This is a genomic window from Pseudoalteromonas aquimarina, from assembly GCF_049257255.1.
GTDB lineage: Bacteria > Pseudomonadota > Gammaproteobacteria > Enterobacterales > Alteromonadaceae > Pseudoalteromonas.
This window is the reverse complement of record NZ_JBMMUG010000005.1, coordinates 115344-173014: the sequence shown is the minus strand read 5'-3', so window position 1 is coordinate 173014 and position 57671 is coordinate 115344. Positions and strand designations below refer to the sequence as shown.

General features: G+C 40.3%; 45 protein-coding genes and 1 pseudogene (1 of these 46 only partly in view). 29 read left to right on the top strand and 17 right to left on the bottom strand.

Annotated elements, in window-relative coordinates:
* Positions 1–192, bottom strand: partial view of a hypothetical protein gene (locus tag AAEU29_RS13975; RefSeq protein ID WP_421973913.1) — the beginning only. It extends 804 nt beyond the left edge of the window; only the first 192 of its 996 coding nucleotides appear in the window; it begins with the start codon at positions 190–192; its stop codon lies off the left edge, out of view.
* A 31-nt stretch (positions 193–223) separates the two neighbouring features.
* The gene (gene uvrA, locus AAEU29_RS13970) at positions 224–3043 is read right to left on the bottom strand and encodes an excinuclease ABC subunit UvrA (RefSeq protein ID WP_421973912.1); all 2820 of its coding nucleotides are present in this window, start codon (positions 3041–3043) and stop codon (positions 224–226) included.
* 142 nt (positions 3044–3185) lie between these two features.
* On the opposite strand from uvrA, the gene AAEU29_RS13965 reads away from it, so the two are divergent.
* The 7 genes and pseudogenes from AAEU29_RS13965 to AAEU29_RS13935 all read left to right on the top strand — a co-directional run bounded on the left by AAEU29_RS13965 (position 3186) and on the right by AAEU29_RS13935 (position 11871).
* Positions 3186–3932: a substrate-binding periplasmic protein gene (locus AAEU29_RS13965; protein ID WP_421973911.1), complete on the top strand. Its 747-nt coding sequence runs from the start codon at positions 3186–3188 to the stop codon at positions 3930–3932.
* Between the two features lie 62 nt (positions 3933–3994).
* Positions 3995–5383 (top strand): MFS transporter, encoded by a 1389-nt coding sequence (locus AAEU29_RS13960; protein WP_421973910.1) that lies wholly within the window; start codon positions 3995–3997, stop codon positions 5381–5383.
* 16 nt (positions 5384–5399) lie between these two features.
* Positions 5400–6062 carry a single-stranded DNA-binding protein gene (gene ssb, locus AAEU29_RS13955; RefSeq protein ID WP_421973909.1) on the top strand — a complete coding sequence of 221 codons (663 nt, stop codon included), beginning with the start codon at positions 5400–5402 and terminating at the stop codon, positions 6060–6062.
* A 148-nt stretch (positions 6063–6210) separates the two neighbouring features.
* On the top strand, positions 6211–7554 hold the full coding sequence (locus AAEU29_RS13950) for a tyrosine-type recombinase/integrase (protein WP_421973908.1): 1344 nt from the start codon (positions 6211–6213) through the stop codon (positions 7552–7554).
* Positions 7555–7626: 72 nt separating this feature from the next.
* Positions 7627–9132, top strand: a pseudogene (locus tag AAEU29_RS13945) (site-specific integrase); the annotation flags it as partial.
* A complete protein-coding gene (locus AAEU29_RS13940; RefSeq protein ID WP_421973907.1) occupies positions 9125–11371 on the top strand; it encodes a hypothetical protein in 2247 nt (748 codons plus the stop codon). The pseudogene AAEU29_RS13945 and the gene AAEU29_RS13940, both read left to right, overlap by 8 nt.
* A gap of 2 nt (positions 11372–11373) precedes the next feature.
* Positions 11374–11871, top strand: coding sequence for a hypothetical protein (locus tag AAEU29_RS13935; protein WP_421973906.1), 498 nt, complete (start codon positions 11374–11376; stop codon positions 11869–11871).
* Positions 11872–12053: 182 nt separating this feature from the next.
* On the opposite strand, the gene AAEU29_RS13930 is transcribed toward AAEU29_RS13935, so the two are convergent.
* From AAEU29_RS13930 to AAEU29_RS13905, 6 genes are read right to left on the bottom strand one after another with little or no spacing between them, the layout of a single operon-like run.
* Positions 12054–12938, bottom strand: coding sequence for an HNH endonuclease (locus AAEU29_RS13930; RefSeq protein ID WP_335989186.1), 885 nt, complete (start codon positions 12936–12938; stop codon positions 12054–12056).
* Complete coding sequence (locus tag AAEU29_RS13925) at positions 12935–14512, bottom strand: AAA family ATPase (protein WP_421973905.1); 1578 nt, start codon at positions 14510–14512, stop codon at positions 12935–12937. The genes AAEU29_RS13930 and AAEU29_RS13925 overlap by 4 nt, the downstream gene beginning before the upstream one ends.
* Positions 14513–14514: 2 nt before the next feature.
* A complete protein-coding gene (locus tag AAEU29_RS13920) occupies positions 14515–17415 on the bottom strand; it encodes a type I restriction endonuclease subunit R (protein ID WP_421973904.1) in 2901 nt (966 codons plus the stop codon).
* Between the two features lie 24 nt (positions 17416–17439).
* Positions 17440–18690, bottom strand: a complete 1251-nt coding sequence (locus tag AAEU29_RS13915) for a restriction endonuclease subunit S (RefSeq protein WP_421973903.1) — start codon at positions 18688–18690, stop codon at positions 17440–17442.
* Complete coding sequence (locus tag AAEU29_RS13910; RefSeq protein ID WP_421973902.1) at positions 18653–20230, bottom strand: type I restriction-modification system subunit M; 1578 nt, start codon at positions 20228–20230, stop codon at positions 18653–18655. The genes AAEU29_RS13915 and AAEU29_RS13910 overlap by 38 nt, the downstream gene beginning before the upstream one ends.
* 14 nt (positions 20231–20244) lie before the next feature.
* A complete protein-coding gene (locus AAEU29_RS13905) occupies positions 20245–21117 on the bottom strand; it encodes a WYL domain-containing protein (RefSeq protein ID WP_498049601.1) in 873 nt (290 codons plus the stop codon).
* 89 nt (positions 21118–21206) lie between these two features.
* Between AAEU29_RS13905 and AAEU29_RS13900 the strand changes: the two genes are divergently transcribed.
* From AAEU29_RS13900 to AAEU29_RS13875, 6 genes are all read left to right on the top strand, one after another.
* Positions 21207–22499, top strand: a complete 1293-nt coding sequence (locus AAEU29_RS13900; RefSeq protein WP_421973900.1) for an exonuclease domain-containing protein — start codon at positions 21207–21209, stop codon at positions 22497–22499.
* Positions 22500–22989: 490 nt separating this feature from the next.
* The gene (locus AAEU29_RS13895) at positions 22990–24057 is read left to right on the top strand and encodes a nucleoid-associated protein (RefSeq protein WP_421973899.1); all 1068 of its coding nucleotides are present in this window, start codon (positions 22990–22992) and stop codon (positions 24055–24057) included.
* Positions 24058–25068 carry a GTP pyrophosphokinase gene (locus tag AAEU29_RS13890; protein ID WP_421973898.1) on the top strand — a complete coding sequence of 337 codons (1011 nt, stop codon included), beginning with the start codon at positions 24058–24060 and terminating at the stop codon, positions 25066–25068.
* A gap of 533 nt (positions 25069–25601) precedes the next feature.
* Positions 25602–26165, top strand: a complete 564-nt coding sequence (locus tag AAEU29_RS13885) for a recombinase family protein (RefSeq protein WP_421973897.1) — start codon at positions 25602–25604, stop codon at positions 26163–26165.
* Between the two features lie 3 nt (positions 26166–26168).
* A complete protein-coding gene (locus AAEU29_RS13880; RefSeq protein ID WP_421973896.1) occupies positions 26169–26609 on the top strand; it encodes a VPA1267 family protein in 441 nt (146 codons plus the stop codon).
* Positions 26606–28780, top strand: coding sequence for an AAA family ATPase (locus tag AAEU29_RS13875; protein ID WP_421973895.1), 2175 nt, complete (start codon positions 26606–26608; stop codon positions 28778–28780). The genes AAEU29_RS13880 and AAEU29_RS13875 overlap by 4 nt, the downstream gene beginning before the upstream one ends.
* A gap of 214 nt (positions 28781–28994) precedes the next feature.
* Here the strand turns inward: AAEU29_RS13875 and AAEU29_RS13870 are convergent, their stop codons facing one another.
* Entirely contained in the window at positions 28995–29339 is a 345-nt protein-coding gene (locus AAEU29_RS13870) for a HopJ type III effector protein (RefSeq protein ID WP_421973894.1), read from the bottom strand.
* A 141-nt stretch (positions 29340–29480) separates the two neighbouring features.
* Here AAEU29_RS13870 and AAEU29_RS13865 point away from each other — a divergent pair, with 141 nt between their 5' ends.
* The gene (locus tag AAEU29_RS13865; RefSeq protein ID WP_421973893.1) at positions 29481–29969 is read left to right on the top strand and encodes a DUF4442 domain-containing protein; all 489 of its coding nucleotides are present in this window, start codon (positions 29481–29483) and stop codon (positions 29967–29969) included.
* Here the strand turns inward: AAEU29_RS13865 and AAEU29_RS13860 are convergent.
* Entirely contained in the window at positions 29966–32185 is a 2220-nt protein-coding gene (locus AAEU29_RS13860) for a putative bifunctional diguanylate cyclase/phosphodiesterase (RefSeq protein WP_421973892.1), read from the bottom strand. The two genes, AAEU29_RS13865 and AAEU29_RS13860, sit on opposite strands and share 4 nt — an antisense overlap.
* A 254-nt stretch (positions 32186–32439) precedes the next feature.
* Positions 32440–33327 (bottom strand): DMT family transporter, encoded by an 888-nt coding sequence (locus AAEU29_RS13855; protein ID WP_421973891.1) that lies wholly within the window; start codon positions 33325–33327, stop codon positions 32440–32442.
* Positions 33328–33655: 328 nt separating this feature from the next.
* On the opposite strand from AAEU29_RS13855, the gene AAEU29_RS13850 reads away from it, so the two are divergent.
* The 3 genes from AAEU29_RS13850 (at position 33656) to AAEU29_RS13840 (ending at position 38331) form a co-directional block, all read left to right on the top strand.
* Positions 33656–33922 (top strand): hypothetical protein, encoded by a 267-nt coding sequence (locus AAEU29_RS13850; protein ID WP_138629564.1) that lies wholly within the window; start codon positions 33656–33658, stop codon positions 33920–33922.
* 68 nt (positions 33923–33990) lie between these two features.
* Positions 33991–35220, top strand: coding sequence for an efflux RND transporter periplasmic adaptor subunit (locus tag AAEU29_RS13845; RefSeq protein ID WP_421973890.1), 1230 nt, complete (start codon positions 33991–33993; stop codon positions 35218–35220).
* A 9-nt stretch (positions 35221–35229) separates the two neighbouring features.
* A complete protein-coding gene (locus AAEU29_RS13840; protein WP_421973889.1) occupies positions 35230–38331 on the top strand; it encodes an efflux RND transporter permease subunit in 3102 nt (1033 codons plus the stop codon).
* Between the two features lie 66 nt (positions 38332–38397).
* Here the strand turns inward: AAEU29_RS13840 and AAEU29_RS13835 are convergent, their stop codons facing one another.
* Positions 38398–41112, bottom strand: a complete 2715-nt coding sequence (locus AAEU29_RS13835) for a choice-of-anchor B family protein (protein WP_421973888.1) — start codon at positions 41110–41112, stop codon at positions 38398–38400.
* Between the two features lie 97 nt (positions 41113–41209).
* On the opposite strand from AAEU29_RS13835, the gene AAEU29_RS13830 reads away from it, so the two are divergent.
* From AAEU29_RS13830 to AAEU29_RS13790, 9 genes are all read left to right on the top strand, one after another.
* Positions 41210–41851: an MbnP family protein gene (locus AAEU29_RS13830; RefSeq protein ID WP_421973887.1), complete on the top strand. Its 642-nt coding sequence runs from the start codon at positions 41210–41212 to the stop codon at positions 41849–41851.
* A 1-nt stretch (position 41852) separates the two neighbouring features.
* Positions 41853–42962 carry an MbnH family di-heme enzyme gene (locus AAEU29_RS13825; protein ID WP_421973886.1) on the top strand — a complete coding sequence of 370 codons (1110 nt, stop codon included), beginning with the start codon at positions 41853–41855 and terminating at the stop codon, positions 42960–42962.
* A gap of 89 nt (positions 42963–43051) precedes the next feature.
* Complete coding sequence (locus tag AAEU29_RS13820; protein ID WP_421973885.1) at positions 43052–44098, top strand: proline racemase family protein; 1047 nt, start codon at positions 43052–43054, stop codon at positions 44096–44098.
* The gene (locus tag AAEU29_RS13815) at positions 44095–45186 is read left to right on the top strand and encodes a M24 family metallopeptidase (protein WP_421973884.1); all 1092 of its coding nucleotides are present in this window, start codon (positions 44095–44097) and stop codon (positions 45184–45186) included. Before AAEU29_RS13820 ends, AAEU29_RS13815 begins: the two co-directional genes overlap by 4 nt.
* A gap of 11 nt (positions 45187–45197) precedes the next feature.
* Positions 45198–46139, top strand: coding sequence for a bifunctional Delta(1)-pyrroline-2-carboxylate/Delta(1)-piperideine-2-carboxylate reductase (lhpI, locus tag AAEU29_RS13810; RefSeq protein WP_421973883.1), 942 nt, complete (start codon positions 45198–45200; stop codon positions 46137–46139).
* A gap of 13 nt (positions 46140–46152) precedes the next feature.
* Positions 46153–46545 carry a DUF3592 domain-containing protein gene (locus AAEU29_RS13805; protein WP_105173185.1) on the top strand — a complete coding sequence of 131 codons (393 nt, stop codon included), beginning with the start codon at positions 46153–46155 and terminating at the stop codon, positions 46543–46545.
* Between the two features lie 35 nt (positions 46546–46580).
* Complete coding sequence (locus AAEU29_RS13800) at positions 46581–47372, top strand: substrate-binding periplasmic protein (RefSeq protein WP_421973882.1); 792 nt, start codon at positions 46581–46583, stop codon at positions 47370–47372.
* Between the two features lie 192 nt (positions 47373–47564).
* On the top strand, positions 47565–50162 hold the full coding sequence (gene acnB / locus AAEU29_RS13795) for a bifunctional aconitate hydratase 2/2-methylisocitrate dehydratase (RefSeq protein WP_421973881.1): 2598 nt from the start codon (positions 47565–47567) through the stop codon (positions 50160–50162).
* 172 nt (positions 50163–50334) lie between these two features.
* A complete protein-coding gene (locus AAEU29_RS13790; RefSeq protein WP_421973880.1) occupies positions 50335–50949 on the top strand; it encodes a paraquat-inducible protein A in 615 nt (204 codons plus the stop codon).
* On the opposite strand, the gene AAEU29_RS13785 is transcribed toward AAEU29_RS13790, so the two are convergent.
* Both AAEU29_RS13785 and AAEU29_RS13780 read right to left on the bottom strand, forming a co-directional pair.
* The gene (locus AAEU29_RS13785; RefSeq protein WP_421973879.1) at positions 50946–51542 is read right to left on the bottom strand and encodes an FMN-binding negative transcriptional regulator; all 597 of its coding nucleotides are present in this window, start codon (positions 51540–51542) and stop codon (positions 50946–50948) included. The two genes, AAEU29_RS13790 and AAEU29_RS13785, sit on opposite strands and share 4 nt — an antisense overlap.
* A gap of 1 nt (position 51543) precedes the next feature.
* Positions 51544–52125: a GNAT family N-acetyltransferase gene (locus AAEU29_RS13780; RefSeq protein WP_421973878.1), complete on the bottom strand. Its 582-nt coding sequence runs from the start codon at positions 52123–52125 to the stop codon at positions 51544–51546.
* Positions 52126–52230: 105 nt separating this feature from the next.
* Here AAEU29_RS13780 and pdxR point away from each other — a divergent pair, with 105 nt between their 5' ends.
* Positions 52231–53694, top strand: coding sequence for a MocR-like pyridoxine biosynthesis transcription factor PdxR (pdxR, locus tag AAEU29_RS13775; RefSeq protein WP_421973877.1), 1464 nt, complete (start codon positions 52231–52233; stop codon positions 53692–53694).
* On the opposite strand, the gene AAEU29_RS13770 is transcribed toward pdxR, so the two are convergent.
* The gene (locus AAEU29_RS13770; RefSeq protein WP_274760951.1) at positions 53668–54066 is read right to left on the bottom strand and encodes a hypothetical protein; all 399 of its coding nucleotides are present in this window, start codon (positions 54064–54066) and stop codon (positions 53668–53670) included. The genes pdxR and AAEU29_RS13770 overlap by 27 nt on opposite strands.
* A 71-nt stretch (positions 54067–54137) precedes the next feature.
* On the opposite strand from AAEU29_RS13770, the gene AAEU29_RS13765 reads away from it, so the two are divergent.
* Positions 54138–55175 (top strand): FAD-dependent oxidoreductase, encoded by a 1038-nt coding sequence (locus tag AAEU29_RS13765; RefSeq protein WP_421973876.1) that lies wholly within the window; start codon positions 54138–54140, stop codon positions 55173–55175.
* Here the strand turns inward: AAEU29_RS13765 and AAEU29_RS13760 are convergent.
* Both AAEU29_RS13760 and AAEU29_RS13755 read right to left on the bottom strand, forming a co-directional pair.
* Positions 55155–55901, bottom strand: a complete 747-nt coding sequence (locus AAEU29_RS13760) for a helix-turn-helix domain-containing protein (RefSeq protein ID WP_421973875.1) — start codon at positions 55899–55901, stop codon at positions 55155–55157. The genes AAEU29_RS13765 and AAEU29_RS13760 overlap by 21 nt on opposite strands.
* On the bottom strand, positions 55898–57253 hold the full coding sequence (locus AAEU29_RS13755) for an MBL fold metallo-hydrolase RNA specificity domain-containing protein (RefSeq protein ID WP_421973874.1): 1356 nt from the start codon (positions 57251–57253) through the stop codon (positions 55898–55900). The genes AAEU29_RS13760 and AAEU29_RS13755 overlap by 4 nt, the downstream gene beginning before the upstream one ends.
* A 165-nt stretch (positions 57254–57418) precedes the next feature.
* On the opposite strand from AAEU29_RS13755, the gene AAEU29_RS13750 reads away from it, so the two are divergent.
* Positions 57419–57658, top strand: a complete 240-nt coding sequence (locus AAEU29_RS13750; RefSeq protein WP_274760955.1) for a hypothetical protein — start codon at positions 57419–57421, stop codon at positions 57656–57658.
* Positions 57659–57671 lie beyond the last annotated feature (13 nt).

The following is a 57671-nucleotide window of genomic DNA, read 5'->3' as shown; positions in this document are numbered from 1 at the left end:
CTTAGGCCAAAACTCCATCAGCAGACCAATCACAGTAAGCATTGCAGCTAAACCATAATCACCTTGAAAAATAATCAGCAAGGCGAATGATAGGGTATAGAGTTTTTCAGGTAGTGATAAAGACTGCCAAAAGTTTACTAGCTTAAGTTGGACTAGCTTTAACTTTGGCAGCTTTTGACTAATTAATTCCATTTAGGTGCTTTTTTATTATTAATTGAAATACTTATAGCATTTCTTTTAAATAGCGACCAGTATGAGATTGTGGATGTTGAGCAACTTCTTCAGGCGTACCTGCAACCAATATTTCACCACCACCAGAACCACCTTCAGGGCCTAAATCAACAATCCAATCGGCAGTTTTGATTACATCAAGGTTGTGCTCAATAACCACAATGGTATTACCGTGATCACGCAGGCGATGCAACACCACAAGCAGTTGTTGAATATCGGCAAAGTGCAAACCTGTGGTTGGCTCATCGAGAATATATAAGGTTTTACCGGTATCACGTTTTGATAGTTCGCGTGCTAATTTAACGCGTTGAGCTTCACCACCAGACAAGGTAGTTGCTGATTGTCCTAAGCGAATATAACTTAAACCAACATCCATCAGTGTTTGTAACTTGCGTGCAATGGCTGGAATTTTGTCAAAAAATTCGCGTGCATCTTCCACCGTCATATCAAGCACTTGGTGAATGTTTTTGCCTTTGTATAAGACTTCCAATGTTTCACGGTTGTAGCGTTTACCAGTACACACATCACACGGCACGTAAACATCGGGTAAAAAGTGCATTTCAACTTTAATAACACCATCGCCCTGACACGCTTCGCAGCGCCCACCTTTTACATTAAAGCTAAAACGCCCCGGTTTATAACCACGAGAGCGAGCTTCTTGCGTGCCTGAAAACAGCTCACGAATAGCAGTAAAAATACCTGTGTAAGTCGCAGGGTTTGAGCGTGGCGTACGTCCAATAGGGCTTTGATCAATATCGATAACTTTATCAAACAAATCCATGCCAGTGATTGATTTGTAAGGCGCTGCTTCGGCCGTCGTTGCACCATTAAGTTCGGTGTGCGCTACCTTAAATAGTGTATCGTTAATTAAGGTTGATTTGCCTGAACCTGAAACACCTGTAACACACGTCATTAAGCCAAATGGAATTGAAAGGTCGACACTTTTTAAGTTATTACCGGTAGCACCTTTAAGCTCTAGCCATTTATCTTGAGGTTGATGACGTGCTGCGGGTACTTCTATTGATTTTGTGCCCGAAAGATATTGGCCAGTTACCGACTCTGCACAGTTAATAATATCGTCACGTGTACCTTCAGCAATAACTTGGCCGCCGTGAACGCCTGCACCAGGGCCAATATCAATAATATGATCTGCGGCACGAATTGCATCTTCGTCATGCTCAACCACAATTACCGTGTTACCTAAATCACGTAAGTGCGTTAATGTGGCGAGTAATCTGTCGTTATCGCGCTGGTGTAAACCGATAGAAGGCTCATCCAACACATACATTACGCCAACAAGGCCTGCACCAATTTGACTTGCTAAACGAATACGCTGCGCTTCACCACCTGAAAGGGTTTCGGCACTGCGCTCTAAAGATAAATAATTAAGTCCTACATTAACCAAGAAGGATAAACGATCGCTGATTTCTTTTAAGATTTTTTCGGCGATTTTGGCTTTTTGACCGCTAAAACTTAGGTCACCAAAAAATTGCTGAGCTTCACCAATGCTCATTTTAGTAACATGTGGCAAATTAGTAGTGCCAATAAACACATGACGTGCTTCTTCGCGTAAGCGTGAGCCACTACAACTCGGGCAGTCTTGATTGGTTTGATATTTTGCTAGCTCTTCACGTACTGAGTTTGATTCGGTTTCTTTGTAACGGCGTGCCATATTATTCAGCACACCCTCAAAAACATGATTGCGCACCACAACATCGCCGCGATCATTACGGTATTGGAATTCAATTTGGGTGCGGCCAGAACCATTCAGTACCACTTTTTGCGCATCGGTAGGTAACTTTTCAAAAGGCGTTTCAATATCAAAGCCATAATGATTTGCCACTGCTTGCAGCATTTGAAAATAGTAAAAACTACGCTTATCCCAGCCGCGAATTGCACCGCCTGCAAGGCTGAGCTCTGGGTTTTGTACAACGCGGTTTGGATCAAAATATTGGCGAACACCTAAGCCATCACAGCTTTGACAGGCACCTGCCGGATTGTTAAATGAAAATAAGCGCGGTTCTAACTCTGTCATTGCGTAGCCACAACTCGGGCAAGCAAAGTTAGCTGAGAACACCATTTCGTCTTTTTCCGGCTCATCCATATAGGCTATTTGCGCTACACCGTTTGAAAGTTCAAGTGCTTGCTCAAATGATTCGGCTAAACGAAGTTGTAAGCCATCTTTTACTTTGATGCGATCAACCACTACTTCAATCGTATGCTTTTTATGTAATTCTAGTGTAGGTGGATCGGAAAGGTCGCAAACTTCGCCATCAATACGTGCACGAATAAACCCTTGTGCTGCAAGGCTTTCAAGCAGCTTGATATGCTCACCTTTGCGCTCTTTTACTACAGGTGCGAGCAGCATTACTTTAGTGCCTTCTGGCAGCGCTAAAACTTGGTCAACCATTTGGCTAATTGTTTGAGCTGCAAGTGGTAAGTCGTGGGTTGGACAGCGAGGCTCGCCAACGCGTGCAAACAATAGCCTTAAGTAATCGTAAATTTCAGTAATGGTGCCTACGGTAGAGCGCGGATTATGCGAGGTTGATTTTTGCTCGATTGAAATTGCAGGTGATAAACCTTCAATATGGTCAACATCAGGTTTTTCCATTAAGGATAAAAATTGGCGAGCATACGCAGAAAGTGATTCAACATAACGTCGCTGACCTTCAGCATACAAAGTATCAAATGCTAAAGATGATTTACCTGAACCAGATAAACCTGTGATTACAATCAGTTTATCGCGAGGAATAGTCAAGTTGATGTTTTTTAAGTTGTGCGTGCGGGCACCGCGAACCTCGATATGTTCCATTGTTATCCTATAGTAATAGCGAGCAGCAATATAGCGCTTAGTATTGCATTATATTGTATAAATATACAGCCTTTTGTGGCCTGTATTTCTAGTGAGAAGTTACTAAACTTATTTAAGTTTAGGTTCTCACTTTGGATCACCTTTGTTGTTTAGAAATATTGCTCTGATCTTTTTCGGTTGTTTGACTTTTTCAACGGTTAGCTGTGAATTAACGATTCGCTATGAACGTTTTGGTGAGGTTAAAAGTCGTGCTGAACATGCTGATTTACATGGGCTTGATGTTGACTTTGCTAAAACATTGTTGGCTCAAACTGACTGTAGTTACCGTTTTGTAGAGCTCCCGTGGGCAAGATCATTAGGCGGCTTAAAAGCGGGGTTAATTGACTTGATGTTAAGCGTCTCAAAAACTACCGAGCGCGAAAAATACTATTATTTTTTAGGCCCTCAGCGAAAAGAAACGATCGTTTTGGCGATGAATCAAGATAATGTTTATTCAATAAGTTCACTTGAAGATTTACTTAATTTACCTGCCCCAGTTGCGGTTCATCGCGGTGCTTTTTATGGTGATGAATTTGAGAAAATATTAAAGCAATACCCTGAAAGGTTTATTACCGTAGTAGACAATAATACCAAGTTGGATTTATTAGCCCGTAAAAAAATCAGTGGTTTTTTAGAGGAAAAGGGAAATTTAGCTTATCAAAAACAATATAACCCCAGCTTTTCGCATATCTATATTGATGACTTTGTTGTGAATAGCACCGAAGTGTTTTATGCATTTAGTAAACGCACAATTAGCGAAACACAATTTCAACAATTCGAAGGCATTTTTAAAAGCAGTAAATACCAAAATGAACAGCGTAAAATTTTAGCAAAATACGGGTTAGAATAACCATCTTAGTTTGTGGTAAACTTGCCGCCTTAATTTTCAAATAACTATTTGCTAAACCGCTAATGTCTGCTTCATCTTTAAATGCCCTCGAAAAACGTACCGCAGTGTCGCTTGCCAGTGTATTTGCTTTTCGCATGCTTGGTTTGTTTATGCTTATGCCTGTATTGGCAATTTATGGTACTGAATTAGAAGGCTTTTCGCCTTTATGGATTGGTATTGCAATTGGTGCGTATGGTTTAACGCAAGCACTATTACAAATTCCTATGGGATGGTTATCTGATAAATTTGGTCGCAAACGCGTGATTGTTGGTGGTCTTATTATGTTTGCCATTGGCTCGGTCATTGCGGCAATGGCCGAATCGATTTATACCGTAACATTAGGCCGTGCATTGCAAGGTATGGGAGCCATTGCGGCTGCAGTCTTGGCACTTGCTGCGGATCTTAGCCGTGATGAACAACGCCCTAAAGTAATGGCCGTCATTGGTATGTGTATTGGTCTTAGCTTTGCAGCAGCTATGCTGTTAGGCCCAATGATAGCGGCCTCTTTTGGTGTAAGTGGTATTTTTTGGCTAACTGCAATGCTTGCTGTTATTGGTATTTTTATTGTGTTAACAGTGGTACCAACAGCTGTAAACCGAGCGCCGAAAGGAGATACCTCAGCCTCGCTTAGCGACATTAAAAACCTTATAAAACACCCTCAGTTATTTCGCTTAAATTGTGGTGTAATGTTATTGCATCTAACTTTAACAGCTGTGTTTGTAGCTTTGCCGGGCGAATTAATTAAAGATGGCTTAGCAGCTGAAACGCACTGGAAGTTATATATTCCTGTTCTACTATTGGCATTTATTTTTATGGTGCCAATGATGATTATTGCCATCAAAAAAGAAAAAGAAAAAGTAGCGTTTTTAGCCTCAATTGCACTGATTGTTGCAAGTTTAATGAGCTTAAGTTTGTTTGGTGCAAGTGCGGCCATAATTGGTGTTTGCATGCTATTGTACTTTATTGCATTTAACTTTTTAGAAGCGACCATGCCTGCGTTGGTAGCACGTATTTCACCCCCAGGGCAGAAAGGTTCTGCAATGGGGGCGTTTAGCTCAACGCAGTTTTTAGGCGCCTTTTTTGGTGGTGTTGTTGGTGGATATTTAGCACAAGTAAGCGATGCCCAGACAGTATTTGCCGCAGCAACCTTGGTTGGGGTAATATGGTTTGCCATTGCGTGGGGAATGGAAGTACCACCAAAAAGTAAGTTAATTAGCTTACTCACTGAATTACAAGGGGAGGAAGATGATTTCGACCCTGAAAAAGCAGCCGAAAAGCTTGCAAATGACCTTGCAGATTTACCGGGTGTGTTAGAAACAACAGTAGTACTTGAAGAAAATCGTACTTACTTAAAAGTAAAAGAATCAGAATTCGATTTGCAACAAGCAAAAGTTGTTGCAGGTATAGTTTAATTAAAGGAGACAGACCATGGCTCGTGGTATTAACAAAGTGATCCTAGTTGGTAATTTAGGCCAGGATCCAGAAGTGAGATATATGCCAAACGGCAACGCAGTAGCAAATATCACACTTGCAACGTCTGACAGTTATAAAGATAAAAACACGGGTCAGTTAGTAGACAAAACCGAATGGCACCGCGTTGTGTTTTTTGGCAAGTTAGCTGAAGTGGTTGGTGAATATTGTCGTAAAGGTTCGCAAATTTACGTTGAAGGTAAATTACAAACACGTAAGTGGCAGGATCAGCAAGGTCAAGAAAAATACACAACTGAGATTGTAGTTGATGGCTTTACAGGTCAGATGCAAATGCTAGGTGGTCGTGGTGATAATGCTGGCAACAATGCGGGTGGTGGTTTCCAACAGCAAAATCAGCAGCAATCAGGCTTTGCTCCTCAGCAATCACAAGGTTTTAACCAAGGTGGTCAACAGCAGCAACAAGGTGGCTTTAATCAGCAACCGGCTCAACAGTCTGCTCCAATGCAGCAATCTGGTGGTTTTGGTGGTCAACAACAGTCTGGTGGTTTTGCGCCTCAGCAGCAATCAGGCGGCTTTGCTCCTAAGCAGAATGCACCACAAGGCGGCGCATCAAACCCAATGGAACCACCAATTGATTTTGATGACGACATTCCGTTCTGACCTAAGACAAAAAGAAAAATGTTGAAAAATCTTTTAGAAAGCCGCTATTAAGCGGCTTTTTTAATTTCATTAGAAAATTAATGTTGAAAATCTTAAAATATTCTCTATATTACTTTATAACAAAAATAAATGTTTAATAGTGATGTTTGTGAAAGTTGCTGTGAAGAAATTTAAAAGTGGGGAGCGCTATGTCTTTCTATTAGGAAAGGATGGCGTCCCGGATTTTTGGGTAACTCACTTTGTTACGCAAAAACTGCGAATGACTAAGGCTGCAACATCAATTGAGCAATACCTAAAAGATATTAAGCATTTGAAACGCTGGGAGGAAATGAACAATAGAGACCTTCTTGACGAAATATACAACGGCAAAGTGCCCGATGAAAAAGATGTTAAGGCTCTCAAGGAACACTGTTTATATCACGCCAAGGCATTAAAGGTGAAAACTGTAAGTAATGTGGTCAAAATGGAGAAGTTTCACTTATCAAAAACACAAGATAAGCCCACCATTAGCAAATCTCAATATATTTCCCGAATTGCTCACATAGCAGAATTCCTTCATTTTATTGGAAAAGAGCGAGTCAAATATAAACCAACAGCAGCCGAGCTTTTTGATGAGTTAGATAAAATGAAAACTCTACTTAAGAGCGGTAATCCAAAGGGAAAATCGAAAAAAGTATCTTTGGATAAATCTGGGATTGCAGATGATGTATTTGAAGATTTTGTTGAGGTAGCTAAGCCAGATTCACAATACAATCCGTTTAAAAACCCTGTTGTAAAGTTTAGAAACTATCTAATCGTACAAGTGTTATATGAGACTGGATTTCGATGTGCCGAGTTATTAGCGCTTCGGATCAGCGATATTGGAACGGATACTGATAATCCAACATTGTCAGTTGTTAGACGACATGACAGTAAAGATGATCCTCGTTTAAAAGAGCCGACGGCTAAGACGCTTGGCAGAGCTGTTTCTATCACAAAAGAGCTAAGAGACTTGTTGAATACGTATATCAAGGTTCATCGTGCTGATACAAAAGTAGCGAAAACACATCCATTCATATTCGTTTCACACAAAGATAAAGAGGGACATTATCAATCTGGGCAACCGATCATTCAGCAAACAATTAACGATATATTTAATAGCATAAAAGCGGTGAACCTAGAGCGTTTCTGGGCTATTACGCCTCACTCTTATCGACATTATTATAATGATCAATTGTCAAACACGATTGATCAGGAAAGAGAAGCAGTTAAACAAGAGATTAAACGATTAGAGCAAGCTGGTTTGCATCAAGAGGCAAAACAATATGCTAGTGAAAATATCATTACAGAGCAACGAGAGTTGGAAATTCGGGCTGAGCTTAACGGTCATTCCTCTCTTGAATCAGGTAGAACATACTTGAAACGAACAACAAGAAAACGAGCAAGCGCAATACGCAAAAAAATGCATCAAAGGCTAAAACACAAGGCAGGAAGTATTGATGACTACATCTAGTAAAAAAAAAATTCGAGCGCGTCGAAGCTAAAGTCTGATGTTCGCAAAAGTAAGCATAATTACGAATATGATGTATATCAAGACGTTTGGAAGTTAAATGCAGATTACTCTATAAATTTTAGCTTATTAGCACCTTTGAAATTGACTTCTCAGTTTGAGGCTAATTTTCGTCTTGCATTAGCTGATTACGCATCAGAGTTCTCACCAGGCTATGTTACTTCGATCTATATTAACATCAGGCAATTATTTGCTTTTGGTGTTACAGATAAGATAAAGGAAGAGCATGTAATAAACTTTAAAGCTACCCTTGAAAAAAATAAAGAGTGGAAGCTTGGGCAGGTGCGCTCCTTCATTTTGGACTGGTATGAGAAGGAGATTAAAGGTGTTGATAAAAAGGTTGTTGACCTACTCAGTTCGGTAAAGTTAGCAGGTACCGAAAAAGGGAAAGCTGTTGCGCTAGGGTGCCCATACAGCGGCGCATATTCGTTTGACGAGCAAGTAGCCTTTATTCGCTGGTACGTAGATGCATACTCTTTAAACCAAATAACATTAACTGAATATGCTTTCGTTATTGCACTTCAACAAACTGGAGCCAGACCAATCCAGTTACGCTATCTGTACTATTGTGACTTGGTCGCTCACACAGAAGGTTCAATTACATCTTTTTCTCTAAGAATACCTCATGCCAAAAAATTAAGGGCAGATTTCAGAGAGTCATTCCAATTTAAAGATGATATTAACGAAGATCTCTTTTTGGTCTTAGCAAAGCAAGCCGAACAATCAGTTAATTACATTGAGGATTGTTACAACACAAAACTATCTGAGTCACAAAAGACTACTATTCCGGTATTTCTAAATAAGAAAGAAATAGCCAAGATATCAACTCTCAGAGAGTTCTATGAGGTGCAAGCGAATACACCAGACTTACTTTGTTTAAGTAAATCTGGTGCAGGTAATATGATACGAAACATTGCGAGACTTTGCCCGTTAAAAACAACACGAATAAAAACTGAAGGCATTTATGGTGACCTGCATGTAAACGCAAGGAGATTCCGTTATACACATGCAACAAATATGGCTGTTCTTGGTGCGAGTGCTCATACAATTGCAGAAGAATTGGGACATGAAGATACTCAACATGTGACTGTGTACACAGAATTTAATGAAGAAATGGCTGATAGACTTGATGAAGCACTTGCATCTGATTTAACACCATTAGCGCAAGCATTTTCGGGTACTTTGATTGACGGTGAAAAAGATGCAATTCGAGCCAATGATCCTCGCAGCCGAATCAATAATAACGATGGCAACCCTGTCGGAAGTTGCGGTAAATTTGGCTTTTGTGCAAATGGCACAATTCATTGTTACACCTGCAATAAATTTCAACCTTGGTTAAATGCGCCTCATACGGAAGTTCTGAAAAGTATTATTTCTGAACGTGATCGCAAGCGTAAGATGGGGGCAAGTGAGTTTGTATTACAAGGCCATAATCGAAGTATCGATGCGATCAAAGTTGTTATTCAAAAGTGTAATGCTAGAAAACAAGAGCTGGAAAAAGAAGGAGCGTTAAATGTCTGATGTATTGGTATTTACACCCAAGAATAAACTAGATTTCCAGAAAAATTATGCCGAGTTCATAGCATTTGCAAAAAACGATTTAACGCTTTTTGGTGACCATGTGTTTGAAAGTCCTTTTGGCACTCAAAAAGGATGGGAGTGCGATAAATGGTCTTGGAAACCAGCGAAAGGAAAGAAATTAACCATCGTATTTGGAAACAGTGTAAACCATTCCGAATATATACCATTCAAACAGCCATTTGCTGACTTTGCCAAAGCCTATGTGCGTTACCAACAGTCGCTCGATTTTAAAAATTCGACAACTTGGTCTTCATCTTTAGTGTGGATCTACAATGCCCTAGAAGAAAACGCGATTCAAAATGGTAGAGAGGATGTTGATATCATGCACCTCACTAACACGGAAATTAATCGTATCGAGGAGCAGATTAAGAATAGTGGATTAAGTGCTGGAGGAAAGCGCAATATTGCCCTGTCATTTGAAAAAGTAGTTAATTTCATCAAAGAAAAACGATTCAAATTAGACCTGCAAGAGTGGTCAAACCCTTTCCCTCGTAAACCTGACTCTGGAATTAAGCTTGATGAAGACAGCCTTAAAGAAGAAGAGGATAAATGTCCTTCTGATTATCAAATGCTTCAAGTGGCGGATGCATTTCACAAAGCTAAAACACCTCGTCAAAAGTACTTCTCCAGTCTATGTGTAATGTTGATGTGCCAGCCGAGTAGAAATACAGAGCTTAATGGTTTAACAACAAACTCATTACAAACAAGTGTAAAAGGACGTTTATATCTAATGTGGCATCCTGCAAAAGGAGGAGATCCCGTAAAAAAGTGGGTCCCTAAGCTACTAGAAGATGTTGTAAAGCAAGCATTTGACAGGCTCATTGATATTTCTGCTCCTGCAAGAGCTGCCGCGAAATTTGCTTTTGAAAATCCCAACATTTTTATGATACATGAACAGTGCATTACATCTGCTGATTTTCCGCAAGACAAGCCGTTAACATATAATCAATTTGCAAAAGCAATGGGGTTCAAAACTGGTAAATCAGCAAGAGGTGCGGATATTAGTTGGGTTACATATGGAAACAACATTAAATGGCTCAAAAGCCTTATTAGTGAATTAAATGGCGTATCTGATTGGAAGAAAGAGTTGTGTGAGGGGGCAGCAATTTTACCCAATAATGATGTTGTGGATAGGTACACTAAGGAACCAATAGGTTGCTCTATTAAGTTCCCAAGTTACAGTGATCTACGAATTGTCGTTGAGCAGCAATATACAACTAAAGGTTTTCCCAACGTCGGTGAAGTGAAAATTTGGGATTGCATTACCTTAGTTCGCGAGAATGAGTTTCACAAAGAGTTTGATGTTAAGCCGTTTTCTTGGATTATGGTCGGTCATGGAGCTGTGAGTGATGCTATAGGTTCAGAGCGCCCTTCAGGAGAAGAAACAATCGAGTCAATCTTTGATGAATTGGCAATCACAGACGAAGATGGCACTCGGTTACAATTGAATACACACCAACCCCGGCATTGGTTGAATACTAAGTTGAAACTGGCTGGTGAAGAAGATTGGTTGATTGCCAAGTGGTCAGGTCGAGCTGATATTAAACAAAACAAAGCTTACGATGGAAGAACGCAAGAGCAGAAGTCGCGGTTAACCAAACGCATAGGCCATGTTGCAAATGTTGAAGGTGTCCTGACAGTTGCTCAAGCGAATAAGTTTTTATCGCCATACACATCAGAGTCTCCTCCCCCTGCAATCTTGTTACATGATTTGGGTTTACCAGTTTCGCTAAAGTCACTTGGAATTAATAGAACAGGTGTCGCTCAGTTCACAGGGTTAGGCTACTGCGTGCACAACTATGCGGAAAGTCCATGTGTTAAGAATGGCGATTGTGCGGTCTGTAGTGAGCATGAATGTTTAAAGGGGTTACCTCATACCTTAGAAGAGCTTAAAAACCTTGAGAAGCTCTATGAGGAGCAGCTAGAGGATGCTGTCGCTAAAGCAGAAGATAAATTTTTCGGTGCAGATCGTTGGGTGACAGCCTTAGGTTTCAGATTATCAAAGATCAAAACCATTATCACCATGATGGAAGATCCAAACAAACCAGATGGCACACCTATCAGAATTCCCGATGAGTTAGACCCTTCACCGGTTAAGCGCTCACTCAATATTGACGAGCAGAGTGTAATCCCAACTTTTGACCTTACCGCTTTAGCATTAACTGATATGGAGGAGTAATCATGGCTTTTGTAACAGACAATAAAGAAACGATTCTAGCGATTATCGATGGTTGGAGTGGTAAACTTACTTATGAGCTTCTTTCTAGCAAACTTCAATCAGAATTGGGCTTAAAACGTCCTCCATCACGGCACACGTACACAAAGCATGATGAGATAAAACATGCTTTTGACTTAAAGAAAGAAGAGCTTAGAAACAAGAAATCAATTGCTATTGAAGAGGCTAAATCGATATTCGATAGCTCCGACAAGTTGAGTCATCTTATAGAAAAATTGGACAACGATGATGCAACTATAGCTGAGCTTATCAAGCGAGTTGAGAAGTTGGAAAACGAGAATGAGAGGCTTAATTCAGAGAATAAAAGGGTAATTGGTGAAAACAATATTTTGCTCGAAAGGTTTGCCAGGTGGCAGAACAATCTTCAAAAGATGGATGGTGTTGATATGAATAAGCTCGCAGCGACAATTGATACTGGGTTACCTGCCAAAAATCGAGATTAAGTGTATCAGAATACTTACCCAGATAACGTTATCTGGGTAAGGTCAATCCTAGTCAGAAAACACTTCACTGTTAAGCACGGCACGACTAAGCGAGGTAACTACCAGTGTAATGGCTTAGTTGAATTAATGTGGTCTCATAAAATGCAATTTGTATAAGGCACGCCAGTCAATAGCGTGCTTTTTTATTCGAAAAACGATGCTGAATTTGCTAGGCATTGGTACATTACTTTTTTCCAATGGTTAGGAAATTGATTTGAGTTCACTATAGGCATTAGATTTGAGTTTATGAACTCATCTTTTATCGCTTGAGCTGACACATTTGGAGCCAATCTAATAACACTTGCTTCAAAAGCTCTTTTTTGGTCAATAATTTCACTTAAATGCTTTCCTGCTTCCAGGCGATATCGATTACTCAAATCAAGTTCGTTAAAATGATTTTCAGCCCTATTTTTATCTTCTTGACTCCAAACATCAGGACATTGAACGTAGTAACGTAAAGCGCCGTCATTTTCATTAATGTATTCTGCATATACCCACTGTTCCTGAAAAAAGATATCTTTATCAACATATGGGTGAATGGCTTGCTCTTCTTCAACGGTCGCGTATGCTTGGCCTTTTTCACCCATATTACAATCACGACATGATGGCACTAAGTTAAGAGGCATTACTGAAAACTCAGGGAAGTGGGCTTTAGGTAAGAAATGATCTAAATTCTTGGTGTGACCAATATCACCGCAAAATGGACAACGCTCACCAGAAGAAACTAGTAATGCATCGTAATAATCCCTTGCAGGTTTATCTTTATTCCGTAAGTTATTTTCATATAAATTAATTAGCTTTGTTTTGGTGAGATGACCTATAACAGGCGTAGTATTAGCTAATGGAGTTACTCTTGGGTAGGTATACAAGTTACCCGTCAAACTTAACGCTTGATATTGTCGCTCTTTCGTATGAAAGGTTGGAAAAACTGAAATGAAGTTATTGCGAACATGTATTTGCTCCATTCCTTCTGCACATTTATTCAACATTTCAGTAAACGAGATACTTGGTAGGTTTAACTTCTTCATCCTATCGTTCTTGCATCCCTACTTAACACCATTGCCTTTAACACTGTTCGTCCCTCTAGACCTATTTGCCCCTTATACTCATCTAATATTTCCTCATATGAGGCTCCAGACTCAACAGATTTAGTTAGTAATGAATGATATCCAGAGTTCGATACTTCGAGCACGAAAACTTCGCGAGTCAACACGCCCAAATTTTCTCCAAACGTTTCAATATCAGGCCTTTCTGTACCTATGACTTCCCTTGAGCGAATAACTTTCCATACGCAGGATCTAGGTATTTCTTGTAAAACAACTGGGGAATGTGTTGCGATGATGGCTACGCCATTCTTGACATAAAGAAGGTCACTTAATGTACGCAGAAATGCAGAGAGCAAGGGGGGGTGTAAATGACCTTCTGGCTCATCTAATAAGACTAGCGATTTTTCACCAACTGTGTCGACTAATCTTGTTATAGTAAATAATACAATTGCATGGCCCGAACTCATGCGCTTTAGATAGCTTTGTATATCTTGAAAAAAAAGTTCTTTAAAGTCATCACTATCGACTTGGGTGTTAGGGTGATTTTCTCGTAAATTAGCATACCGAGTATTTAGGATGCTCAGCCCCATGTTTTCGAAATTTTGATCGCTACTTAGTTTTTCAATCGCATCAAGCCAAAGTCTTTTCTTGTCGTCTTTACGTAAACAACCGATTAGTGCCGAAATGAAATCTTTGCGCAGATCTTCTAATGAATTTAATTCATTACCATTTACTCTGCTTTTAAGCCCAATATAAAAATACTTCGTACCTTTGGCTGGATCGGGTTGTTCTTGTGGTGGAGTAAATGGATCAAAAGCGCTAAAAGACACAGAAACTAGAGACCGGAAATATCCATTTGGAATTCTAGACTCAGTAAAATGATTATTTTCAGTAAAATAGTAGTTATCATTCCCAGGTTCGGTTATCGCGTTAATCATTCCGTTTAAAATAGTTGTTTTGCCACAACCGTTACGTCCGATAAAAGCATGGATATTCGTACTGGGAATTGATCCGACTTTCACTCCGAATGGTATTTTCAAATCGCAAAATCCATCTAAGCCTTGTCGCACAAAATTAAAGTCAAAATCGGATAATTCAGCTAAGCCTTGGAGGACCCTTGAGAACTGGCCATGCACGTCCGATAAGGTAACACCACGGAAAAGAGATGTATTTAGTACCTCTTCATCTTCAATTTCTTTTAACTTTTCTGGCTTATATACAATGTCTTGCAACGCAGATAGAAGGCTAATTTTAAGCTCGGCACTGAGCTTATTTAGATTTTTGTAATATTCAGCATCTGTACCTAACGAAAAATATTGATCAGTTAGTAAAGAAAAGGCCTGACCTAAAGTTGAGTATGTGCTTGTCTCTGTTGTCTGCCCTTTGTAAGCAATCTTCACATTACCAATGTCGTGCTTTATTCCTGCACCATCAAAAACAGTTAAATAAAACATTGTTACAAAAGAGTAGTCGTTCCAGTTATCTACACTCAAATAAGCCGTATCTACAGCTGTAGTAGGAGCACGCCCATAATTATTTACAACAACAAAATTCATCCCTACATCCCACCATAAAACGTGTTTACAAAACCCTTAAACTTCTCGGCAAGCCTTGGTATTACTTTCTTGCGTTGCAATACGCTAGGTGGCTTTTCCATCGTTGCTACTATGTCTTCACGCAGTGGTTCTTGATTGTTGAATATCATGCGTTCGACTAGTTCTTTTACGTTTTCTGGAATAAGGTTTTCTTCCTCAGCCATTTGTTGAGTGGCTTTTTCTTTTTCTACTTCCCAGTAAACTGCAAACGCGTCATCTACTTCTTCGGCTGACTTCACTTCTGGTAAGTTTTCTCGGATGAATTTATCAATTAACTCTTGTTTGCTGCGAAGGTTAGGATCACCACCAATAACCTGCATAAGCGCTTTATATTGATACTGATATTCTTCTTCAGTGTCAGTCTCTTTGAGTTTGCTAAGCAGATTTAAGATGTAGGCAACGTTTACCTCATCCATCGCCAGTAGCTCTAGTTCAAAGTCGACTTCTTCGAGAATAGATTCTTTTTCAGGTGCAGTATTAGTCTTAACTTTGTCATAAAGATCAAGGTACTTGCTCTTATAGTCTTCGAACCCTTGTTCACTGATGTCTACGTCATCAAACTCAAAGTCGGCAAAGGTTGAAAGCACGTTACGCAATCGCATTAATTCCCTAAAGGCTTTAACGTATTCCAGCTCCATATGCTCATCTTGCAACGAATCAACACTATCTACCTCTGGCGCAATCTTTTTAAGCTGCTCTAAAGCCTGATTAAACAGCTTAAGGAATTCTTCATACGGCGGCATTATCACCGTATCTCTGGCGTCTTTATTTGAGAACAGTGCTAAGGCTTCGTCTGTGCGCTTTTTCAGGTTACGGAAACAAACAATATTACCCTGAGACTTTTGCTCATTCAGAATACGGTTAGTGCGTGAATACGCCTGAATCAACCCGTGATATTTGAGGTTTTTATCAACGTATAACGTGTTAAGCGTTTTACTATCAAAGCCGGTAAGGAACATGTTCACGACTAGCAGAATGTCGATTTTTCTTTCCCGAACCTTTTTTGAGATATCGTTGTAGTAGTTATAAAACGATTCGCTGTCTTTCGTGGTATAGCTACAGCTGAACATCTCGTTGTAATCGCCAATGAACTGTTCTAGCTTATCTCGGCTATGGCTATATGCGGCCTGAGGTTCGGCAACTTTATCCAACACGGCCTCATCTAAGCCATCAGCGTCTGGGTCTTCTTCATTGGCAGCATAGGAGAATATCGTCGCAATTCTCAGGTTGTGTTTACCTTCAGCCTTTTTCTTGGCAAACAGCTCATAATACTTAATTAAGGCAGGTACGCTCGACACACAAAACATGCCAGTAAATTCTTGGCTATGCGTTTTGCGTTTATGCTGAGCAATGATGTAATCAGTGATCTTTTCCAACCTAACATCAGATTCCATCAGCTCTTTGGTATCAATGCCTTCAACCTCAATATCCACCTCATTAGCGCTGTCTTTCTTCTTATAGCGGCCAACGTACTCAATATTGAATTTGAGCACGTTCTCATCCTTAATCGCATCAACAATGGTGTACTTGTGAAGTGGCTTATGGAATAAGTCTGTCGTGGTGTATTTACGAGATGATTTTGACACCGCATTCTTTTCCAGAATAGGTGTACCGGTAAAACCAAACATTTGATGATTAGAGAAGAACTGAGTGATCTTCTTATGGGTATCACCAAACTGACTGCGATGGCATTCATCAAAGATAAACACCATATTCTTGTCTTGCACCGGTTCCATTCGTTTAGAATAGCGTTTATGGCTAATGGCGTTATTGAGCTTTTGTATGGTAGTAACAATCAGTTTGGTATTACGTTTTTCATTAACTTTGTCCGCTGGAATTGGCGCGTCAGTAAACTGATCCACTAACAACTTAGTGTTATCAGTGCTATCAACACAACCTTTAGCAAAGCCATTAAATTCTTTACTGGTTTGATAGTCGAGGTCTTTACGATCAACCACAAATACCACTTTATGGATGTTGCTATCGCCGGTAAGAAGTTGTGCTGTTTTAAACGAGGTTAGTGTCTTACCTGAGCCTGTGGTATGCCAGATATAACCGTTGAGCTCATCAGTTGCTTGATTCTGAGCTTTTAACTGTTCACGCTCTGCAACTCGTTCAATAATCGCTTCTGTGGCATAGATTTGATACGGACGCATCACCATCAAAATGCGGTCAGTTTCATTCAACACCACATACTTAGTGATCATATCTGTTAGGTGTTGAGGCGTTAAAAACTCGTTGGCAAACTCAGTTAATTCTGTAAAACGCTCATTTTTAACATCGGCCCAATAGAAGGTTTGTTTAAAGCTTTGTTTGCGATTATTGGCGTAATATTTAGTGTTTACGCCATTAGAAATAACAAATACTTGAACATACTGAAATAAGCCATCTTCAGCCCAATAAGAGTGACGCTGGTAACGGTTAATTTGGTTAAACGCCTCTTTAAGCTCTAGTCCTCTGCGCTTAAGTTCAATTTGAACCAGCGGCAAGCCATTAACCAGTATGGTAACGTCATAACGGTTTTTATAATGGCCTTCTACCGTTACTTGCTGAGTTACTTGGAAGTGATTCTTACTAAAGTCATCATCAAGAAACCGAACATAACCAACGGTGCCATCATCCTTGTTGATTTGTAGCCTATCACGTAGCGTTTTCGCTTTATCAAACACATTACCTTTCGATAGGGCATTACGAATTTGCTTAAGTTCGTTATCGCTAATATCAAAGCCATTAAGCTTTGAAAGCTGCTTTTTAAGATTAGCTCTGAGCGATTTAACATCGGTAATGACGGCTTTTTCAAAGCCGCCTTTAACGAGCTGTGCTACTAAGTTATTTTCTAATTCTTGTTCTGATTGATAGGCCACATTAATTCCTTGTACTTCTAATCCTTATACAAACATCTGCTGCAACAAGCCTTTTTTAAAAGTTTGAGTCAGTTCAATTTGCTGGTTTACGGCATCGAGCTTTTTATCAAGAGCTTGCAGAAAATCCGCTATTTTCTGCTGTTCTTCAGCACATGGAGCGATAACTTTTACATCATGAAAAAACTCTGTAACACTGACGTTCAACAAACCGTGATTTCTCGCACCTTCTTGAGCAATTTTGTTTATTTCTCTATTTAAGTTACCAGCTTCAAAGTATTGCTCCCAGAACTCATCCTGCTGTTCTCCGTGAGACTTAAAGCAGATATAAAGTGTCGATACGACGCCTTTATCATAATTATTTAGGCGTTTAATTGCGCCCATTGGGTAGCCCTTTGAATAGCTTTTGTTATAAGCAAAGTCACCTTTTTCTAACAAGTAGTAACCAGTAACATCATTGGCAGATACAGACTTATTAAAATACTTTTCTTGGTTAATTAACCCTTGTTGAGCGGAGATGGTTAATACATTCTGATTGTCTTCTTTGTTTTTACGAGTAACCCGCTCAAAAACTTGCTCAAATCTCTGCTCTTGCCAATCAGGAAAGTCACTACCATTATCATCTTTGAACCGGATTTCTTGCTTGAACAGCTTTTGCATCACGCCTTTTTTATATTGAGTCAGTAAGGCATACTTTTCCTTAAGTAGGCTAATTCTTTTGTCGATAAGATTGATTGAGTGTGCAACTCTTGATTGTTCTGACAAACTAGGCAAATTAACTCGAAGCCTATTAAATTCTTTTTGCCCAAGAGTTTTGTTGCGGCCTGCGCCACCAGGGGAAGCCATTTCTAAAAGGTACTTCCCCTTGTTCGTTAAAAATAGCCAAACTAAATAATCCAGCGTAACCTGTTCTTTTTTTGGCTTATACATAGGAAACCTATGGGAAGCAATTTTACCTAATTCCTGCTCGGTAGTTTTAGCTAAAGCTTGTTCCCATGCAAAAACAATATTTACAATAAATAAATCAGGTTCTAGCCAAAAAACACGTTTATTTCCGATTTGTTCTTTACTTGTCTTTTCTTTATGAAAAATTCCTTTCCCCCAAGATCGAATTCCTATTTCCGTGTACTCAATGTCATCTTTTAATTCCACTGGTTTCGTTATTCTAGTGGTAATATCTTCAATTTTTTTCGACTCATAGTTGCCAAAAAACTCAGGAAATCTCAATTTAGGAAGATTGTTAGCTTGCACCATTACCTCCAAAAGGAGCTTCGACATTTAGCTCTTTACAAAACGCAGCTATTTCCGAATCTACTTCTTTCATCGCTTCTTCAATATTAATTAAAGCTGTTGATGTTCCATCTAAACATATAGGCTCCTCTTCTTGGAATGTATCAACATACCTAGGGATGTTTAAATTAAAGTCATTTTCATCTTCAATTTCTTCAATAGATGCAACATATGAAAATTTATCTATATTTTTCCTCTTAACGAGACAACTAGTAATTCTTTCAACATCTTCTTCTGAGATTAGGTTTTGATTAGTTGCTTTTTGGAAATAAGCACTTGCATCAACAAATAAAATATTATCTTTATTCTTTCTGTTTTTACTTAGCACTAAAATACATGTTGGTATTTCGGTGCCATAAAAAATATTGGCTGGTAAACCTATTACCGCATCTAAGTAATTCTTATCTTTGATTAAATGCTTACGAATATGACCTTCAGCAGCACCTCGGAATAGCACGCCATGAGGCAATACAACCGCCATTGTGCCGTCGTCATCTAGTTGATGAACCATATGTTGCACAAAAGCAAAGTCTGCTTTTCCTTTTGGAGCCAATTTACCGTAATCCTGAAAGCGTTCATCTGTCAGAAAACCTGAAGATGCACTCCAATCAGCAGAAAATGGAGGATTAGCTACCACTGCTTCAAATCGTTTTTCAATATGATGCGGCTGCTCCAACGTGTCATCTTGTTGAATATCAAATTGACGGTAATGCACACCATGCAAGATCATATTCATGCGAGCAAGGTTGTAGGTACTAGGGTTAGACTCTTGACCGTAATAGTTACCAACTTCTTTTACTTCTTTCGCTACCCGCAGTAATAATGAGCCTGAGCCACAGGTTGGGTCGTAAACGCTTCGCAGTTTGTCTTTACCCATGGTAACAAGCTTGGCTAGAAGCTTGGATACCATTGGCGGGGTATAGAATTCACCGGCTTTTTTACCCGCACCAGAAGCGAACTGACCAATTAGATACTCGTATGCATCACCTAGTACATCGATTTCTGTTTCGTGGTGTAGAAAATCGATATCATCTAAGTGAACAAGGATTTTTGAAATCAGCTCGTTTTTGGCTTTTTCTGTTTTGCCCAGCTTATTTGACGTTAAATCTAAGTCATCGAAAAGACCATTGAAGTCATCTTCTGATGCCGTTCCCATAGTGCTTTGTTCAATATGGTTAAGCACTTCAGACAACGCTTCTAGGATAAACTCACCGTTTTCACCTTTTTGAGCAAGCACATGGAAAAGCTCACTTGGCTTTAAGAAGTAACCTAAGTGGTCAATGGCTTCTTCTTGAATAGCTTCTAGATATTCCTTGCCTTCATCGGTGTTTTCATCAATAGCATCAAACTTAATACCATCCTCTTTTAATAGCTCGTCTGCATATATATCCATACGCTCAGACAAATACTTGTAGAAGATAAACCCTAAAATGTAATCACGAAATTCATCAGCACTCATGTTGCCACGTAAGGCGTTGGCAATATTCCATAACTGTTTTTCGAGTGCTTTTTTGTGTTGTTCAACCATCTTGGTTACTGTTCCTAGTTAAGTTGTTGGCCTGGTGCTATTGAGAAGTCGATTAGGTCGACCAGGCTGTTTTTATTCTTCAAATACAATTGGTACTCATCGCCAGTTAACGTTGCATTGTCTGTACAATCAACATTCCATTGGCGGAGTAAGTAATTTGCTAAAGCGGCTCGAACCTCAAGTTCAAGTATGCCCTTTGTCATGCCGTAATCCATTTCAATGGCCTTGCTATGGCCAAGCCTTGGATGAGGTACTAGCTGTAATTCACAAAGCGTATTCCAAGCTGTATCCATGTCGGCCAGTTCATTACTTTTAGGCTCAGTTTCTTGCAGTTCGATACGCTTAAATCGCGTGCAAACAAAATCCCGAAACTCTTTGCTCTTGCGGTCATAAGCTCGCACATGCCAACGATGACCGTTATTAACAATGGCATGTGGTACTAACTCCCGTTTGGTTGCACCGCTGCTAAGAGACTCATATTCGCACCGAATCGCTGAATTCGAGTAAATCGCTCGCATAATGGCCGAAATGATTTCAGCGTTTGGGTGAACTAATCTAATCGCATCAAAACATCTTGGAGATTCCTCTTGTGGCAACGAGAAACCATCTCCAAAGCCTTTTGCCAATGTTCTAAGCACAGACTCGGGATCGTGCTCGAAAATGGCTCTGAAAGCGTCTGAGCGCACATATCTTTTATTTTCATGCATGAGCACAGCATTGTCTGGTGCTAATTCTCTATATAGAGAAAGATCGCGAGTACACGAAGCTAAGCCAGTGCCAAATTTTTGTATCAAGTCAGCCCTTGCTATTTGACCAAAGAATTCAAGGCTATAGTCAATAAAAGCTAAGCGTTCGCGTTGTGCATGGTTCAGATTTTCGAGCTGCATACTTTAATAAAACCAAGTTTTAATCAAAGTACATTAGCTTAATCAGAGTTAGGGAGCAATCATTTTGATGTAATCATTTTGATTATTTTGTGGTTGATGGTGTAGGCTATTTAATAATTGATACAACAGAGCTCAGAACATTGATGGAACCAGAATATAATTCAGGCAACCTCAACTCACTAATCAATGATTATAGGCATATAGTAGTCGTAGACATTGAACATACATGCGCTATGGACGGTTCGATCCCACCTGAGGAGCGGGAGACAATAGAAATCGGTGCTGTACTTCTTGATACTTGTTCATTACAGATAATTGATGAGTTTAGTTGTTTGATTCGCCCAGTTATCCATCCGAAGTTAAGCAAATTCTGCACAGAGTTAACAGGGATCACACAGTCTGAGCTAGATGTTGCAGAGCCATTTCCAAAGCTGTTCGCGAATTTCATCGACTGGTTACCTAGCGATGCTGAATATATTTTTGCTACTTGGGGGGCTTACGACTTAGTGCAACTTAATATCGATTGTGCATCGCATGGGATGCCAGAATTTTCCCCGTCAACAACCTTAAATTTAAAAATTGCATTTAAAGAAGCTCGCAATTTAAAGAAAAAAGTGGGACTGAAACGAGCGCTGGAAATTGCAAATCTTTCATACGAGGGAAATCATCACCGAGCTTTGGATGATGCTAAAAATACGGCGAAGCTTTTGCCGTTGATTTTTAATGATAAAGAGCGGCCAGGAATTTATGAAGCCACCATTAAATTTGAAATAAATGAAGATTCATTAACGATGGATGAAATTGACGACAGTCTTTTTGATGTTGGGTTTGATGACGCAATTGTCAGCCATTCAGGCGACGGAAAAGTTGCAATCGAATTGAGTCGAGCGGCCACTAGCTACGCGGATTTGGTTGAATCAGTTATGGCCAAGGTAAAGAACGCTATCCCCAGTGCAAAAGTCATTCGGGCTTCGCGTGACAGTTGGCAAACAAGCCAAAAGCAACATACAAATCCTTTCAAGAACAATGGCCTAGCTAACTCCGGTGTAGACGTAACGACTTCTCGAATTCGCAGCAGAAAAAAGCTTGAATCAATTGCTGAAATTGACGACGGCTATATTGTCGATATTCCAGATGACAAGGAGATGCTGCATCCTGCTCGATATTTCGAGGCTCTGTACTTACAGAAACTTCGAGCCCAAGGACTTAGTAATAATGACCTCAGCAAGATGTTAGGCCTGTCGGTCGAGCAATTCGATGACTTTCTTATAGAGAAAATAAGCGTAACACTTACTTTGGCTAAACGGCTTGAGGCAGTGACTGGTATGCCAAGTGAGTTCTGGTTACGCACTCAGACCAAATTTGATAAATCACGCAAATAGGATGATTGGAGATCAGAATTAAGGCTTGATTGTAATATCCGAGATCAGAATCAAGGCTTGATAATAGTATCCGAGATCAGAATCAAGGCTTGATTGTAATATCCGTGATTAGAATCAAGGCTTGATAATAGTATCCGAGATCAGAATCAAGGCTTGATTGTAATATCCGTGATTAGAATCAAGGCTTGATAATAGTATCCGAGATCAGAATCAAGGCTTGATAGTAGTATCCGAGATCAGAATCAAGCTTTATTTTAATATCGGTGATCAGTATGACTCCTTTTGTTAATGAAAAGTGAACATTGGAAATTACTTATTAGATCAATTTACATCTGCCTTTTTGACATTTGAAACAGGTAGGAGTAGCGTAACTAACTATTATAAAAATTGTAGACAATAGACTTCTACAAGTATAAAAATATACCATTTATAATCAATAGCTTGACTTTATTTAGTTGAATAATTAGTAACGCAAGGAGTGGCGTCGTAAATGTCTTTTACTTTCGACAACCTTAATTTCCGTAGAATCATTCTCCACAATGTATACAAACCCAATGACGAGGGGCGAGTAGACCCTTTTCCAAGCAAGGCATTAACCATTCTTGATGCAAATGGATTAGACAAGTTACAGCAACGTATTAGCAGCGTCCTTGGTAACGGTTCACACAGTCTGCAAATGGATATTGCGCAAGATGGGTCAACCAGTTGCTTTCATTGCGCCACGAGATTACTAACCGATGACGACTCGGGCTTCATCGACAATTCAGTTGAAATTGCTGAGTTACACACCACCGCTCATACTAGTAAAAATTGGCCGGGTGGGACTCTGGTTATAATTGACGGAACTGCCGGAGCAGCTAATAAGCGGTGCTTATTCATTATCAAAGCAGAGCAGCAAGCAGGATTCTTTGAAAAAGAAGATGGTAACCAGGTTATCATGGAGTTTCTTGACAGTCTGATACTTACGCCACAATCAAAACTGTACAAAGTTGGTGTGTTTGTTGAAATTGATGGCGCAAGTGTCGGGGAGGATATTAGGAATTCTGACGACTTTGAAGCTTATGTTTTTGACAGTAACATCAAAGCAAAAGATGACCGCAAGGCAGCAAGATATTTCTACTCAGGCTTTTTAGGGTTGAGAATACCAGAAAACGCAGAGCAGAGAACTCGTGACTTTTTTGAATACACCAAAGGCTTTATTAATACAGCCGATATAACAACTGAAACCAAGGTAGACTTGCAACAGGCTCTACATACTTACCTGAAAACAGACCAAAGCAATATCATTCAGAGTAGCGCCTTTGCAGAGCAGTTCATGGATGAAGAGCTTCGGGATGACTATGCTTCTTATATGGAAAACAAGAATTTTCCAATAACAGCCATTGTTAAAGATAATGCGCTAATAAGGCGAAAACTACAGCACCGGAAAATGAACTTTTCTTCCAGTGTGAAACTTACAGCACCAGCCGATGCATTTGATGAGATGGTTCAGGTTATTGAAGTTACTGATGAATATACCACCCTGCAAATAAAAGGCAGACTGACAGAGCAAGAATAAATGAACCGCGAAGATTTCATCAAACTATACGAAGCTGAGCGTCCTATGTATGAGGCGTGGGCAGACTTTGTGCTAAATGAAATCAATAGTGCCATATTATACCATGCGGGGTCACAAGCTGCATATTTGGAGTGGGTTAAGATCCCCCCTTCGCAAAGGGTTAAGCAGGTTGATTCATTAGTAACCAAGGCTTTTATTAGAAAGCGCAACAAATACAAGGACCCATACAAAGAAATAACCGACAAGGCAGGTATCCGCTTTGTCGTTTTGCTTACCTCGCAATTGACGCTACTTTCAGACATCGTCCAAAGCTCAACAAACTGGACCTACTCAAAGGATAGGGAGTTTGACGAGTGGAAGGGTGATGACCCTAGAATCTTTGATTATCAGTCGGTTCATTATATTGTCTATGCTGCTGAAAACATAACCCACAAAGGGGTTGAGATAAAAGCAGGAACCCCGTGCGAGGTTCAATTGCGGACACTACTACAACACGCCTACGCCGAACTCGCGCATGATACTATTTATAAAGGCAACATAGTCACCACGCCAGAGGTGCATAGAACCTTTGCTAAAAGCATGGCTTTGATGGAAACCACCGATGACCTGCTATGCAGCGCCAAAGAGGCCCTGGAAAGCGCAACGGCGGATATTAATTTATGGAAAAGCATCATTAATCGAGAAGCGCAACAGCGACTCAGCGACATTCAGCTAATAGATGACAGCAAAAGTGCCGACCACGTTCTCAGCAGTCTTGATTGGCTACTCCAGAAAACCTCAACTGAAGAATTTCAAGCTTTTCTTGAAAGCCCTGAATATGGCTATGTTTGCGACAGAATAAGAAACCGGCAAGATGGGGCCGTTGAGTACAGGCATCCATTTGTTTTGCTAATGTACTTCTTATCAAAGCGATTCCGCTCAATCCTGCATCGAAAATGGCCTCTGGACTTAGAGTTACTGGAAGGTGTGTACAGTGACTTAGGTTTAGTTAAACCATGGGCAGGAACTTGAACAAATCAAAAAAGACTTGTTCAACGGTTAATTAAAATAAGTGAATTGAAGTTTATTAAAAGCGGTTGTGGTCTCATTTTATTCGAATGAATTTTTGGCCTTACAGATCATAAAAAAGCCTTAATTCAATATTAGAGTACATCACCAAGGCTTCATCCTAATTCCGCGATCAGAATGAAGGCTTATTCTAATAATCTTGAGCAGATTCCAGGGTAACTAAATAACATACGCAAAGATTGCTGTAAGCAAGCCTTCGTCAATCAGAAATAAGCCTTTATTCTAGTATTATATTCTGAACACGGAATATATAAACCCAAGCATTCTCTATTTGCTCATTATGCAGCTAAGAATCCAAATTGTTTAATCACTGGAAGAGCTTGCTTGCATAGTTACACATATGTGTTGATCTTATGGTGAACTAAAGTTAATTGATGGTGTAAGTTCATGAACTAAATTCATATTTACTATTTAAGTTTATAACCTGATTTAGTTGTACTAAACTTATAACTTAGGTTCATACTAGGGAGCTATAGATGGCACTAATAGGATATGCGAGGGTTAGCACGCAAGAGCAAGACCTTGAAGCACAAATTGATGCATTAGAGCATCATGGTTGTAAGAAGATATTTTCGGGTAAGCAAGGCGGTAACTCTTTGGATAACGTAAAAAAACTTGAAGAACTGCTCGATTACATCCGTGAAGGTGATGTTGTTTGCGTTACAAAGCTTGATCGTTTAGGGCGAAGCCTAAAAGGGATTATGACTTCAATCGATGATATTCATTCAAAAGGTGCTGCTCTCACAACCCTCGACGGGGTAATAAATAGTGCAGATGATTCGCCATTCGGTAAAGCAGTTCTTCATGTTATTGCCGTTTTTGCTGAATTAAACAAAGGCTTGATCATTAAAAATACGACTGAAGGGCGTGAACGGGCTATTGCTCAGGGCAAGCATATGGGCAGACCAAAGACTATTCCTGATTCTGATAGGGAAAAGATCCGCAAGCTAGTGCAATCAAAGAAGAAATCTCAGAACCAACTCTCAAAGGAGTATGGCGTTAGCAGGACAACGATAAGGCGCATCGTAGAGGGAGGTTAATATATGAGTAAAGAAAGAGGTCAACGTAACAGAAATTTATTCCTCGCTTGGGTAGCAGAAATGAAATCGAAGGAGTCGCCTAATTGGTTGGATTATTGGCATGGCAATACGTTAAGCCCCAAAAAAATTGCAGATGAACTTGGCTTTGATTCTTCTGCATTTAAGGAAAAAAGAAATAAAGGGCTCTTTGATTTGTTGCAAGACCTTAAGCAAGAACTTGCTACATCAGGTGTCTACCAACAACGAAAGACCAATCTGCCTCTCGACAAAGAGGTAATAGCAGTAAACAAAGATGCTGAAGAAGACATAAAAGACAGCGCCAAAGTCCGTGACCTTAAAAGGATAAACCGCAGGCTACAAAATGAAAATGCAAAACTAGCTGCTGAAGTTGCCAAGCTATCAGAGTTTAAAGATGTATTGATTGAAATGGGTTTGTGGAAATGAAGAGTAGCGCTTATCTGGTGAGGATAACCAGAATATATCAATACCGCCCAGATAATGTACGATTGGGGGCTGTTTTTGTTAATCAAAAAGCAGGCGCGCACCGTATCGAGATTCTGACCACGCAAAATAAGCTGAATATTAATCCAAAAGTCGGTCAACAATGGAAAATCCTCAAAGAACAAAACTTCAGTATTAGACAGCAGCAAGTAAGCACGGACGGTTATGTCGATGTTTGGCGATTTATGGAGCCTACACTGAAATGTGTGATGCCAGATAACGGTGCTGGCTTCGTAGCCTTTTTAAGCTCTGAAAAAGCATTTGAAGGTATCGGTAAGGTTAGCGCTCAACTACTTTGGTTAGAGTTTCGAAGCGATATATTCGACATTCTAGAGTGCGATAAATATGCGCCATACGAAAAAGACCAATCAAAAACCAACTTTCAAGTAGTCAGGGAAGTTCTGCTGAGCGACAAAGCCGTGCATGGGCTATGGGAGGGCTATAAAGAGTATTCAAATTTAAAGCACTCAGCGCAGTTCGTTAAGTGGGAAATAGAAGCACCTATACAGCGCCAACTTTTTAGATTCGCCGATCAGGATGCAATCAATTTTATTACACAGAATCCATACCGATTGTTTTCACTGGGAATGCGATTTCACAAGGTAGACGCTATTGCCCAAAAGCATTTCGCAATTAAACGGGATGATGAAATCAGACTGGTAGCCATCGTTGAACAAGCATTGAGATTATGGAGTGATCAGGGTAATACCGTCGCAGATTGGCAAGATATTAAATCATGTGTCTCTAGGTTGTTGAATAATGACAAGCTGCTAGTTGCAAAGGCATGTGAACTAGATGGCGATATCGTAGGCTTTGTTAAACAAAACAACCAATATTTCGTTTCTGGCAATTATATATTTGAGAAAACCATTTCTAAACGGCTCGGTAAACTCTCTAAGATACAGCAGACGTGGCAAAGTAGTTTAGAAGAGGCTTATGCGTCTTCAATACCTGATGGATGGACGTTAGAAAAAGCTCAAGAACGTGCAGTAAGGACTGCTTTACTCAGCAATGTATTTGCACTCACTGGTGGTGCTGGAACAGGTAAGACATTTACCACAAAGCTTATTGTCGATGCTTATAAAAAGCTAGGCTATACGATATACCCTGTAGCGTTATCAGGAAAGGCAGCTCGTAGGCTACAACAATCAATCGGTTTTGAAACGAAGACTATTGCAAAACTTTTGCGCGAATCAGACCTTGATGAAAATAAGGCAGTACTGCTAGTAGATGAAGCTTCCATGTTGGATGCATATACCATGTGGCGTTTGGTTACTTTGTTTTCTGATAAGACTCGGATTTTGTTAGTTGGTGACCCTTATCAACTTCCTCCAATTAATGCGGGATTTATTTTAAATGATGTCATTAAAAGTGGTGTAATAAAACATGTGGAACTTGATGTTGTAAAACGACAGGGAATAGACAGTAGTGTGCCTAGATACTCCAATGCTATACGGCAAGGCATAATTCCAGAGTCATTAACTACCGCAGATATTACGTTCCAAGAATCAACAGGCGACATTTTGCAAGATGCCGTAACCGCCTACTCTGAGTATGACAACGCCATGATAGTCGCTCCTACAAATGATACGGTAAGAAAAGCAAACATCATGCTGCAAGGTGTTGCGAACCCAAATGGCAAGATTCTTGATCTTACGGATATGCCAATTCTCAAAGGAAGCTATGACTTCAGGGAAGGTGACCCGATTGTCATTACCCTAACCAGTTATAAACACGATGTTCAGAATGGTACGCTGGGGGTCTTAAAGTGTGCTGAACCTACAGATGAATATGCTTGTGTCGTTGAACTTGAAGACCTTGATGAAAAAGGTAATAAACGCTTGTTAGAAGTGGATTGGCAATTATTTGAATATATCGATCTTGCTTACTGCTTAACCTTGCATAAATTGCAGGGGTCACAAGCTCCGAATGTGATTGTATTGCTTGAGCTAGGAATATTACTCGATCGAAGTTGGCTATATACGGCTGTAACAAGAGCAGAAGATAAAGTACATATTATTGGTAAGGAAACGGATTTTCGTTATTGTGTTAACAAACAGGGGGCAGTTGATACTCGTAAAACCGCCTTGGCAGAAATGTTGAAAAATGTTTAAATTTAAGCGTAATTCGCAAAAATACCTCGATTAATCTACATTGTTATTTTTTAATGTTTAAAAATTAATTAGGGTCACTTGGGTGATGTCTTTGTTAAAGCTGTATTTTTTGCACTGTACTGCCCCTGTATTTGTATGATTTGTCTTAGATAACCATTCTGATCAAATAAGATTAGTTAATAAAAAACCAGCATTTGCTGGTTTTTTTGTGCCTTTATTTAGCTTCAAGCGCACTTTTAGCGAAGTTCACACCCGCCCAACCCGTTTTTATAAAGTTGCGAATATTTTGGTGATCGTCACCAGTAGGGTGTTGTAATACATCTACTCGATAGTAATCACCAAAGCAGTGAAGGGTTTGCTCTTCAGTTAGATTATTTAGCTTTGCAAAGCTGAAGATTTTGCAGCTGCCTGCATTTTCACCCGCATTATTGGTGATCTCTCCATTAGTAAATGTTTCAGGCGTATAGTTGTATTGGCTTTCAATAACTGCCATTACTTGTTGAAATGTAACGCTTTCAGGTGATGTGTTTAATTGCTCAAGTAAAGTTTCTAAAGTCATAATGCTTAACTTAAAAAATAAAAACGTCACTATGCAGCTTATTGTGAATTAGGTGAAATAGTTTTTAGCTATTTGATATTTTGCTGTTTTGCATGGCTTGGGTTACTCTTGGTGGTCTAACCAGTTTTATTGGAGAGCGAAATGGCTAATAAATTAAGCAAACTTGTTAGTAAAGTTTACAAATTACCAAAATCAACCCATGAGTTTTTACTCACAAAGCTATTTACCAGTCAGGTAAAGTTTGCTGCAACTGCAAAGTTAAAAGTGAATAAGATTGGCAACCAACAAGTGGTTGTAACACTCGCAAATAAAAAGCGTGTGCAAAATCATATTGGTGGTATTCATGCTGTCGGTGCCGCGTTAGCTGCAGAGTCTGCCTCTGGTATCGTGTTTGGTATGAATGTGCCTGATAGCCATTTACCGCTACTTAAATCAATGACACTTGAGTACAACAAGCGCATGCAAGGTGACATCACTGCAACTGCATCATTGAGAGAACAAGACATTGCGTTAATTACCACCCAGGAAAAAGGCGATTTAGTTGTACCTGTTATGCTTTCAGATGAAAGTGGCGATAGCCCAATTAGCTGCGAAATGCGTTGGGCTTGGGTCGCCAAAAAGCGCCGTTAGCAAGCCTTTTGAGTAACTTCTTGAGTTGCCAAAAAAACTTTTAACGCATTTATCTCCATTGGTTTGGCATGCAGAAACCCTTGTTCAATATCAATACCGAGCGCTCGCACTATGTGGTGTTGAGCGTCTATTTCAACACCCTCTGCCACGGTTAGAATGTTGTGGCATTTCGCAATAGATACAATTTGATGAAGTAGCGCTGCATCTTGATCTTTTTCATGGATGTGAGTAATAAAACTGCGGTCAATTTTCAGTTCATGGATCGGGTAATCGCGTATCTGTGATAGCGATGAATAACCTGTACCAAAGTCATCGAGCGAAATTAGAAAACCATAGGCCATCAGTTTGTCGAATAATCCTTGCACAGCTGCTTTGTCTTCAATAAAAATCGACTCTGTTACTTCTAAAATGATGCATTTAGGTGAAATTTGATAGTGTTCAACATGACGTTTTAGTATTTCGAACAACGGCGTATACATTAACTGATAAGCCGAAACATTGATTGATAAGCTAATTTCAGTATATTTTAGGTGCTTGGCATAATCATGTAGTGCCTGCTGAATAACAAACTCGCCAATTTCTGCAATCAGCCCAGTTTCTTCTGCAATTGGAATAAATTTATCGGGTGGCACAAACCCTAACTTTTTATTTTGCCAACGCAGTAGCACCTCTAACCCTTTAACGGCGCTTTGCTCGGTGTAAATTTGCGGTTGGTAAGTTAAATAGAGCTCTTTATTTTGAATTGCACTTTTTAGTTCGGTTTCAATATCAACACGATAATGCAGCTGTTCAGCCAGCCCTTTATCAAAAAAGCAGTAACGGTTTTTCAATTTCTTTGCTTCGAACATAGCAATTTCGGCATAAATTTCAGCTGTCTGTGGTTCAATAATTTCGTCAGCATGGTAAATACCAATACTTGCACTAATCGATAACTTTAAGTTATCGAGAATCATGGTCACACTAATTGCTGAAAGAATATTGCTTGCGAGAGAGGCGCTTTTTGTACGATCTGTTGATTGTAAAATAATGAAAAACTCGTCACCGCCAGTACGAACAGCTAATGCACCAGAGCCACAACAGTGTGATATGCGATCTGCGACCAATTGCAGCGTTTTATCACCAGTATGGCGGCCAAAGCGATCATTAATATGTTTAAAGTTATCTAAATCAACGCACATTAAAGTGTATTGGCCTTGATTAAAGGCTTGGTCATTAACGAGAGTGTTATCAAAGAAATAACGATTGGCTAGTTTAGTTAATTTATCGAAGTTCGCTTGCTGATACAGCTTATTTTTATAGATTTTATCTAAGCGATATAAATGGCGGGTGATGAAAAAGCTTATCGCAATCGCTAACGTGCAAAAAGTACTTACCCAAGCCGCAAAATTACTTACTTCACTGTAAATTGCTTTTAGCGGTAACCTAACCGCCACAAAGGTGTTAAATGCATTGTTGTAAGAAATGCCAACGCGCACGTGGGGGATCCCTGAAGTGCGATTTGTATAAATTGAAATACCATCGCTTTGTTTGTAGCGATCAACAGTGCGGCCAGTTATTTTTTTTACGCTTTGATTTACATAGTCAACAAATTTAGCTGGCATTTGTTGGCCATAAGGATGGGTTTTATTGCCATGCAATGATTTAGGCGATGTATGGAATAAGCTCCAGTATTGATTTGGCATCGCGGATTTTTGCGTAACAAGTATTTCCATATCGCGATCTAAAATATCGTAACGCCATGGATTGTGCTGCGAATTTAAATCAACCTCAATGGAAATTAAAATAGGCTGTTGGCTGTTTTTAAGTTGTGTTAAGTAACTGATCGGCAGCCTTAGCGTATTATCTTCTGCAACGGCATAAGGCACGCTAATTAATAATTGGTTTGTTCTTAGGGTTTGTTTTAATCCCAACTCTGAAATGTTTTTCGGTGTTTTTACAACAGCTTTTTGATTACTTAATAAAGTTGTTAACTGTTGTTTATCATCGAGCAAGAAAAATTGCGTAGTTAGATAATATGGAAAGTGGCTGAAAGTAACCTTGTTAACGTTTTTTACATGCTCAACAGTGATGTTTTCAGGTATTTCAGAAAGTAAGCGCTCTGCCATAGTAAATACAACTAGGTGCTGTTCTAGTTGGGCAACAGAAGAAGACATGATGAACTCGGAATGCGCTTTTATTTTTTCATCAACTTTTGCCATATGATTTTGGTAATGCATAGCAATTAGCGTTGAAGCAAGCACAAATAAGAGAGCAACAATAATGATAAATAAACGCCCGAGAAAAGAGCGGTAAAAGTGCTTTATTTCAGACAAGTCATACATAAATTATTAAAAACATTCCGTTGCCTCTCTCCTGAGTCGCATAAGTTAAAGATGGGCAGTTTATCAATATCTGGCTTATAAACTCTGTTTCAAATCAAAAGATCAGAATTGATAACCGTGAATGGTGCTAAAACCAATCAATTTCACAACTAATTTTTCGCTTTTATTAACTTTTGAATCGCTAAACCACAAATAATAAAGCCAAGACCAACAACCGTGGCGGGGTGAATTGCTTCACCTAAAAAAGTATAGATAAAAATGAGTGATAAAAACGGCGAAATAAAGATTAAATTACTAACACTTGCGGTATTTTCAGCTTTTTTCATTGCCATTAGCCACAGTACAAATGTAATCCCCATTTCAAATAACCCAACATAAGCCGCTGCGAGCCATGCTTTACCAGAAGGAATTTGCCAAGCATTTTGCCAAGTCAGCACAAAGGCAATAAAGGGTAAGCCAATAGAGAAACAAATGAATAAGCTAATTACAGGTTTATCAGTATTCTTGGTGCTAAAAATCCAATACAACGCCCAAAGTAGTGTTGATAATAAAGCAAGTCCAACACCCAGCGGGCTTTCAAAATTTAGCTCGGTAAATTGCCCTTTTGTACTGATTATAAGTACACCAATATAGGCGAAAAGTAATGCGGCAATATCGGTTTTTCGAAGGCGTTGCCCAAGCATAGGTACAGCTAGCAGGCTTAACGCAATTGCCCAAGTGTAATTAAGAGCCTGCGCTTGTTGCGCAGGTAGCAAGTCATACGCTTTAAATAAAATGAGGTAATACAAAAAAGGGTTGAGAACACCGAGTTTTAAATACAGTAATGGTTTGCCCAAAAACGCTGTTTTTACATGTTTATAATCACCATTTACAAGTAAAAAAACAGCCAAAAACAACCAGCTAAATGCAGAGGCATAAAATACCAACTGAAGAGGTGTAAGTTGCATTAATGCGAGTTTAAATGCAGTAGCAACAGTCGACCATAAAAAGACGGCCGATAAGGCATAGAAAATTGCGTGTTTTTGGTTTTTTACCATGTGCGTAGTAAGTTAGGGGTTAAGATGAAAATGTTATCTGTATATTTTATAACAAGTTGAATGCAAAGTTGGTTAAATATGCTGATCTATATGGTTATCAATATGTAAAAAAATAGCATTTTAGTATTTAAATGAATTTATTAATATAAAGAGCTTGCAGAGAGCTTTTTCATCTACGAACCAGAACTAACCTTATACCCAAAGCTTAGGGCTAGCTAAGTTTTATACAATCACGTATACTTTTTGCGTTATGCGAATTTTATATTTAATGCTTATTTTCAGTATTTTTCTAAATCCACTTGCGGCGAACAGTATGCAAGGGGAGGAAATGTCGTGCGCTGAAATGCATCAAGTAGAAAAAAGCATGGAAAGTTCAAATCACAGTTGTTGTGATGACAGCCAAATGCAGCAAGAAATGGCTAAGCATGATTGCGAAACCTGTAATGATTGCAGTGCAAAATGCCATACCTCATGCTGTGTATTTTCGGCATTCGCCTTCTCAGAGCCAATAGCAAAAGAGCTCGCGTATCTTACCATTGGGCTTTCAAACTACCCAACACCACTGCAAGTTAGCATTATACCGCCAATAGCTTAATTCAACTTTTTAAGCCGTATTTGCCAACGTCAAATACACCTTATTTATTTGAATTGAGAACTAAAGCTATGAAAAATTTATTAATTATTTGCTTAGCGCTTTTTGCAAGCCTGAGTTTTGCAAACGTGTCATCGCCTGATCTGGTAAATGAATTGACACAATCACCCGCTAAAAGCACCAAGTTTGTCTGTCCAATGCACAGCCATATCGTTAAAGACCACCCAGGCAAATGCCCAATTTGTGGCATGGACTTAGTGGAACTTTCAGCACCTGAAAGTAGTGAAGAAGTGGCTATTTCAGTGTCAGGGCATACTCAGCAGAGCATGGCGTTAACTAAAGCACCGGTTGAGCGTTCTACTTTATGGCGTTTTATTGAGACCTTTGGCAAGGTTGAATATGACGAAAATGGCCTAACCCATATTCACCCAAGAGCAACGGGCTGGGTTGAAAACCTACAAGTAAAAACTTTAGGAGCACGTGTAAAAAAAGGTGAGTTACTTTATGAAATTTACGCGCCTGAGTTAATTGTTGCCCAAGACGATTATTTATCCCTGCTTAAAACAAATCCAACGAATAAAGGCTTGAAAGAACGTGGCCGCACACGTTTACGTTTATTAGGCATGTCAGAAAAACTAATCGACCAAATTGAGAAAACTAAAGAGTCACTGTTTCGCGTGCCTTACTATGCACCACATGATGCGATAGTGTCTGAGCTTGGCATTCGTGAAGGTATGTATGTGCAGCCAGCCGTAAAGCTAATGACCTTGGCGGATCTTTCACAGGTGTGGGTGCTAGCCGATGTGTTTGAGCATCAAATTGATTGGGTTGAAAATGGTAAGTGGGTTGAGTTTGACCTCCCTGCGATAGGTGTGTATGCCATTGAAGGTAAGATTGAATACATCTATCCAGCGCTTGATCCTAAAACCCGTACATTAAAGGTTAGATTGTCTTTAAATAATGAAAGCGGTTCATTTAAGCCAGATATGCTAGCAAATGTACGTATTTATGGTGGCCCTAAAGAAGATGTACTTAATATCCCCGTTGAAGCGCTTATTCGAACTGGCAAGCAGAATCGTGTAGTGGTAGAACAACACGATGGCACCTTTGTCTCGCGTGAAGTGATGGTGGGCATGATCACTCAAGGCCGCGCTGAAATTATGCAAGGGCTAGCACAAGGTGAACAAGTAGTAACATCTGGTCAATTCTTAATAGACAGCGAATCGAACATTCGCTCTGCTATTTTGAAAATGAGTCAAGATGGCAAACCAGCCAAAGCAATGCAGTCGCATCAACACTAGGAGGCGATTATGTTGCAGTGGATTATTCAAACCAGTTTAAAGTACAAAGTATTGGTGCTGTTATTGGCTGCCATGCTAGCGATATTGGGCGTTTATTCGGTAAAGAAAACACCGCTTGATGCCATTCCTGATTTATCGGATGTGCAGGTTATAGTTAAAACCAGCTTTCCGGGGCAAGCACCTGAAGTAGTTGAAGAGCAAGTAACATATCCGTTATCAACCAGTTTAATGGCAGTACCAAAAGCAAAAACGGTGCGAGGTTTTAGCTTTTTTGGTGACTCTTACGTTTACATTATTTTTGAAGACGATACCGACTTGTATTGGGCACGCTCACGGGTGTTGGAATACCTAAACCAAGTAACCGCAAATTTACCAAGTGACGCTAAGCCAACTTTAGGGCCTGATGCGTCAGGGGTTGGTTGGGTTTATCAATATGCCTTAATTGACAAAACAGGTCAGCAAAACTTAGCTCAGTTACGTACTTTGCAAGATTGGTTTTTAAAGTACGAATTGCAGTCAGTGGCGGGTGTAAGTGAAATTGCTACCGTTGGCGGCATGGTGCAAAGTTATCAGGTGGTTGTGGAGCCTCTGAGGTTAATGCAGTACGGCGTAACGCTCACACAGGTAAAGTCAGCAATCGAAAATGCCAATAGTGAGGTGGGCGGTTCGGTGCTTGAAATGGCAGAGGCCGAATACATGGTGCGCAGTCGTGGATTTTTAACCGACTTGGATGCGTTTAAAGCCATTCCCTTAGGCATTATTAATGACGACGGTAGCCCGTTATTGCTAGAACATGTTGCGACCATTCGTTTGGGTCCGCAAATGCGCCGAGGCATTGCCGAATTAAATGGTGAAGGTGAAGTGGTTGGTGGCATCGTGGTGATGCGCGATGGCGAAAATGCACTAACAACCATTGCCAATGTAAAAGCTAAAATTGCGCAAATTACACCGAGCCTACCTCAAGGAGTTGAGATTGTAACGGTTTACGACCGCTCAAACTTAATTGAACGCTCGGTTGAAAATTTGCAGTCAAAACTGATTGAAGAAATGATTGTTGTTGCCTTGGTGTGCTTAGTATTTTTAATGCATGCACGCTCAACGCTAGTGGCTGTGATTTGTTTACCGTTAGCGGTATTAGCGGGCTTTATTTTAATGCGCTTAATGGGCATTAATGCCAATATTATGAGCCTGGGTGGTATTGCGATTGCAATTGGTGCGTTAGTTGATGCTGCAATTGTGATGGTGGAAAACTGCCATAAACACCTTGAGCAGTATCGCGCTGAAACGGGCGAAAACGCTCAGGGAAAAGCGCATTGGCAATTAGTAAGTAAAGCCGCTGTGGAAGTAGGGCCTGCGCTTTTCTTCTCGCTAATTTTAATTACGGTGAGCTTTATGCCGGTGTTTGCCCTTGAAGCACAGGAAGGGAAATTATTTAGCCCGCTTGCCTATACCAAAACTTTTGTCATGGCGGCTGCCGCACTGTTAAGCGTGACCTTAGTACCTGTATTAATGGGGTATTTAGTGCGTGGCAATATACCAAGTGAGCAAAATAACTATCTAACCCGTGCGTTAGTAGCAATCTACCGCCCGATTTTAGACCTCTGCTTAAAAGTACCTAAATTTACGCTGTTGGTTGCTATTGTGATTGCGGCATCAAGTTATTACCCGCTTTCTAAATTAGGCAGTGAGTTTATGCCTGAGCTAGAAGAGGGGGATTTGCTCTATATGCCAACCACGCTGCCGGGTGTTTCCATTGCGGAAGCGGGTGAAATACTGCAACAAACCGACCGCTTAATAAAAACGCAGCCCGAGGTACTTAGTGTATTTGGTAAAGTAGGCCGTGCAGAAACCGCAACCGACCCTGCGCCGCTAACCATGCTTGAAACCACCATTCAGTTAAAACCAAAGAGTGAATGGCGCGAAGGAGTTACCCTTGAAACCATTATTGCTGAGTTGCAAGCAAGTGTGAATTTTCCGGGGCTTGCCAATGCCTGGGTACAGCCAATTAAAACCCGTATTGATATGCTATCAACTGGTGTTAAAACTCCAGTTGGCATTCAAATCTCGGGCGATGATTTAGCGCAAATTGAGCAAATAGGCCGTGATGTTGAGCGCATTTTAGCGGATGTTCCGGGTACCTTATCGGCTTATGCTGAGCGGGCGCAGTCAGGGCGCTATATTGATATATCACCAAGGCGCAAAGACGCTGCCAAATACGGTTTGAATATTGCCGATATTCAAAATCTAGTTAAGCATGCTTTGGGTGGCGCCAATATTGGCCAGTCGGTGCAAGGCAAAGAGCGCTTTCCAATTAACTTGCGCTACCCACGCCGTTATCGTGACCAAATTGAAGAGCTAAAAACACTCCCGTTTTTATCACCAACGGGTGCATGGGTCACGCTAGAGCAGGTTGCTGATATTGAAATTAAAGATGGCCCAGCGATGATTAAAAGCGAAAATGGTCGTTTTATTGCGTGGACATTTGTCGATTTAGCACCAGAGACCGTGATTGGTGATTATATTGCAGCTGCTAAAGCAGCACTGGATAATGAATTAGTGCTGCCTGCCAAGCACAGTATTCGATTTTCAGGCCAGTACGAGTATATGGAGCGGGTTACCAGTAAATTGGAATTGTTGATCCCAATCACATTGGCGATTATTTTTATTATTCTTTACCTCGCCTTTAACTCGTCATTGCAGGCAACGTTAGTGATGTTAACACTACCAGTGGCACTGGCGGGTTCATTGTGGTTTGTTTACTTGCTGGATTATCAGTTATCCGTTGCGGTTGCGGTAGGCATGATTGCCCTTGCGGGGGTTGCGGCTGAATTTGGTGTCGTGATGCTGATTTACCTCAATCAGGCGTTAAAGCAACATAAGGATATTTTAACTGCGGTTAAACAGGGTTCGGTACAGCGCGTTCGCCCTAAAGCGATGACGGTACTGACCATCGTGATTGGCTTAACACCGATTATGTTGGGAGGTGGCACGGGCAGTGAGGTGATGCAAAAAATCGCCGCGCCAATGCTCGGCGGTATGGTGATAAGCCCACTGGTGAGTATGTTGGTATTACCTTGTGCTTATTATCTGTTGTATCGCAATAAAAAATAAACGCACCACAACATAAAACAAAAAAGCGCCAATTGGCGCTTTTTTAAGTCAACAGACCTAATAGTTTTACCTTCTACGAATTGCTAACAGCGACATCAGAAGTAATAAGTAAATAGGTAAACTACCGCTCGATGAACTCGATTTTTCTGGCTCTGGTGGAGCAACCGGTGCAACAACAGTAATGGTTAATTCATCACTGCTGCTTGCGCCATGTTCATCGGTAGCAGTAAATGAAATGATAGCACTTCCAGCGTCGCTTGTGGCAGAAACGCTAGGCGTTAAGCTGTCCTCATTGGTGATATTAATTGCAACACCAGATACTCGTTGCCACTGATAAGTCAGTTGCTCAGTGCGATCATCGCTGGCAGTTGCTGCATTTAAAACCGTTGATGCATTTGTTGCCAGTTCAATATCGTTACCTGCGTATACCTCAGGTGCGCTATTGCTGTCATCATCTGAAATGGTGATTTCAACCTGTTGATTGCTTAACAAGCTGTCATCATTATTAGTAAGTTTGATAATAAAGCGTTCGGCATCTTCAATTTCTTGATCGTCCGTAATGCTAAATGAAATGGTTTTATTGGCAGTGTCGCCTTCAGCCCAGGTTACTGTGCCATTTTCAAAAGAAATATCGTCACTGCTCGCTGTTAGGTATTCAACTTGGTAGTCAAAGGTAATTTGGCCGCGGCTGCCACCCATACGGCTTAATTCAATATTTACATCACCTGTTTTTTCAGAGAAGGTGCGGCTTGTTTGAACAAAGCCAACTTTACCTTGGCTGGCAAGGCCATTAATGGTGACTTTCATAATTCGGTTATCACCGATTTCAAGATTGCTCGATGCATTGTGCAAGCGAATATAAAAGTCTTTTAGTGATGTTTCACCAGTATCTAAAAGTGCCAAACCGATTACTTTAGGAGTTGTATCGTTGGCTGCCCAGGTTAACACTTGCGTGCTGTTACGTTGGCTCATATCGCTATTGAGTTGTGCACTACCATTGATGATTTCAAATTCAACGCTGGCTTCATCGTTAACAGCGGATGGCTTAGCGACGACAAGGCGCAGCTCATCACCGCGCTCAGCTGTTAATTCGGTGCTTTCAAACGCCACGTTAACACTGTTATCGCGAGAGGTATCTTTAACAATGTATAAGCCGCTATTGATATCACTAATTAGAATATTACCGGAAGGCAAGTAAGGGTAAGTACCCCAAGCACCATTAAATGAAGCATTATTTGAGGTTGGGAAAGTATCGAAATAACCGACTTCTTGCGGGTTGATTGGATCGCTAATATCTAAAATAGTTAAACCACGCTCGTAATTAGACATGTAATAACGGTTGCCTTTAACAAATCCGTTGTGGTCTATGGTGCGGTTATTACTGGTCCATTTACCGACAATCGTTGGTTGTGTTAGATCGGCTAAATCAAGAATGCGAACAGTGGTATTTAAACCGCCTTTATTTTCATCAAACTCATCATGCACATACACGTAGCGTTTGTTTTCGTGCCACCAACCTGAATGAATATACTGGCTGCTGCTATCGACATCATCATAGCCTACTTGTCCTAAACGTTCGGTATTAGCAGATTGTGTTGCATCCCAAATGCGAATTTCATTTTCGTTAAAATCGATAAATACATCACACACACCGCTCGTGGCATTAACGCAATCTCGCGTAGCACGGGTGTCGTTTATTGACATGCTGGTGGCGTCATGTGTGTAGTTTGCGCGTGATGTTGAGCCAATATCAAAGCTTTTGCTGGGATTGTTGGGCGTTGTTAAATCATAGGTAGTAAACGAGCCGCCATATTTGTTTGAACCAACAATTTGCATTTTTGCAGATTGGCCGTTGAGCGGCAGATTTAAACTGTAATCAACATTACTGATATACACGTTATGTGCGCTATTTACCGTGAAATTTGTGCCTGCAAGCGATACCGATGTGGGTAAATTATTTAGGTTAATAATCTGCACGCCAGTGTTTGCTTCAGCTGTTACATAGGCGTACGCTTGATAGGCGTTTAATGTATCGTCGTAGTATTGCAGTACTTTTATATCGCGCCACGTCGTATTTGCCCCAGCAACATGACCAACTAATGTTGGGTTTGTTGGGTCCGCTAAACTGTATACGCGAATGCCATCAGAGAACCCCATAATGGCGTATTCAATGCCACTATTTAAATCAACATGTCCCCAAATATCATTACCTGAAGTGGAGCTTGGTAATGGTACATGCGCGACTAAATCTACATTGTTACAGGAATACGAACCGGCACGGCCATTCTCACATGCGGTGCTACTTTGCTGTTCAAAAAGCGCTTGGTGACGCGCTAGTTTTTGTTTTAACTGTTTTGAAATTGTTAAGCTTTTAGTGTCTGCAATGACATTAAAGCCAGCCTTTTGCAACATGTCATGTAAGGCGAGTGGCGCACCAACAATTTGTGTTTTATTGCTATTTGGGTTCTGTACTTGAAAGTGATCAAAGCGGTTAAAACCACCCAACACGGGCACTAACTCGCTTTGTAAGTAAAAAAGTTCAGACTCATTTTTTAATTCGTATTGACCACTTGCGACTAATACTTTGTCCCCTTTACTGGCTTGCGATACAGCATAGGCAATGGATTTACATGGCCTGACGGGGTTGTTGCAGTCACCTTTATCCATTCCGTTGGTAGCTACAAAACGTGCTTTGTCATGTTCGGTGTGTGCAAGCGCACTGAGGCTAGTAATGCTACTTGCCAAAGCAAGTGTTAGCAGTGTAAGTTTCTGAGTCATCATAACTTTGTTAGGATCCTGTTCCTGTATTAATTACAGTGTAACTAATCAATCAAGAGAGTAAACCACCTTGCTGCGGTCATTTTGTATACTTTTGTTAATGAGTTTTTTGTTTGCATGTCAAAAACCATCAACGACTAAAATTGAATTTGTTGTAAAACAACATGGCGTTCAACACACATGTGATGAGCGGCAAACACTCATGTGGTTTGTCTCCGAATTTAAATCGGAAAATGCAATCTCAATTAAGCCTAGTCATTTTTCATCAAACAGCGTTGCCTTAATTGGTGCAAATTGTGAGAAAAGCAGTTGGCAAGTTGAGCTTATGGCAGATGATTTAGACGGAAAAAAGCTATCATTTGAAATGGCGGTTCCGTTTAATGAAAATCACCTAAATCCACTTACTGCGGCATCACCACTTAACATCAGTGAAATGTTTTGGAGTTGGCAGTTAGGCCATAAGTTTTTCCGCTTTGATGGCGACAATGGATTTGCTTTCCATTTAGGCAGTACCGGCTGTAAAAGTGCATCGCGTTTACGGGCGCCTTCTGCACCCTGTACTTACCCAAACCGTTATCAGTTTGAGCTAGCTCGATTCGATGCGCAAAAACCAATTATTTTAGACTTAGATCGTTTGTTTTCTGAGGTGGATCGTTCTCGATCTTGTATGAGTGAACAAGCGAACGAGATTTGTCAGCAGTTGTTTAGCAACTTAACAACTAAGATATTTTATCAGGAATAATATGCGTCGTTCTTTACTGTTGTTGGCACTATTACTTGTGGGTTGTAGCGAGCCAAGTAAGCCATACAAATGGCAATTACCTGATGGTTTCCCCGAACCGCAAATTCCTTCAACGAACCCCATGAGTGATGCCAAAGTTGAACTTGGTCGACACTTATTTTATGACAAAAACTTGTCAGCAAATGGATTGCAAAGTTGCGCGTCATGTCATCAGCAAGATAGAGCATTTGCTGAAATGATCCCAACTTCGATTGGTTCGACAGGTGAGCTACATCACCGTAATGCGCAGGCACTAGTGAACGTTGCTTACAATAAAACACTGACCTGGGCTCACTCTGAAATGACTGAGTTGGAACAGCAAATTTTGCTCCCACTATTTGGTGAAACACCGCTAGAAATGGGTGTGACAGGGCATGAAGAAGAGGTGTTAGCACGTTTTAATACGCCAAAGTACAACGCATTATTTGAGAGAGCTTTTGGCACACAAGATGCGAGTTTTGATCATATTGTTAAAGCGCTTGCCAGTTTTACCCGCAGTTTGATTTCGTTTCAAAGTCGTTTTGATCAATATGCTTACGCCATGCAGGATGATGCACTGACAGCAAGCGAAATACGCGGTATGGATTTGTTTTTTTCTGAGCGTTTAGAGTGCCACCATTGCCATGGTGGTTTTAACTTTACGCAATCAACGACCCATCAAAAGCAGCAATTAGACCGTCATCCGTTTCATAATACAGGCCTTTATAATATTGATGGCAAAGGGGCATTTCCGCTAAGTGATCAAGGGTTATTTGCTATCACAGAAACGCCACAAGATATGGGCAAGTTTAGAGCGCCAACATTGCGTAATATTGCCTTAACAGCCCCTTATATGCACGATGGTAGTTTACAAACGTTAGAGCAAGTAATTGATTTTTATGCCGATGCAGGACGCAATATTACAACTGGCAAGCATCAAGGTGATGGCCGTGAAAACCCATATAAAAGTGCATTTATTAAAGGTTTTCAGTTAACTGAACAAGAAAAGCAAGACTTAGTGGCATTTTTACACACTTTAACTGACGAAAAGTTTATTAAAAACAAAGCGTTTAGTAATCCTTTTAAGCAATAATCACTTACCCAAGCTGGGCTTTATATTGATTTTAATATTTTCAAAGGTATATTGTATGCAAATGTTGATTTCGATATAGAAAGCTAAATATGAACACAAATGCGTTTGCTAATTGGCAACCAAGCAAAGCAATGCAGCAAATTACCACACTAGAAATGCACACAGGTGGTGAACCGTTACGCATTATTACATCGGGGTTTCCTAATTTAAAAGGCGACACCATTTTAGCAAAACGTCAGGACTGTTTAGCTAATCATGATGATTTACGAAAAGGCTTGATGTTTGAACCGCGTGGTCATGCAGATATGTATGGCGCATTGATTGTTGAACCGGAGCGCGATACCAGTGACTTGGGTGTGCTGTTTTTACATAACGAAGGTTACAGCACCATGTGCGGTCATGCCATTATTGCCCTATCTAAAGCGGCAATTGAAGCGGGTGTGATAAGTAAACAAGAAGGTGTTAATCAGATTAACTTTGATGTGCCTTGTGGTCAAATTCGCTCATCGGTAACCGTTAATAATGGTGAAATTAGCGATATTCGTTTTTTAAATGTGCCTTCATTCTTAGCGCTAAAAGCACAGCAAATTGAGGTTGAAGGCATAGGAGTTGTGACTTTTGACTTAGCCTACGGCGGCGCGTTTTATGCCTATGTTGATGCAGATGCCATTGGTTTGTCTCTTAAGCAAGATAACAGTAATCAAATTATTGATTGGGGTAAGCGTATTAAACAGGCGGTGATTGAAAGCACCGAAATTAACCACCCTTTTGAAGCTGATTTAAGCTTTTTGTACGGCACTATTTTTGTTTCGCATACCCAAATAGAACACCCAGATTCGCATAGTCGCAATGTGTGTATTTTTGCTGAAGGTGAGTTAGATCGCAGCCCAACAGGGTCGGGTGTAGCGGGGCGAGCAGCAATTCACTTTGCTAAAAACGAAATTGAAGCACAACAAGAGATTGTGATTGAAAGTATTTTAGGCTCACAGTTCAGTGTTAAAGTGGTTGATACACTAGAATATGGTGATTACATGGCGGTGATCCCCGAAGTGAGTGGGAACGCCAATGTGGTGGGTAAAAACACTTTTTATTTTGATCAGAACGATGCATTAAACACAGGATTTATTTTCCGATGAGCACCCCATTTTTATCGCGCCAAGCGACATTTCGCAGTTTATTAACCAGTTCACAGCTTGATAGCGCATTGATTTTTGGCTACGAGAATATTCGCTATTTATCTGGTTTTAGCGGTCATGCAGCCTATTTAGTGATTAATCAAAATAGTGGTTATTTAGTCACTGACTACCGTTACGCAGAGCAAGCCACAAATGAAAGCCAAGGCTTTGAAGTAATTTGTCGCGATCGTGATAACGAAACGTTAGGCCATTGCTTTAATCGTCTTATCGACAAAAATGCTAAGTTAGGTTTTGAAGCTGATCATATTAATGTTGGGGCTTGGCAAGCGATAAATGCAGAGTTGTCAGTTGCTCAATTAACGCCAATACAAGGCGTTGTTGAGCGTATGCGCTCAGTTAAAGATGATTGGGAAGTGAAGCAAATTGAGCTTGCAGCAGCGATTGCTGACCAAGCACTTAGCGAAACCTTACCTTATTTTAAAACCGGAGCCAGTGAGCGCGATATTGCACTTGAGCTTGAATATCGCATGCAAAAGTTAGGTTCAAATGGCATGAGCTTTGACACGATTTTGTTGTTTGGCGAACGCACTTCCTTACCACATGGTATGCCGGGTGAACGCAAACTCGCTGTTGGTGATTTTATTACCCTTGATTTTGGTGCTGTAATTAATGGTTATCGCTCTGATATGACGCGCAGTTATATTTATGGCGAAGCCAGTGAAAAACAACAATTGGTTTATCAAACTGTCGCAGATGCACAGGCTGCAGCTATGGCTGAAGTGGTTGCAGGTGCTGCGGCAACCAATGCCTTGAAAGCAAGTCATCGAGTGATTGAAAATGCGGGCTTTGCTGAGTATGCAGGTGAAGGGTTAGGCCATGGCGTAGGATTATTTTTACATGAATTTCCAATTATAAAACCTAACTGTGATTACCATCTTGAAGCCGGTAATGTCATTACGATTGAACCGGGAATTTATATTCCAAACTTCGGTGGTGTGCGTTTAGAGGATGATATTTTGGTTACTGAAAATGGCTACAAATTACTGACCCATGCTCCTAAGCAAATGATTTTACCTGAAAGAGGTTAAGTGGATACGCCATGAAAATAATTGAAAAAGAACAGGTGTTATCTAGCCTGACGTTTGATGCCTTAATTAATGCACTTAACACGAGTTTTGCCGGCAACTTTTTAATGCCACAGCGACAAGTGTTTGAACTGAAACCAGGTGATCCTTCACATAATGCATTTGCTGTTTTACCAGCGTGGGATGAAGAAGTGATTGGGGTGAAATCCTTTACTTATTTCCCGCAAAATGGCGAGGCGGGTTTTGAATCCTTATATTCAAAAATTATGCTGTTTGACCGAGCGCATGGTGTACCGCTTGCGCTGGTGGATGGCACAAGTGTGACGCTTTGGCGAACCGCTGCAGTTTCGGCGCTAGCAGCACGCTATCTAGCACGTGAAGATGCTGAGCATTTAGTGTTTTTTGGTAGCGGTAACCTTGCCAGTTATATGATTAAAGCGCATTTGTCAGTTCGCAATTACCGTAAAGTGACCATTATTGGCCGCAATCGCGACAAGGTAGACAGCTTGATTAGCCAGTTACAAAGCGAATTTAGTCACGTTGCATTTGTTGCTGGGCAATCTGATAAAGCAACGATTGCAAGTGCCTGCACAATTTGTTGTGCAACAGGCTCACCGGAGCCGTTATTTGATGGTAGCTGGGTCAGTGTTGGTACGCATATAGACCTAATCGGTAACCATCACAAACATTGCCGAGAGTGTGATACGCAAACGGTAACACAAAGTGAGGTGTACGTGGATGGCTTAACAAACGTGTTAAACGAAGCGGGGGAGTTGTTAATTCCGATAGCTGAAGGAGCGTTTAGCCAACAGCAAATAAAAGGTGAATTAGCCGACTTATGTGCTAAACGCGTTTTAGGCAGACAGCAAGAAAGTAGCATCACATTATTTAAATCGGTGGGCACGGCGCTTAGCGATCTTGTGGCTGCTAACCTTGTTTATAAGTTATCTAACTAAGTTGGGAATGGGCATGAAATTAGAGCTGTTATTAGTTGGCGGGTTAATATTACTTTGGGGCTTGGAGCCTTGGGTATATTATTTTTTGTGCCGCCAACGAAAACGCTCTTGGCGTGCTTGCGCTATTGAAAAAGCCACATTAGTTGGCTTACAAGATTTGATGCCATTTTACAGCTTTAAAGATAAACAAATGATGCTGCAATATTGTTTTGAACAAGAAAAATACAGTGTTATTTTGGAGTATGACAAAAGTTGTTTAAATGCGCTTAATGAGAATCAAACAGTGTATTTGTTTGTTGACCCAGCTAACCCGGAAAAAGCATTTTTATACCGTATGCCTAATCGCATAATTGCTTATTTATTTCCATTACTTGGCTTTCTTTTATTTACGCTAGCTCTCACCTAGACTTAGGAAAATGACTTCCTTTTATTAATAACTCAATGCGGCATTCCTGGCTAACAAATAGCTTTACTCTTATCGTAACTTTATTGCTTTCGGTTAAGCTGTTGGCAGCTGATCTTGAAATGGTGGTCACTGAACATTTTCCTCCCTATCAAGTAAAGGCTGGTGATAAGTTAGAAGGGGTGGCGGTTGAAATCGTTAATGCATTACTTAAGCGCGAAAGTATAGATACTCAGCATCTTATTCTTCCTTGGTCGCGGGCTTATCATATTGCAACCCAGCAAAAGAACGTGATGATTTATTCCATTCGTCGCACGCAAAAACGTGAAGGCGATTTCCTTTGGGTTGGGCCAATTTTTCCTGCAAACTCGTTGTTACAAAGTAAAAGTTCATTGTATTTATGGCAGTTAAAATCATTTAAACAAAAGAAAGTTAGCACAAATACCATGCGTAACTTAACGCTTGTAGTCGCAAGAGATGATTATTTGATGGACGAGATTGTTGCAAGGTATCAATGGCCCACCAAAAATGTGATGCAAGTGCGCACTTGGCCAGAGGCAATAACAGCACTGAAAGAACAGCGTGTTGATGCCATTGTGCTGCAAAAGAATAATTTAATCGCGCTGAGTAAGTTATTGGCGTTTGATATGTCAGAGTTTGAACCAGTTGTAGATTTAGGGCGGGCTCCGTTATTGCATATCGCTCTTAGCAAAGACTCAAACCCCATTTTATTAAAACGCTTACAACAAGCTTTAAATGATCTACACAACTCACAAGAGTACGTATTAATTGAACAAAAGTGGCGATCATCTTTTACTTCTGATCACTAAAGTGACTATTCATAAGATTTCTTGAACTACCCTTTTAATATTCACGGTTTTTATAATTGGTATAAGTCTTGATGGCTGGGAACACGCAATAAAACCCTTATAATGATTTGTGAATTATTAACAAATGCCTGACGCTACTCTCACAGATGCTACAGTTAATCAGGTATTACACGTCACCAAGAGGGCCTTATTGTGCTTCAAGAATATCGTAAACATGTCGAGGAGCGTGCGGCACAAGGTATCGTACCTAAGCCATTAGACGCGCAACAAACTGCAGATCTAATTGAATTAATTAAAAATCCACCTGCAGGCGAAGAAGAATTTATTTTAGACCTATTAGTAAACCGTGTACCACCAGGTGTTGATGACGCGGCATACGTAAAAGCGGGTTTCTTAGCAGCTGTTGCTAAAGGTGAAGCAAGCTCGCCATTAGTGTCAAAAGAATACGCAGCAGAATTACTTGGCACTATGCTAGGTGGTTACAACATCGCACCTATGATTGAGCTACTTGACGACGAAGCGCTAGCGCCGATTGTTGCTAAGGGTTTATCACACACATTACTGATGTTTGATGCGTTCTACGATGTAGAAGAAAAAGCGAAAGCGGGTAATAAATACGCACAACAAGTAATTGAATCTTGGGCGAATGCTGAGTGGTTCACTGAAAAGCCAGCCGTTGCTGAAAAAGTCTCTGTTACTGTATTTAAAGTAACTGGCGAAACCAACACTGACGATTTATCTCCAGCGCCAGACGCATGGTCACGTCCAGATATCCCACTACACGCCCTAGCAATGCTTAAAAACGAGCGTGAGGGTATTTACCCTGAAAAAGCTGGTGAAATTGGTCCAATTTCGCAACTTGAAGAATTAAAAGCTAAAGGCTTACCACTTGCGTACGTAGGTGACGTTGTAGGTACGGGTTCTTCTCGTAAATCAGCGACTAACTCTGTGCTTTGGTTTATGGGTGATGACATTCCATTTGTGCCTAACAAGCGTGTTGGTGGGGTATGTTTAGGTGGTAAAATTGCACCCATTTTCTTCAATACCATGGAAGATTCTGGCGCGTTACCAATTGAACTGCCAGTTGACGAATTAAACATGGGTGATCAAGTTGATATTTACCCATACGAAGGTGTTGTTAAGCGTCATGGTACTGATGAAGTAATTTCTACGTTTGAGCTTAAATCTGACGTGATCCTTGATGAAGTACAAGCGGGAGGTCGTATTCCTCTGATCATTGGTCGTGGTTTAACTGACAAAGCTCGTACATCACTTGGTTTAGCGCAAGAAACAATTTTCCGTAAGCCAGCAGCTCCTGCTGATTCAGGTAAAGGTTTTACCCTTGCACAGAAAATGGTTGGTAAAGCGTGTGGCGTAGCAGGTGTTCGCCCTGGCCAATACTGTGAGCCGAAAATGACTACGGTTGGTTCGCAAGATACCACAGGCCCTATGACGCGTGACGAGCTAAAAGACTTAGCGTGTTTAGGTTTCTCTGCTGATTTAACCATGCAGTCATTCTGTCACACTTCAGCGTATCCTAAGCCAATTGACGTTAACACTCACCACACACTTCCTGATTTCATCATGAACCGTGGCGGTGTTTCACTACGTCCAGGTGACGGTGTTATCCACTCATGGTTAAACCGTATGTTACTGCCTGATACGGTAGGTACAGGCGGTGACTCGCATACACGTTTCCCACTGGGTATTTCTTTCCCTGCGGGTTCAGGTGCAGTAGCGTTTGCTGCAGCAACAGGTGTTATGCCATTAGATATGCCTGAGTCAATTCTTGTTCGTTTCAAAGGCGATATGCAGCCAGGTATCACATTACGTGACCTAGTACACGCAATCCCTTACTACGCAATTAAGCAAGGTTTATTAACTGTTGAGAAGAAAGGCAAGATCAACGAATTCTCTGGCCGTGTGCTAGAAATCGAAGGTGTTGAGCACTTAACAGTTGAGCAAGCGTTTGAACTTTCTGACGCATCAGCGGAGCGTTCAGCTGCAGGTTGTACAGTTAAGCTGTCACAAGCATCAATCGAAGAGTACTTAAACTCTAACATCGTAATGCTTAAGTGGATGATCTCTGAAGGTTACGGTGATGTACGCACTATTGAGCGTCGTATCACTAAGATGCAAGAGTGGTTAGCTAACCCTGAATTAATGACTGCAGATGCTGATGCTGAATATGCACACATCATTGAAATTGATTTAGCAGACATTAAAGAACCAATTCTATGTGCGCCAAACGATCCAGATGACGCGCGATTACTTTCTGACGTACAAGGTGAAGAAATCAACGAAGTATTCATTGGTTCTTGTATGACAAACATCGGCCACTTCCGTGCAGCTGGTAAGTTACTTGATAACTTCAAAGGTCAGCTTCCAACACGTATGTGGATTGCACCACCAACGAAAATGGACCGCGACCAGTTAACTGACGAAGGTTACTATGGTATTTACGGCCGTGTAGGTGCGCGTATTGAAACGCCAGGATGTTCACTGTGTATGGGTAACCAAGCACGTGTTGCTGATAAAGCAACGGTTGTTTCTACTTCTACACGTAACTTCCCTAACCGTTTAGGTACAGGTGCAAACGTATTCTTAGCATCAGCTGAACTTGCTGCAGTTGCTGCAATCATTGGTAAATTACCAACGCCAGCTGAGTATCAAGAGTACGCAGAGAAGATTAACGCAACGGCTGCTGATACGTACCGTTACTTAAACTTCCACAAAATGCCTCAGTACACTAAAAAGGCTGACACTGTAATTGTTCAGCAAGCAGTATAGTGCCTCGCTGTGTAATTGCATGTGATGGAAAAAAAAGCCGATGCTATTTAGCATCGGCTTTTTTATGATGAATGTTCTAAATCACCTCTAATTTTCACTTAAAATCACATCATTATTGTTTGTAAATGTTGTGATGCGTTAAAGTCGGGAAAATTAATTTTTAAGAAGCATTATGAAAACAAAAATTAGCGCTGTTATTTTATTACTCGTGAGCATTGCCTTGCTGATCCCTGGGGTAACTCAGCCTGTGTTAACACTGCAAGGGAATATTGATAAAGCTAAAATAGTGGATGTGGGTATTAACATGCTTGCCGAAGAAGGCGATGGCAATACACGCGGCATGTTACGTATGTTCTCGGGTATGCTTGGCCTTGATAAGTTAGAAGGCGAAGTCGAAGCCTATCGCAAAACCCGTAGTATTGTTGGTACCATTGAGGAACTTGCCAATAACCAAAACCATGTGGTGGCGGTATTAGTTGGTTTATTTGCGGTGATCATTCCATTTTTAAAACTATTGATGCAGTTACTCAGTGTGTTATTGCCCGCTAAAATTAAGCTCACTCGTTTGCTTAATACCGCTGCTTCTAAGCTTAGTAAGTGGAGTATGACAGACGTATTTGTGATTGCGCTAATTGTTTCTTATTTGGCTGGTAATGCCGATGGGCAAATGGGGAACATGTTAAAAATGAAAGCCGAGCTAGGCATCGGCTTTTGGTTTTTTACTGCTTATTGTGTTGTTGCAATTGCTTCATCCCAGTTTGTAGAGCGCATTCATAAAGCCCGCTAGTAAATTAATTCGGCAGAGTCTTTATCGCCACGAGCATAAAGGCTCTGTTTTATTTCATCTCGAGTTTCGCTTGCCTTATCTTGACTCAGTTTGAAGTTACCAAGGATTTCAGTAATTTCCACTCTAAACACCATTATGTACTTTAAAGACTGAGACAGCTCATTCTCACCTACTTGAGAAAGTTGCCACTGCGTTGCCAGTTTATCTTCAAATTGTGCAACGGAATAAGCCATTATCTCGCGCTTTTGTGAGGGATCAGAAATAGGTTGTGCTGTGCCTTTTACCTCTAATTTGGCGTAATGCCATGTAGGTAAATAAACCTTTTCGGCATCATTCGGAGAGACATAACAGTCAGCGCCATTAAAAAGGCATTTTATGTTTAAAGGCTGCTTAGCAAGTAACTTAGCAAGCGGGTTGTTTGCGGCCATATGCCCCAATAAGTGCTGCTTTTTTTCATCCAGCACTAATGGAATATGGCAAAGCTCAATATCGCCTTGCGCGTTTTGATAAATCAAACTTGCCAACGGTGACTTCTCAATGTGTGCTAACAGTCGAGAGTGGTCGTTTTCAATATATTTATTGGGTGGGTACATATTATAACTTTGCCTCTAACAACTGTTTTACATTTGGCCAAATAGTGTGGGTTACACTAAATACCGCGCTATTACGATAGCTACCGTCAATCAGCTTCCTATCTTGCCATGCGATGCCTTCAAATTGTGCGCCCAATCTTTCGATGGCGTTTCGTGACTTTTGATTATGTTCATGGGTGCGAAGTTCTACTCGGGCTGCACCAAGTTGTTTAAATGCGTAGCTCAACAGCAGATATTTTGTATGTGTATTGATATGGCAACGTTGAAATTCAGGAGTAATAAATGTATGGCCAATTTCAAGTTTATCGTGATTAAAATCAAGGGCAAATAAGCGTGTGCTGCCAACCAGTTGATTACTTTCTTTATCAATAATCACTAACGGCAATTGCTTATCAGCTTGGTACTGTGCTGTTTCATTAAACCAATGCTCAAGCGTATCTTTATCTTTGCAGTAATTGCTAAGTACATATTGCCAAATTACCGGGTTTTTCCCTGCTTGTAATAAATCATCTAAATGGTGGTGTTGCAGCTTTTGCAAAATGACTTTGTTAGTTTCAAATTGTGTTTGTGTTAATTGTTGCATGGTGACCTCATTCCAAATTATTCATGCTTAATGAGGTGTATTAAAAAAGAATTCTGGTATAACGTTAACAACCAGTTTTTATTATTTATATAGACCAGAAATTAAATGCGCTTACTTACCATTTCATTTAACCCACATGAAAAAAAATACCTCGCCATTGCTGCGAGTATTCGAGAGGCCATTTTATCCGGTCAGTTAAAACCACAAGACCGATTGCCGGCAAGCAGGGATTTAGCAAATCAGCTCAATGTGAATCGTCATACTATTATGGCGGCTTGCGATGAGTTAGTGGCGCAGGGGTATTTAGAAAGTTTACCGCGTATCGGTTACCAAGTAGTTTCGGTCTTACCGGTAGAAGGCTGTGACCTAAATGAATCGACCGAAACTCAGCAGTTTAATTTAGCTCACTTATTTAAATCGCCAAAAACAAGTCTCTCTACTTCTGATTTCAACGTACGCTTTAATTTTGCTGGTGGATTACCAGATATAACGCAATTTTCAATGAAGGTATTTAAAAGCCATTTAAATACCGCGTTAAAACAGTTAGACCTTGGAAGCTTACATTACCAAGGTACGTTGGGTAACGCCAAATTACGCGAACAAATAAAAAAATACCTAATAAGAGCACGTGGGCTTTCATCTGGCGAAATATTAATAACCAATGGGTCGCAAGAGGCACTGTTTATTGTTGCGCAAGCGGTGTTGCAGGGCGGTGATAATGTGGCGGTTGAGCAACTTAGTTATCCACCGGCATGCGCTGCGCTTAGCTCAAATGGTGCAAACTTGATCACCATTGAACAAGATGAGTTTGGTATTAAACCTGACAACTTAAAGCGTGTATTAGCACAAAGCAAAATAAAGCTATTGTATTTAACGCCGTTACATCAGTACCCAACAACAGTGACCTTATCGCCACAGCGTCGTAGCCAAATATACCAATTGGCTCAGCTGCATGATTTTTTAATTTTAGAAGATGATTATGATCATGAGTTTCATTATCGCTGTTCACCTTTAGTGCCCATGGCGGCAAATGACCCTGATGGGCGAGTAATTTATATTTCAACGTTTTCAAAAATTATGTTTGCAGGCGCGCGATTGGGCTATGTTTCGGCGCATCCTCAAGTGATTGAATATCTCGCTAATAGTAAAAAAATTATTAACCACAAAACTGAATGTGTATTACAGCAAGCGGTAGCCAATTGGATGAGCGAGGGGGATTTTGAAAGGCATCTTCGTAAAATGACGCAGCTGTATTTAGCTAGAAGAGATCACCTTGTGCAATTGTTAGCAGAATACAAACAAGCAGGTTTTCCAATCAACTATGCTATTCCAGATGGTGGAATGGCAATTTGGTTAGGTTGTAAGCGAGACTTAACTGGCTTTACGGCATTGGCACAAAGCCAAGGTATTTTCGTTCAATGTCAGCAAGATTTTAATGATGATTATATCGACTTTGATCATCAAGGATATCAGTACGTAAGATTGGGGTTTGCCAGTATGAATGATGAAATGCGCCGTGAAGCACTTAGCGCATTAATGGCTTTACTCTTCCCCGCGATTACTCGCTAGCCATGCAAGGGCTTGTTCTCTTGTATTAAAACATTTGTGCGTTAAATTAGCCGCAGGATAGACGTTATCGCATACTTGTTTGGTCATTGATTTGGTTTCACACCTTGCTAGATTAATGGCAACTGCTTTGGCGCTCGATGCTTTTAAAAATTCGATGTGATAATTTTGCGCGTCTGGCGTTGGCAATGCTTCACCATAAATATTTAACAACACATCGAAATCTGTAATCTGTTGATTTCTGACCATAACAATTAATTGTGCATGTAAATGCTCAAAAAATTCCATATTCCATGGTCCAGTGCTGTTTATTTCAAGGGTTTTGTTATGCCAATTTAGGCTAACGTCGCCGTGCATTTTAAATTTATCAAACATATAGCGTTTAAATTCAATTTTTAATTGCTTTGTCCCTTTATTCTAGCTGAGAGTTTTTAGTTGGAGTAGGTATGAAACAAGCAATTATTGTTGGGGCAGGTCACGCAGGTTTAGCAACCGCTTATTTGTTAAAGCAAAAAGGCTACCATGAAGTGATTATTTTAGAGGCATCAAGTGAAGTAGGCAGTGCATGGCGTAAACGTTATGAAGGATTAGCCTTATTTACTTCTAAGCGTTACAGCCAGTTACCGGGTTTGAAAATGACTGGAAATGCAAATGAGTATCCAACAAAGCAAGAATTTATCGACTATCTAAAGCAATATGCAGATAATTTTCAGTTTGATATAAGTTTTTGCCGCAAAGTGATTGATGCGCGAAAGGATACCAATGGCTTTACACTAAGCTGTGAAAATGGTGAAACCTATCAAAGTAAAATGCTATTTATATGTACCGGTGCATTTCAAATACCCGATAATTTGCATTTAAATAACAATGCTTTTTACCAAAACAGAGTGTTTACACCCGAATCGGTAGGAAACCGGCATTTAACATGTAAAAGCGAAAATTGGCTAGTTATTGGCGATGGTGCCAGTGGTCGACAGCTTGCCAAAATGCTCGCTGAAAATAATCGGGTATTCTTATCTTCGGGAAAGCAGCGTTCTTTTTTGCCACAGCGATTATTTGGTAAAGATGTTTTCTTTTGGTTAGATAAATTTGGCATTACCCGATTAGATAAACGCCATTGGCTGGCAAAAAGAATACAAAAAAGCGATCCCTTTCCAGCAGATGGTATTCGTAATAATCAATTAATAAAAGCGGGCGTGATGTTTTGCAAACGTTTTGATTTGAATAAGTTAAAGTCTGAAAAGCCTGTAATACTTGCTGGGCAATCGATAGATAGAGTGTTAATCGCCACAGGCTACAAAAATGACTTTTCTTGGCTTAACAATTTAACAACTGAGAAAGTGGGTGAGCAAAGCATATTAAAAACGGTTTCTAAAATATCCGGTTTATATATTTTGTCGCAACCTTGGCTTAGCTCACGAGGCTCTGGGTTAATTATGGGTATTGAGCATGATTTTAATTTATTAGACTTGCTCGAATGTTAGCCGGCCTTTTAGTAACTTTGGTTTTATGCCAAACAGTGTTTTACATTCTCGGCTCAGATGTGCAGAATCGCTAAAGCCAACCTCATAGGCAGCTGTTGTTAAGTCATAGCCGCCTGCTAGCAATGGCATTAAACGTTGAAATCGTAAGTATCGCAAATAGCTTTTAAAGGGCATACCTAAGTGCTCACTCAGTAAATGCGATAAACGACTTGGCGATAAGTTGACCAAATTTGCTAAAAATTTAAGGCTAACATCAGCGTTATTGTGATTTAAGTGTGCTAGCACTTTATCAATGCGGGCATCTGGGATGGTGCTAGCTTGAGTATGTTCGCATAAAAGACTATTTAATAATTCCCCAAGCGCATAATCAAAGTGACCTGTGTGCTCCATAAAATATTGCCAAAGATGCTGGGACTTTACATTTTCAAAGCAAATGTATGCATTGTTAGTATCATTTTGACAGCTAATTAGATGGGTTAGCTTTTTGCCTAACACGCTAAAGTTATCAACCAAGATTGTGATTACCGGAGCCTCACTTTTTAGTGCATGATGAGCATTAGCCGCAATGACTAAACAACTCGCATTTATAAATGTTTGCTCAACGGTAACGATAGCCTTCGGCGAGAGTAAGTTTATTTGAATAAATTGATGGCGATGAACGTCAGCCATCAATTTATCATTAAACGCGATGTAGATACCTTGATGTACTAAAAATTGGGTTTTCAAAGTTCAACTTGTTCTAAATATTCAGCTACTTTGGCATCAATACCTAGCTGTTCTTTAATGTGGCACCGCATCGCTTCACATGCGCTGACCTCACCGTGATTAATATAAATTTGCTTTGGTAAAGACTCACTTTGCTGAAGCCAATTTAGAATATCTTGATAGTCGCCATGTGCTGAGAGCGAATCTAGATGCAAAACATTTGCCCGTACCTCGACATATTCACCATGTATTTTGATTCTTTCTGCACCATTAATTAAGGCTTCACCTCGCGTGCCTGCTGCCTGGAAACCTAAGAATGCTACTGTGTGTTTATCATCTGGTAATAAGCTTTTTAAGTGATGGAGTACACGACCACCGCTCGCCATACCGCTGGCTGAAACAATAATACAAGGTAAGTGGCGACTATTGAGTAACTCTGACTCTTCTTGTGTTTTTACAAACTCAGTCATGTCATCAATAGCTTGGCATTGCTCTTTTGTTAATTTGTGATGTTTATGTGCTTTCTCGTAAAGGTCGGTTACTTTAATTGCCATCGGGCTATTGAGGTAAACAGGCACATTAGGAATACGTTGTTCTTTTTTGAGCTCAGCTATTAAATGCAAAATCAATTGTGCGCGACCTACTGCAAAAGAGGGCATTAAAAATATACCGCCGCGTTTAAAAGTGTCATTTATGGCATCGGCAAGGATTTGCTTGGTGTCGATAACAGCATGTCGTCTGTCACCATAGGTTGCTTCAACAACCAATAAATCACACGGGGCAATAGCTTCAGGCGGATACATGATAGGGTCATCTTGTCTGCCTACATCACCACTGAATATCAGGGTCTTATTCTTTGCTCTTAGCTCAATACTCGAAGCGCCTAAAATGTGGCCGTTTGCTTTTAAAGTGATCTCAACATTGGGTAATACTTCCGTTAAATGATGAAAGTCTAATGGAACAAAAAGTGACAATGACTTTTTAGCATCATTTAATGTATAAAGTGGCTCTGCAGGAGAGTGTTTAGAAAATTTCTTTTTATTAGCGTATTTGGCGTCTTCTTCTTGTAAAAAACCGGCATCGGGTAATAACACTTCGCATAGTTTTAATGTTTCATATGAACAAAAAATAGGACCTCTAAACCCTTGTTTATACAGAAGTGGGATGTAGCCAGAGTGATCTATGTGGGCATGAGTCAATAACACGGCATCTAATTGTGCTATATCAAATGGAAGAGATTGCCAATTGCGGGTTCGGTAATTTTTAATGCCTTGATATAAGCCGCAATCAATCAAGATTTTGAGATTATCAATTTCGAGCAGGTGTTTTGAACCTGTCACTGTACTTGCTGCCCCGATAAATGTTAATTTCATGGCAAGCTCCATATTTAGTGTAATTAGCTCTATTTTAGTCAATCTTACTAATAATGAATTACTCGTAAGTTGTCATTTAAAGCTAACACACTGAAAGTTATATTAAAATATATTTGGCATAGAGTTTGATTTAAGTTAAGTAAATTGGAAATTTGAGAGGTTTATATGGCAGAACAAGGATCAGCAGGCAATGTAATTGCCGCTATTTGTAATGTGTTTTTTCCAGGTCTAGGCCAACTTGTGCAAGGCCGAATCGGCGCAGCATTAGTTTTTGCAATTGTAGTATTTGGCGGTTATGCACTGTGGTTTTTGGTGGTTCCAGCAATTATTGGTGGTATTTTCCATTTATGGTCAATAATCGATGCAGCAAAGTTTAGAAAAGTGGTTATTTACCGAGAATATTAACCAAAAGTTAATT

Bases quoted from the DNA above. Each gene is read 5' to 3' on its own strand.
- AAEU29_RS13770 (WP_274760951.1), bottom strand. From the start codon at position 54,066: ATGTTTGATAAATTTAAAATGCACGGCGACGTTAGCCTAAATTGGCAT.
- ssb (WP_421973909.1), top strand. From the start codon at position 5,400: ATGGCTCGTGGTATTAACAAAGTGATCCTAGTTGGTAATTTAGGCCAG.
- lhpI (WP_421973883.1), top strand. From the start codon at position 45,198: ATGAAAATAATTGAAAAAGAACAGGTGTTATCTAGCCTGACGTTTGAT.
- AAEU29_RS13825 (WP_421973886.1), top strand. From the start codon at position 41,853: ATGCGTCGTTCTTTACTGTTGTTGGCACTATTACTTGTGGGTTGTAGC.
- AAEU29_RS13960 (WP_421973910.1), top strand. From the start codon at position 3,995: ATGTCTGCTTCATCTTTAAATGCCCTCGAAAAACGTACCGCAGTGTCG.
- pdxR (WP_421973877.1), top strand. From the start codon at position 52,231: ATGCGCTTACTTACCATTTCATTTAACCCACATGAAAAAAAATACCTC.
- AAEU29_RS13800 (WP_421973882.1), top strand. From the start codon at position 46,581: ATGCGGCATTCCTGGCTAACAAATAGCTTTACTCTTATCGTAACTTTA.
- AAEU29_RS13765 (WP_421973876.1), top strand. From the start codon at position 54,138: ATGAAACAAGCAATTATTGTTGGGGCAGGTCACGCAGGTTTAGCAACC.
- AAEU29_RS13830 (WP_421973887.1), top strand. From the start codon at position 41,210: ATGAGTTTTTTGTTTGCATGTCAAAAACCATCAACGACTAAAATTGAA.
- AAEU29_RS13905 (WP_498049601.1), bottom strand. From the start codon at position 21,117: ATGCAGCTCGAAAATCTGAACCATGCACAACGCGAACGCTTAGCTTTT.
- AAEU29_RS13755 (WP_421973874.1), bottom strand. From the start codon at position 57,253: ATGAAATTAACATTTATCGGGGCAGCAAGTACAGTGACAGGTTCAAAA.
- AAEU29_RS13875 (WP_421973895.1), top strand. From the start codon at position 26,606: ATGAAGAGTAGCGCTTATCTGGTGAGGATAACCAGAATATATCAATAC.
- AAEU29_RS13940 (WP_421973907.1), top strand. From the start codon at position 9,125: ATGTCTGATGTATTGGTATTTACACCCAAGAATAAACTAGATTTCCAG.
- AAEU29_RS13855 (WP_421973891.1), bottom strand. From the start codon at position 33,327: ATGGTAAAAAACCAAAAACACGCAATTTTCTATGCCTTATCGGCCGTC.
- AAEU29_RS13935 (WP_421973906.1), top strand. From the start codon at position 11,374: ATGGCTTTTGTAACAGACAATAAAGAAACGATTCTAGCGATTATCGAT.
- AAEU29_RS13850 (WP_138629564.1), top strand. From the start codon at position 33,656: ATGTCGTGCGCTGAAATGCATCAAGTAGAAAAAAGCATGGAAAGTTCA.
- AAEU29_RS13910 (WP_421973902.1), bottom strand. From the start codon at position 20,230: ATGGTTGAACAACACAAAAAAGCACTCGAAAAACAGTTATGGAATATT.
- AAEU29_RS13840 (WP_421973889.1), top strand. From the start codon at position 35,230: ATGTTGCAGTGGATTATTCAAACCAGTTTAAAGTACAAAGTATTGGTG.
- AAEU29_RS13930 (WP_335989186.1), bottom strand. From the start codon at position 12,938: ATGAAGAAGTTAAACCTACCAAGTATCTCGTTTACTGAAATGTTGAAT.
- AAEU29_RS13880 (WP_421973896.1), top strand. From the start codon at position 26,169: ATGAGTAAAGAAAGAGGTCAACGTAACAGAAATTTATTCCTCGCTTGG.
- AAEU29_RS13845 (WP_421973890.1), top strand. From the start codon at position 33,991: ATGAAAAATTTATTAATTATTTGCTTAGCGCTTTTTGCAAGCCTGAGT.
- AAEU29_RS13820 (WP_421973885.1), top strand. From the start codon at position 43,052: ATGAACACAAATGCGTTTGCTAATTGGCAACCAAGCAAAGCAATGCAG.
- AAEU29_RS13885 (WP_421973897.1), top strand. From the start codon at position 25,602: ATGGCACTAATAGGATATGCGAGGGTTAGCACGCAAGAGCAAGACCTT.
- AAEU29_RS13780 (WP_421973878.1), bottom strand. From the start codon at position 52,125: ATGCAACAATTAACACAAACACAATTTGAAACTAACAAAGTCATTTTG.
- AAEU29_RS13790 (WP_421973880.1), top strand. From the start codon at position 50,335: ATGAAAACAAAAATTAGCGCTGTTATTTTATTACTCGTGAGCATTGCC.
- AAEU29_RS13860 (WP_421973892.1), bottom strand. From the start codon at position 32,185: ATGCATTACCAAAATCATATGGCAAAAGTTGATGAAAAAATAAAAGCG.
- AAEU29_RS13865 (WP_421973893.1), top strand. From the start codon at position 29,481: ATGGCTAATAAATTAAGCAAACTTGTTAGTAAAGTTTACAAATTACCA.
- AAEU29_RS13835 (WP_421973888.1), bottom strand. From the start codon at position 41,112: ATGATGACTCAGAAACTTACACTGCTAACACTTGCTTTGGCAAGTAGC.
- AAEU29_RS13750 (WP_274760955.1), top strand. From the start codon at position 57,419: ATGGCAGAACAAGGATCAGCAGGCAATGTAATTGCCGCTATTTGTAAT.
- AAEU29_RS13805 (WP_105173185.1), top strand. From the start codon at position 46,153: ATGAAATTAGAGCTGTTATTAGTTGGCGGGTTAATATTACTTTGGGGC.
- AAEU29_RS13785 (WP_421973879.1), bottom strand. From the start codon at position 51,542: ATGTACCCACCCAATAAATATATTGAAAACGACCACTCTCGACTGTTA.
- AAEU29_RS13915 (WP_421973903.1), bottom strand. From the start codon at position 18,690: ATGTCGAAGCTCCTTTTGGAGGTAATGGTGCAAGCTAACAATCTTCCT.
- AAEU29_RS13895 (WP_421973899.1), top strand. From the start codon at position 22,990: ATGTCTTTTACTTTCGACAACCTTAATTTCCGTAGAATCATTCTCCAC.
- AAEU29_RS13890 (WP_421973898.1), top strand. From the start codon at position 24,058: ATGAACCGCGAAGATTTCATCAAACTATACGAAGCTGAGCGTCCTATG.
- uvrA (WP_421973912.1), bottom strand. From the start codon at position 3,043: ATGGAACATATCGAGGTTCGCGGTGCCCGCACGCACAACTTAAAAAAC.
- AAEU29_RS13870 (WP_421973894.1), bottom strand. From the start codon at position 29,339: ATGACTTTAGAAACTTTACTTGAGCAATTAAACACATCACCTGAAAGC.
- AAEU29_RS13925 (WP_421973905.1), bottom strand. From the start codon at position 14,512: ATGAATTTTGTTGTTGTAAATAATTATGGGCGTGCTCCTACTACAGCT.
- AAEU29_RS13815 (WP_421973884.1), top strand. From the start codon at position 44,095: ATGAGCACCCCATTTTTATCGCGCCAAGCGACATTTCGCAGTTTATTA.